This is a genomic window from Ruegeria sp. BHSC043, from assembly GCF_059612985.1.
On sequence record NZ_JBXWRS010000001.1, the window covers coordinates 954,452 to 1,012,122 of the forward strand.

At 62.5% G+C, this 57,671-nt stretch carries 50 protein-coding genes and 1 tRNA gene (2 of these 51 running past the window's edge); 19 read left to right on the forward strand and 32 right to left on the reverse strand.

The annotated features are described in order from the left end of the window. From AC2FMM_RS04690 to AC2FMM_RS04735, 10 genes are all read right to left on the reverse strand, one after another. Positions 1-2,699: the 5' portion of an efflux RND transporter permease subunit gene (locus tag AC2FMM_RS04690; protein WP_496795917.1), read on the reverse strand. It extends 436 nt beyond the left edge of the window; the window shows 2,699 of its 3,135 coding nt (coding positions 1-2,699); it begins with the start codon at positions 2,697-2,699; its stop codon lies beyond the left edge, outside the window. Positions 2,700-2,702: 3 nt separating this feature from the next. Further along, the gene (locus AC2FMM_RS04695; RefSeq protein ID WP_496795918.1) at positions 2,703-3,881 is read right to left on the reverse strand and encodes an efflux RND transporter periplasmic adaptor subunit; all 1,179 of its coding nucleotides are present in this window, start codon (positions 3,879-3,881) and stop codon (positions 2,703-2,705) included. Between the two features lie 189 nt (positions 3,882-4,070). After that, positions 4,071-5,789: a methionine--tRNA ligase gene (metG, locus tag AC2FMM_RS04700; RefSeq protein ID WP_496795919.1), complete on the reverse strand. Its 1,719-nt coding sequence runs from the start codon at positions 5,787-5,789 to the stop codon at positions 4,071-4,073. 69 nt (positions 5,790-5,858) lie between these two features. Beyond that, positions 5,859-7,082 carry an MFS transporter gene (locus AC2FMM_RS04705; protein ID WP_496743324.1) on the reverse strand — a complete coding sequence of 408 codons (1,224 nt, stop codon included), beginning with the start codon at positions 7,080-7,082 and terminating at the stop codon, positions 5,859-5,861. 74 nt (positions 7,083-7,156) lie between these two features. Beyond that, entirely contained in the window at positions 7,157-7,753 is a 597-nt protein-coding gene (locus tag AC2FMM_RS04710) for a YceI family protein (protein WP_496795920.1), read from the reverse strand. After that, positions 7,750-8,964, reverse strand: a complete 1,215-nt coding sequence (locus AC2FMM_RS04715) for an MFS transporter (RefSeq protein WP_496795921.1) — start codon at positions 8,962-8,964, stop codon at positions 7,750-7,752. Before AC2FMM_RS04715 ends, AC2FMM_RS04710 begins: the two co-directional genes overlap by 4 nt. Before the next feature lie 66 nt (positions 8,965-9,030). Continuing rightward, positions 9,031-9,651: an ImuA family protein gene (locus AC2FMM_RS04720; protein WP_496680908.1), complete on the reverse strand. Its 621-nt coding sequence runs from the start codon at positions 9,649-9,651 to the stop codon at positions 9,031-9,033. A gap of 51 nt (positions 9,652-9,702) precedes the next feature. Continuing rightward, positions 9,703-10,284 carry a retropepsin-like aspartic protease family protein gene (locus AC2FMM_RS04725; RefSeq protein WP_496680906.1) on the reverse strand — a complete coding sequence of 194 codons (582 nt, stop codon included), beginning with the start codon at positions 10,282-10,284 and terminating at the stop codon, positions 9,703-9,705. A gap of 42 nt (positions 10,285-10,326) precedes the next feature. Continuing rightward, on the reverse strand, positions 10,327-10,947 hold the full coding sequence (locus AC2FMM_RS04730; protein WP_496743317.1) for a MarC family protein: 621 nt from the start codon (positions 10,945-10,947) through the stop codon (positions 10,327-10,329). Then, complete coding sequence (locus AC2FMM_RS04735; protein ID WP_496712650.1) at positions 10,944-12,797, reverse strand: ABC-F family ATP-binding cassette domain-containing protein; 1,854 nt, start codon at positions 12,795-12,797, stop codon at positions 10,944-10,946. Before AC2FMM_RS04735 ends, AC2FMM_RS04730 begins: the two co-directional genes overlap by 4 nt. A gap of 142 nt (positions 12,798-12,939) precedes the next feature. Here AC2FMM_RS04735 and ndk point away from each other — a divergent pair, with 142 nt between their 5' ends. After that, complete coding sequence (gene ndk, locus AC2FMM_RS04740; RefSeq protein ID WP_496680898.1) at positions 12,940-13,362, forward strand: nucleoside-diphosphate kinase; 423 nt, start codon at positions 12,940-12,942, stop codon at positions 13,360-13,362. 67 nt (positions 13,363-13,429) lie between these two features. On the opposite strand, the gene AC2FMM_RS04745 is transcribed toward ndk, so the two are convergent. Next, entirely contained in the window at positions 13,430-13,780 is a 351-nt protein-coding gene (locus AC2FMM_RS04745) for a TfoX/Sxy family protein (RefSeq protein ID WP_496795922.1), read from the reverse strand. A 98-nt stretch (positions 13,781-13,878) separates the two neighbouring features. Here AC2FMM_RS04745 and AC2FMM_RS04750 point away from each other — a divergent pair, with 98 nt between their 5' ends. Continuing rightward, positions 13,879-15,102 carry a cytochrome P450 gene (locus AC2FMM_RS04750; protein WP_496795923.1) on the forward strand — a complete coding sequence of 408 codons (1,224 nt, stop codon included), beginning with the start codon at positions 13,879-13,881 and terminating at the stop codon, positions 15,100-15,102. 25 nt (positions 15,103-15,127) lie between these two features. Here the strand turns inward: AC2FMM_RS04750 and AC2FMM_RS04755 are convergent, their stop codons facing one another. The 9 genes from AC2FMM_RS04755 to AC2FMM_RS04795 all read right to left on the reverse strand — a co-directional run bounded on the left by AC2FMM_RS04755 (position 15,128) and on the right by AC2FMM_RS04795 (position 26,647). Continuing rightward, the gene (locus AC2FMM_RS04755) at positions 15,128-16,495 is read right to left on the reverse strand and encodes a sensor histidine kinase (protein WP_496795924.1); all 1,368 of its coding nucleotides are present in this window, start codon (positions 16,493-16,495) and stop codon (positions 15,128-15,130) included. Further along, positions 16,482-17,168: a response regulator transcription factor gene (locus tag AC2FMM_RS04760; RefSeq protein ID WP_496712658.1), complete on the reverse strand. Its 687-nt coding sequence runs from the start codon at positions 17,166-17,168 to the stop codon at positions 16,482-16,484. The genes AC2FMM_RS04755 and AC2FMM_RS04760 overlap by 14 nt, the downstream gene beginning before the upstream one ends. 164 nt (positions 17,169-17,332) lie before the next feature. Next, positions 17,333-18,760 (reverse strand): DegQ family serine endoprotease, encoded by a 1,428-nt coding sequence (locus AC2FMM_RS04765; RefSeq protein ID WP_496795925.1) that lies wholly within the window; start codon positions 18,758-18,760, stop codon positions 17,333-17,335. Between the two features lie 743 nt (positions 18,761-19,503). Beyond that, complete coding sequence (locus tag AC2FMM_RS04770) at positions 19,504-20,109, reverse strand: nucleotidyltransferase family protein (RefSeq protein WP_496795926.1); 606 nt, start codon at positions 20,107-20,109, stop codon at positions 19,504-19,506. Between the two features lie 31 nt (positions 20,110-20,140). Further along, complete coding sequence (locus AC2FMM_RS04775) at positions 20,141-22,558, reverse strand: GcvT family protein (RefSeq protein WP_496795927.1); 2,418 nt, start codon at positions 22,556-22,558, stop codon at positions 20,141-20,143. Between the two features lie 94 nt (positions 22,559-22,652). Then, a complete protein-coding gene (locus AC2FMM_RS04780; RefSeq protein WP_496687153.1) occupies positions 22,653-23,960 on the reverse strand; it encodes an HlyC/CorC family transporter in 1,308 nt (435 codons plus the stop codon). A gap of 68 nt (positions 23,961-24,028) precedes the next feature. Further along, positions 24,029-24,979: a tyrosine recombinase gene (locus AC2FMM_RS04785; RefSeq protein ID WP_496795928.1), complete on the reverse strand. Its 951-nt coding sequence runs from the start codon at positions 24,977-24,979 to the stop codon at positions 24,029-24,031. 2 nt (positions 24,980-24,981) lie between these two features. After that, complete coding sequence (locus AC2FMM_RS04790; RefSeq protein WP_496795929.1) at positions 24,982-26,508, reverse strand: hypothetical protein; 1,527 nt, start codon at positions 26,506-26,508, stop codon at positions 24,982-24,984. Beyond that, positions 26,498-26,647 carry a hypothetical protein gene (locus AC2FMM_RS04795; RefSeq protein WP_496680870.1) on the reverse strand — a complete coding sequence of 50 codons (150 nt, stop codon included), beginning with the start codon at positions 26,645-26,647 and terminating at the stop codon, positions 26,498-26,500. Before AC2FMM_RS04795 ends, AC2FMM_RS04790 begins: the two co-directional genes overlap by 11 nt. 79 nt (positions 26,648-26,726) lie before the next feature. Here AC2FMM_RS04795 and AC2FMM_RS04800 point away from each other — a divergent pair, with 79 nt between their 5' ends. Together AC2FMM_RS04800 and aroB are read left to right on the forward strand one after the other, a co-directional pair. Further along, complete coding sequence (locus AC2FMM_RS04800; protein WP_496795930.1) at positions 26,727-27,314, forward strand: shikimate kinase; 588 nt, start codon at positions 26,727-26,729, stop codon at positions 27,312-27,314. Continuing rightward, positions 27,315-28,427: a 3-dehydroquinate synthase gene (gene aroB, locus AC2FMM_RS04805; protein WP_496795931.1), complete on the forward strand. Its 1,113-nt coding sequence runs from the start codon at positions 27,315-27,317 to the stop codon at positions 28,425-28,427. Positions 28,428-28,432: 5 nt separating this feature from the next. On the opposite strand, the gene AC2FMM_RS04810 is transcribed toward aroB, so the two are convergent. Further along, complete coding sequence (locus tag AC2FMM_RS04810) at positions 28,433-29,503, reverse strand: site-2 protease family protein (protein WP_496680864.1); 1,071 nt, start codon at positions 29,501-29,503, stop codon at positions 28,433-28,435. A 17-nt stretch (positions 29,504-29,520) separates the two neighbouring features. Then, a complete protein-coding gene (gene ssb / locus AC2FMM_RS04815; RefSeq protein WP_496680861.1) occupies positions 29,521-30,003 on the reverse strand; it encodes a single-stranded DNA-binding protein in 483 nt (160 codons plus the stop codon). A gap of 204 nt (positions 30,004-30,207) precedes the next feature. On the opposite strand from ssb, the gene AC2FMM_RS04820 reads away from it, so the two are divergent. After that, positions 30,208-30,786: a lytic transglycosylase domain-containing protein gene (locus AC2FMM_RS04820; RefSeq protein WP_496712332.1), complete on the forward strand. Its 579-nt coding sequence runs from the start codon at positions 30,208-30,210 to the stop codon at positions 30,784-30,786. A 72-nt stretch (positions 30,787-30,858) separates the two neighbouring features. Here AC2FMM_RS04820 and AC2FMM_RS04825 read toward each other — a convergent pair whose 3' ends face one another. From AC2FMM_RS04825 to miaA, 5 genes are all read right to left on the reverse strand, one after another. Next, positions 30,859-32,946, reverse strand: coding sequence for a dipeptide ABC transporter ATP-binding protein (locus AC2FMM_RS04825; protein ID WP_496795932.1), 2,088 nt, complete (start codon positions 32,944-32,946; stop codon positions 30,859-30,861). Positions 32,947-33,039: 93 nt separating this feature from the next. Then, on the reverse strand, positions 33,040-34,503 hold the full coding sequence (locus tag AC2FMM_RS04830; RefSeq protein ID WP_496741382.1) for an ABC transporter permease: 1,464 nt from the start codon (positions 34,501-34,503) through the stop codon (positions 33,040-33,042). Between the two features lie 13 nt (positions 34,504-34,516). Continuing rightward, positions 34,517-35,563, reverse strand: a complete 1,047-nt coding sequence (locus AC2FMM_RS04835) for an ABC transporter permease (protein ID WP_496795015.1) — start codon at positions 35,561-35,563, stop codon at positions 34,517-34,519. Between the two features lie 137 nt (positions 35,564-35,700). Continuing rightward, a complete protein-coding gene (locus AC2FMM_RS04840) occupies positions 35,701-37,371 on the reverse strand; it encodes an ABC transporter substrate-binding protein (RefSeq protein ID WP_496680849.1) in 1,671 nt (556 codons plus the stop codon). A gap of 350 nt (positions 37,372-37,721) precedes the next feature. Then, positions 37,722-38,630, reverse strand: a complete 909-nt coding sequence (gene miaA / locus AC2FMM_RS04845; protein WP_496680921.1) for a tRNA (adenosine(37)-N6)-dimethylallyltransferase MiaA — start codon at positions 38,628-38,630, stop codon at positions 37,722-37,724. An 83-nt stretch (positions 38,631-38,713) separates the two neighbouring features. Between miaA and pyrH the strand changes: the two genes are divergently transcribed. The 10 genes from pyrH to AC2FMM_RS04895 all read left to right on the forward strand — a co-directional run bounded on the left by pyrH (position 38,714) and on the right by AC2FMM_RS04895 (position 50,854). Then, positions 38,714-39,466, forward strand: coding sequence for a UMP kinase (gene pyrH, locus AC2FMM_RS04850; RefSeq protein ID WP_496680848.1), 753 nt, complete (start codon positions 38,714-38,716; stop codon positions 39,464-39,466). 206 nt (positions 39,467-39,672) lie between these two features. Then, on the forward strand, positions 39,673-41,259 hold the full coding sequence (locus AC2FMM_RS04855) for a BCCT family transporter (protein ID WP_496795933.1): 1,587 nt from the start codon (positions 39,673-39,675) through the stop codon (positions 41,257-41,259). 259 nt (positions 41,260-41,518) lie between these two features. Beyond that, on the forward strand, positions 41,519-42,745 hold the full coding sequence (locus AC2FMM_RS04860) for an aminotransferase class V-fold PLP-dependent enzyme (protein ID WP_496712324.1): 1,227 nt from the start codon (positions 41,519-41,521) through the stop codon (positions 42,743-42,745). Between the two features lie 45 nt (positions 42,746-42,790). Then, complete coding sequence (locus AC2FMM_RS04865; RefSeq protein WP_496795934.1) at positions 42,791-44,215, forward strand: cryptochrome/photolyase family protein; 1,425 nt, start codon at positions 42,791-42,793, stop codon at positions 44,213-44,215. Positions 44,216-44,284: 69 nt separating this feature from the next. After that, positions 44,285-45,493, forward strand: a complete 1,209-nt coding sequence (locus AC2FMM_RS04870; protein WP_496680838.1) for a class I SAM-dependent methyltransferase — start codon at positions 44,285-44,287, stop codon at positions 45,491-45,493. 70 nt (positions 45,494-45,563) lie between these two features. Next, the gene (locus AC2FMM_RS04875; RefSeq protein ID WP_496680919.1) at positions 45,564-45,950 is read left to right on the forward strand and encodes a TrgA family protein; all 387 of its coding nucleotides are present in this window, start codon (positions 45,564-45,566) and stop codon (positions 45,948-45,950) included. A 24-nt stretch (positions 45,951-45,974) separates the two neighbouring features. After that, the gene (locus AC2FMM_RS04880; protein WP_496795935.1) at positions 45,975-47,090 is read left to right on the forward strand and encodes an NUDIX domain-containing protein; all 1,116 of its coding nucleotides are present in this window, start codon (positions 45,975-45,977) and stop codon (positions 47,088-47,090) included. Between the two features lie 69 nt (positions 47,091-47,159). Next, positions 47,160-48,194 carry a cysteine synthase A gene (locus tag AC2FMM_RS04885; RefSeq protein ID WP_496680834.1) on the forward strand — a complete coding sequence of 345 codons (1,035 nt, stop codon included), beginning with the start codon at positions 47,160-47,162 and terminating at the stop codon, positions 48,192-48,194. Continuing rightward, positions 48,194-50,623, forward strand: a complete 2,430-nt coding sequence (locus AC2FMM_RS04890; RefSeq protein ID WP_496712336.1) for a DUF3772 domain-containing protein — start codon at positions 48,194-48,196, stop codon at positions 50,621-50,623. Before AC2FMM_RS04885 ends, AC2FMM_RS04890 begins: the two co-directional genes overlap by 1 nt. Before the next feature lie 141 nt (positions 50,624-50,764). After that, positions 50,765-50,854 (forward strand) — tRNA-Ser (locus AC2FMM_RS04895). Between the two features lie 396 nt (positions 50,855-51,250). Here AC2FMM_RS04895 and AC2FMM_RS04900 read toward each other — a convergent pair. Next, the gene (locus AC2FMM_RS04900; RefSeq protein ID WP_496795936.1) at positions 51,251-51,661 is read right to left on the reverse strand and encodes a topoisomerase DNA-binding C4 zinc finger domain-containing protein; all 411 of its coding nucleotides are present in this window, start codon (positions 51,659-51,661) and stop codon (positions 51,251-51,253) included. Positions 51,662-51,712: 51 nt separating this feature from the next. Then, positions 51,713-52,612, reverse strand: coding sequence for a competence protein CoiA family protein (locus tag AC2FMM_RS04905; protein WP_496795937.1), 900 nt, complete (start codon positions 52,610-52,612; stop codon positions 51,713-51,715). A gap of 196 nt (positions 52,613-52,808) precedes the next feature. Between AC2FMM_RS04905 and AC2FMM_RS04910 the strand changes: the two genes are divergently transcribed. From AC2FMM_RS04910 to AC2FMM_RS04925, 4 genes are all read left to right on the forward strand, one after another. Next, positions 52,809-53,645 (forward strand): glycosyltransferase family 25 protein, encoded by an 837-nt coding sequence (locus AC2FMM_RS04910; protein WP_496795938.1) that lies wholly within the window; start codon positions 52,809-52,811, stop codon positions 53,643-53,645. 263 nt (positions 53,646-53,908) lie between these two features. After that, positions 53,909-54,151, forward strand: a complete 243-nt coding sequence (locus AC2FMM_RS04915) for a globin domain-containing protein (RefSeq protein WP_496795939.1) — start codon at positions 53,909-53,911, stop codon at positions 54,149-54,151. Beyond that, positions 54,148-54,993 (forward strand): adenylate/guanylate cyclase domain-containing protein, encoded by an 846-nt coding sequence (locus tag AC2FMM_RS04920; RefSeq protein WP_496795940.1) that lies wholly within the window; start codon positions 54,148-54,150, stop codon positions 54,991-54,993. The genes AC2FMM_RS04915 and AC2FMM_RS04920 overlap by 4 nt, the downstream gene beginning before the upstream one ends. Before the next feature lie 57 nt (positions 54,994-55,050). Further along, complete coding sequence (locus AC2FMM_RS04925; RefSeq protein ID WP_496795941.1) at positions 55,051-55,206, forward strand: hypothetical protein; 156 nt, start codon at positions 55,051-55,053, stop codon at positions 55,204-55,206. On the opposite strand, the gene AC2FMM_RS04930 is transcribed toward AC2FMM_RS04925, so the two are convergent. From AC2FMM_RS04930 to AC2FMM_RS04940, 3 genes are all read right to left on the reverse strand, one after another. Beyond that, positions 55,207-55,821 carry a TetR/AcrR family transcriptional regulator gene (locus AC2FMM_RS04930; RefSeq protein ID WP_496795942.1) on the reverse strand — a complete coding sequence of 205 codons (615 nt, stop codon included), beginning with the start codon at positions 55,819-55,821 and terminating at the stop codon, positions 55,207-55,209. Between the two features lie 98 nt (positions 55,822-55,919). Beyond that, positions 55,920-56,789 carry a polyphosphate kinase 2 gene (gene ppk2 / locus AC2FMM_RS04935; protein WP_496712313.1) on the reverse strand — a complete coding sequence of 290 codons (870 nt, stop codon included), beginning with the start codon at positions 56,787-56,789 and terminating at the stop codon, positions 55,920-55,922. A 49-nt stretch (positions 56,790-56,838) separates the two neighbouring features. Next, positions 56,839-57,671 carry the 3' portion of an alpha/beta fold hydrolase gene (locus AC2FMM_RS04940; protein WP_496680821.1) on the reverse strand. The gene runs 121 nt beyond the window's last position, so only the last 833 of its 954 coding nucleotides appear in the window; the start codon falls outside the window, past its right edge; the stop codon is at positions 56,839-56,841.

Here is a 57,671-nt window from a genome sequence, read left to right on the forward strand (position 1 = left end):
GACAGCAGGATCGAAACCGGCATGGTCCAGCTTTCGTATTGCCCCACCAGGAACAGATAGCCGAACAGGATCGCCAGCCCCAGGATCACCACGACCAGCCCGCCTGAGGCCAGCTGCTGCTGGGCCGTACCGGTCCATTCGAACGCATAACCGGGGGGCAGGGCGGTGGCTGATTCCTCGGTCATCACGGCGATGGCGTCACCGGTCGACAGCCCTTCGGCCGGCACCGCCGTCACCGTGGCCGAGCGGAACAGGTTGTGCCGCTTCAGCAATACTGGCCCCAGCACGTTTTCCACGTCGATCAGCGTGCCCAACGGAACCATCTTGCCCTCATTCGAACGTACATACAGGTTGGAGATGTCCTCGACATTGTCGCGATACGACCCCTCGGCCTGGATCATCACGCGATAGACGCGGCCGAACAGGTTGAAGTCGTTGACATAATACGACCCCAACTGCGCCTGCATGGTCTGGAAGATCTCGGCGACCGAGACCTGCAGCGTCTTGGCCTTCTCGCGATCCAGATCCACGAACAACTGAGGCACGTTAGCCCGGAAGGTCGTGTAGGCTTGGCCGATTTCCGGCCTCTGGTTGGCGGCATAGACAAAGGACCCGACCGCCGACGCGAGATCCTGAGGCGAGCCGCCTCCGGTTTGCTGCACCTCCATTTCCACGCCGGCCGACATGCCCAAACCCTGGATCGGTGGCGGGTTAAAGGCCACGATCGAGGCGGCGGATTCACCATTGGCGATGGCCAGCACCTTCTGCAGGATGGCGTCGGCGCTCAGGTCTTCATCCTGGCGGTCGTCCCAGTTGTCGAGGTTCGCGAAAATCGCTGCGCCATTGGTGATGGTGCCGTTGAGCATCGAAAAACCGTTGATCAGCACGGTATTGGCCACGCCGGGGATCTGGCGGATCTGGTCGTCGACGCGCTTGGTCACGGCCTCGGTCCGTTCCAGGGTGGCCGCGTCGGGCAGTTGGATGTCGACGAACAGGTAACCGTTGTCTTCGAGCGGGAGGAAGCCGCTGGAGGTGTTCGACATGATCGTGACCCCGCCAAAGCCGAACCCGGCCACGATTGCCAAGGACACTGCCGGGACGATCAGCAGCTTGCGCACGATGGCCACATAGCCCGCGCGCATCGAGCCGATAAACCCCTCGAACGCGGCCAGCAGCCCCTTGGGCGGGCCGGACCGCGCCTGCAAGACCATTCCGCACAAGGCCGGAGACAGCGTCAGCGCGTTGATCGACGAGATCACGACCGCGGTGGAAATGGTGACCGCGAACTGGGAATACAGCCGCCCCGAGATCCCGGGCATAAAGGTCACAGGCACGAACACCGCCAGCAGGACAAGCGTGGTCGCGATGACGGGGCCGGTGATCTGGCCCATCGCCTTGCGCGTCGCTTCGGCGGGCGGCAGGCCTTCTTCGGCGATGATGCGTTCCACGTTCTCGACCACCACGATGGCGTCATCGACCACGATGCCGATGGCCAGCACCAGCGCGAACAGAGAGATCGTGTTCAGCGACATGCCGAACAGCAGCAGGAACGCGAAGGTTCCGATCAGCGAAACCGGAATGGCCACTGCCGGAATGATCGTGGCCCGCCAACTGCCCAAAAACACGAACACGACCGAGATCACCAGGATGAAGGTCAGGATCAGGGTCGAAACCACATCGTTCAAGGATTGTTCGACGAAATCGGTGGTATTGAACGGAATCGCGTATTCCACATCCGTCGGGAAGGCACGCGACAGGCGCTCCAGTTCAGCCTCGACCCGCTCGGAGACGGCCAGCGCGTTGGCGCCGGGTGCCTGATAGATGCCGATCACGGTGGCAGGCACGGCCTGGAAATACCCCGATGCCGCATAGTACTGGGCGCCCAGTTCGACCCGCGCGATGTCACGGACCCGAACGATGGACCCGGCGTCGCCGGTGCGGATAACGATATCGCCGAATTCATTGGCCGACGTCAGGCGTCCTTTGGTCTTGATCGTGTATTGAAAGGTCTGGCCCTCGGGCACGGGCGGGGCACCGATCGAGCCAGCCGACACCTCGATATTCTGTTCGCGAATGGCAGAAATCACGTCACCCGGCGTGATCGACAGGGCAGCCATCTTGTCAGGGTCCATCCAGATCCGCATCGCGTATTCCAGATTGGTCAGAACCTCGGCCTTGCCCACGCCCTGCACCCGCGCCAACGCATCCTTGAGGTTTATCGACGCGTAGTTCGACAGAAACACGCTGTCATAGGTGCCACTGGGCGAGGTCAGCGTCACCAGCAGCAGCATGTTGGTCGACGCTTTTTGGGTCACGACCCCCGATGCGGTAACCTCGGCGGGCAGCGACGACATGGCCTGCGCCACCCGGTTCTGGACGTTGACCGAGGCAATATCCGGGTCGGTGCCGACCTCGAAGGTGATGTTCAGCGAATAGGATCCGTTGTCCGACGAGGTGGAGGTCATGTAGATCATGTCGTCCACGCCGTTGACCTGCGCCTCGATCGGAGCGGCCACTGTGTTTTCCACGGTTTCGGCATTTGCGCCCGTATAATTGGTCGAAACGCTGACCACCGGGGGCGTGATGTCGGGAAACTGCGCCACCGGCAAAACCATGTAACCGATCATGCCCATGACCGTCAGGACCAGTGAAATGACGAAGGCCAGCTTGGGCCGGCTGATGAACAGGGCGGAAAACATCGGTTATTCTCCCGGCTGTTCTGCGGCGACGACCGCGTCCACCGCCACTCCGGGGCGTACGCGCTGCAGCCCCTCGACGATGACGCTTTCGCCTTCGCGCAGGCCCTCTTTCACGATCACCGCCGAACCCACGTTGTTGCCCGTGGTGATGTACCGCTGTTCGACCATCTGCTTGTCGTTCACGACCAGAACGAACTCGCCGCGCTGGTCGCGCTGCAAGGCGGCCTGCGGAATCAAAACCTCGAGCGTGGGTTCCAGCGCCTCGATCTGGACGCTGACGAAAGCGCCGTCGACGATGAGGCGGTCGGTGTTTTCAAACTCGGCTCGCAGGGTGATGGCGCCGGTCAAAGGGTCGATCCGGTTGTCGACGAACACGATTTTGCCGGTCTCGGGCAGCCCGGTTCCGTTGGGAAGGGTCAGCTTGACCACCGGGCTCTTGTCGCTTTCGGCCAGGGTCGACGCGGTTTCGTTTACCACTTGAAGAACCGAGGTGAACTGCTTCTCGTTCAACGAGAAAGTCACATAGATCGGAGCCTCGCTGACCAGGTTCACCAAGGGTTCGGTGTTGGGGCCGACGACATCGCCGACGCTGACATTGATCCGGCTTAGCCGGCCGTCAAACGGTGCGTGGATCTTTGTATAGCTCAGGTCCAGTTCGGCCTGCCGGATCGCAGCCTTCGCAGCCTTGACCTCGGCTTCGGCGACCAATTCGTTGGCGCGGGAAATGTCCACTTCCGATTCCGGCGTGGCTTCGCGGCGGAGCAGCTCTTCCTTGCGGGCCAGATCCACTTTGGCCAGTTCCAGATTGGCCTCGGCACGGTCTAGGTCGGCCTTTCGCGCCTCGAGCGTGGCCTGATAGAGGTCGGGCTCGATGGTGAACAGCAGGTCGCCTTCCTTGACTTCGGCGCCGTCTTCGACCTCGCGGCTCTGCAGGAAACCGCTGACGCGAGCGATGATGTCGACCTTGTTGATCGCCTCGGCGCGGCCAATGAACGAGGCTTCCTCGGTGATCTCCTGCGTATAGGCCGCCGCGATCGAGACTTTGGGGGCCGGCGCGCTCGAGTCTTCCTGCGCCGATACCGGCTGCAACATGCCAATCGCAAGTACGGCGGCAGCCAACCGTCCCGCGCGGCCGATGGCGCGGGGCAGAGGAGAGGGGCGCGGCGGGGAAACAGGGTTCATGACAATTGCCTCGTTCAATGCGGGCGCGCAGCCCGGATCTGCTGTCCGGATCCGAGGGACCAGACGGAATTCTTGGTCAGGATGGAGGCAAAGGGATTATTTCTCAAGCCTTTGATTGCGCAGGCTTGGCGCGTGCGAAAAAAAAACGGGGGCCGGATGGCCCCCCGTTGTACCCGGTCGCTGCGCGGGTCAGGCGCGCGTTCCGGCAAAGCGTGTTTGCCAATCTTCGCGCTGTTCGTCGGTGATCTTGGCGAACAGAACGTCCGGCACCGTGAACGCGTGTGCGGCGGGCAGGGCGCTCAGCGCGGCCTCCACGTCCTCGGGCCAGCTGGTGTCGAGCGTGTTCATCGCGCTCAGCATTCTGGCCGAGGTTTCAGGGATGAACGGGGCGCTCAGCACTGCATAAAGCCGGATCAGGTTCAGGCCCAGCCGCACCTGCGCGGCGGCCTGTTCGGGGTCTTCCTTGAAGGTGGACCAGGGCGCGGCGGCCTGCAGGTATTCGTTGCCCGCAACCCAAATCGCACGCAGTTCCTGCGCCGATTTGCGCACCTCCATCGCCTCCATGTGGGACTCGTAGGAGCGGATGCGCTTGGTCAGCTCTTCGATCAGCGCCTGTTCGCGTTCGCCGTATGCGCCGCCCGCGGGGACCTCTTCGCCGAATTTCGAGCGGCAGAACTTGGTGATGCGGCTGACGAAATTGCCCAGCACGTCGGCCAGGTCCTTGTTGACCGATTGCTGGAAGTTCTCCCAGGTGAATTCACTGTCGCTGCTTTCGGGCGCGTGGCTCAGCAGCCACCAGCGCCAGTAGTCGGCGGGCAGGATGTCCAGCGCCTGATCCATGAAGACGCCGCGACCCTGGCTGGTCGAGAACTGGCCACCGTCATAATTCAGGTAGTTGAACGACTTGATGTAGTCGACCAGCTTCCACGGTTCGCCCGAACCCAGGATGGTGGCCGGGAACGACAGGGTGTGGAACGGCACGTTGTCCTTGCCCATGAACTGGACATAGCGCACGTCGTCGGCGCCCTTGTCGGTGCGCCACCAGCGTTCCCACTCGGCATCCGGCTTGCCGTTGGCGTCGGCCCATTCCTTGGCGCAGGCGATGTATTCAATCGGCGCGTCGAACCAGACGTAGAAGACCTTGCCCTCCATGCCGGGCCAGTCCTCGTCGCCCTTCTTGACCGGGATGCCCCAGTCCAGATCGCGGGTGATGCCGCGGTCCTGCAGGCCGTCGCCGTCATGCAGCCATTTCTTGGCGATCGAGGTGGTCAGCACCGGCCAGTCGGTCTTGCTGTCGATCCAGGCGTCCAACTGATCCTTCATTGCCGACTGGCGCAGATACAGGTGCTTGGTCTCGCGCACCTCAAGGTCGGTCGAGCCAGAAATCGCGCTGCGCGGGTCGATCAGATCGGTCGGATCCAGCTGCTTGGTGCAGTTCTCGCACTGGTCGCCGCGGGCCTTTTCGTAACCGCAGTTGGGGCACGTGCCCTCGATATAGCGGTCGGGCAGGAACCGACCGTCGGCGTTGGAATAGACCTGCTTTTCGGTCACCTCGCGGATCAGTCCGGCCTCGGCCAGCTTGCCGGCGAAATGCTGGGTCAGTTTGTGGTTCTGCGGGCTGGAGGACCGGCCAAAGTGATCGAAGCTGAGGCCAAAGCGCTTCGCGATGTCAGCCTGCACCTCGTGCATCTCGGCGCAGTATTCGGCCACCGGTTTGCCGGCCTTGGCGGCGGCCAACTCGGCCGGGGTGCCGTGTTCGTCGGTGGCGCACAGGAACATGACCTCGTTGCCGCGGCCGCGCTGATAGCGCGCAAACAGATCCGCCGGCAGCTGCGAGCCGATCAGGTTTCCAAGGTGCTTGATCCCGTTGATGTAGGGAATTGCCGAGGTAATGAGAATCCGAGCCATGTTTGGTTTCCGCCTAACTGTCTGCGGGCGCTCTATCAAACCGGATCGGGAAATCCCAGCCCCAGATTGCTATCGACCTTCGCGCGACCTCTTGAGCAGCTTGCCGATGGTGAAGGATGTGCGCGGGGCATAGACGTAATGAGTCCGGTCCTCGGGTGTCGGGCGCGCTCGCATCCGGCTCAGGCCGAACAGGATCAGGCAAAGATGCCCTGCCGCGATCAGGCCGAACAGGGCGGGTGGGCCAAATGCGCGGATCAGGGCCGAAGACAGATAGGGGGCCGCAATTGCGCCCATCGCGTACCAGAACATCATGGCTGCCGCCAATTCGACCCGCTGTTCGGACGTAGCGAAGTCGTTTGCGTGGGCGGCTGACACCGAAAAGACGGGAAAGGTCGTGAACCCGAACAGCCCGGCGGCCAGCATCACGCCCATCGTTCCGCTTCCACCGGCGGCGGCGGTGACTCCACAAGCCAGAATGGCCGAGACCGAAATCCACAAAAGAACCCAGCGGCGGTCGTATTTGTCGGCCAACCATCCGACCGGATATTGCGCCAACACGCCGCCCAGAACGAACGAGGCCAGGAAAAAGGCGATCTGGTCCACCGCCAGCCCCACGCCCTGGCCGTAGACCGGCCCGACCATTCGGAAAGATGCCGCGCTGATGGCCGACACGACGACACCCACCACCGCCAACGGCGAACAGGCCCAAGCCAGCCTGGGACGGAGGCGCGGGGCCTTGGGCGTCGCCGGTTGCGTGGCTCGCGAGAGGGTCAGCGGCAGCAGGGCCGCGCAGCACAGGATGGCCAGCACGTTGTAGGAGACATAAGAGGCCGGCGGCAGCACCGCGATGATCAGCTGCGCGGCCAAAGAGGCGCTGGCGTCGGCGATCCGGTAGGTACCCATGGCGCGGCCGCGGGTTTCATTGGTCACCTTGTCGTTCAGCCACGCCTCGATAACGGTGTAGCAGCCAGCCACGCACAGGCCCGAGGCCACCCGCATCGCAGCCCAGGCATAGGGGTCTTCGGTCAGCGTATGCCCTATCAGACCCATGGCACCCAGCGCCGTGCAGGCCGCGAAGGCGCGCGAATGGCCGACGCTGCCCATCAGGCGCGGCGCCCACCAGCAACCGATGAAGAACCCAAGGAAATGCGCCGACCCGAGCAGGCCGATCTGCTCGGTTGAGAACTCCAGCGTCAGGCCGGAAATGGCATCCAACGGGCCGACACCGCCGGTGGAAAGCTGCAATAGAATGACCGACAGGAAAAGGGCGGCAAAGGTAATGATCGTGCGCATGGTGTCCCTGTTTGAGCGTATCTTTCCGCGATGTGCGCGCCTATTCGACGCGCCGATGTCGTTTTCCGCCCGCCTCAGGTTTTTCGTTCGATTTCCGCGCGAATATCCAACCCGACTGTCGGTCCGACCAGATCGGCATATCCCGAAGCCCCGAATACGTGGCGGTTCAGCGCCCCCGTCAGGTGGATGTACAGGCGGTCAAGCTCGTCCCGCGCCGAGCCGGGCGGTCGGAACAGCGCGGCCTGAAGGGCGATTTGGCGGGTGAGGCCGCGCAGGGTCAGGTCTCCGGTGACAGTGGCGCCGTCGGAGATACGTCCGCCCCGGCCCAGGTGGATGCGGGTCGAGCGGAACCCGATCGCGGGAAACCTTGCGGCGTCCAGTACCTGTGGGCCCAGCATCGGTTCGCGCGCGAAGGGCAGGCGGGTTTGGGCCCGCGCCACGTCCAGAACGACCGTGGCGCGGCTGTTCCGCAGGCGGCGCGTGTCCACCCATACATCCGCTGATCGGATCGGCATGGTTCCGGTCTGGGGCGTGCCCGACAGATCGAAGGTGAAGGCGATCAGGGTTTTCGTGCGGGCGAGCACGTAGGGAACGGGTGCGGCGAGGGTCGGAGGCGCGGCCACCAGGGCTACAAGTGCGGCCATCAGGTCTCGGCGGCGCAGCCATGTCATGCGATGGCCCCTTGTTGGCGCGGGCGGGACCTGTGCAGCAACGTCAGTATGATGGCGATGTTCAGCCCATTCCAAAGGATCCCGTTCACGAAGGCCAGTGTGTACTGCCCGGTGACGTCATAGATCCAGCCCGACATCCATCCGCCCAGCGCCATGCCCAGGATGGTCATCATCATTACGAATCCGACCCGTGCCCCGGCTTCTTGCGGGGGCATGTATTCCCGGACGACCAGCGCATAGCTGGGCACGATGCCGCCCTGCGCCAGCCCGAACAGCAGGCTGATGACATAGAGCGACACCATCCCGTCATAGGGCAGGAACAGGAACAGGGCGATGCATTGCAGGATCGACCCGATCAGCAACGTGTGAACACCGCCCAACCTGTCGGCCACCAGCCCCGAAATGATCCGGCTGACCACGCCGCCCATCAGCATGAGCGACAGCATCTCGGCCCCGACCGTCGGGCCATAGCCCAGCCCCACGCAATAGGAGACGATATGGACCTGCGGCATCGACATGGCGATGCAGCAGCCGATCCCGGCGAGGCCCAGCACATATTGCAGGGTCCGCGGCGACAGGCCGACGCTGCGCGCGTTGATCTGCGCGGCGGCTGCGGCGGTGCCATGCGCCGCGGCCGGGACCTGCCGGCGCAGCAGCAGCGACAGCGGGATGACCACGATCAGGGTGATGACCGCCAGTGTCAGATAGACCTGCTGCCACCCGTCGCGGGCGAGGATACCAGACAGGAGCGTGGGCCAGATCGCGCCGGACAGATAGTTTCCGCTGGCCACCAGCGCCACGGCGATCCCGCGGCGGCGTAGGAACCAGTGCGAAATATCGGCGATCAGCGGGCCGAACCCGACGGCGGTGCCCAGACCCAGCAGCAGATGCGCCGCCGACAGCAGCGTGATCGTCGGCGCCCATGTCGCCAGCAGATAGCTGAGCGCGCTGAGGCCTGCGGCACCGATCAGCGCTTTGGTCACGCCCATTCGGTCCACCACCTGACCCAGCCACATGTTGCCAAGCGCAAAGCCGATCATGGCCAGCGTGTAGGGCATCGAGGCCTCGGCCCGGCTGGCGCCAAACTGGGTCTCGATTGCGGGCATCACCACGATCACCGCCCACATGCCCACATTGGCCACCGCCGCGATGGCCAGCGTGACCAGAAGGCGAAGCCAGGAATAGCGGCTGTCGTGGATCGGGTGGGTCATTCCGGCACGCTAGGACGCGGGTTGCGGTTTGACCAGTCACAACTTGCCTGTTCCGGGTCCGGTCGGTCAGGCGCAGGTTTCCTCGGCGCCGATCCGTTGCAGGTGCAGCCCGGCGCGTGGCGCGGTCTGGGTGGCGTGCCAACTGACCGGGGGCAGGGCGCGGGCGCGGCGGCGGGTCAGGGTCCAGCGGCGGGTCTGGCCCGTGTGCGCCGGGGCCATGTGCCAGCGTGTCTCGATCCCCTGCGCGCCGCCCTCACCCGGGGTCAGCAGCAGGCCCAGCGGGGCCTGACCCATCGTGCCCCCCTGTTCGGCGGCCAGATGCATCCGTCGCACCGGCGTCAGACCCGGTGTCCCCGGCAGATCGCCGATCACCAACGGCACCGCCCCGCTGCGCAGCGCCTCCTCGATGCACCACAGCAGATCCTCGGCCCGGGTGGGGCGGACGAATAGGAACCGGGCGGGATCGGCAAAGGTCATCATGCCGTCGGGGTTCAGCTGATCGGCCTCCCACGCGGGCGAGATCCACAGAACTGGCCCCTGCGCCTGACCGGCCAGCCACATGGCAAAGCTGCGCCGCGCGGGGCCGCAGGCCTCGTGCACGCGGGCCAGTTGCAGCGAAATCTCATCATGCAGGGTCAGCCCCGGCGCCGCGCGCGCCGGTTTGCGGCCAAGAAGATGCGTGGACATGGCCGAATGCTAGCATGTTCCTTATTTGTTCTCAAGCCCGAAGGCCGCCATTCAGCGCGATAGGATCATCCGGCCGTCGGCAAACTGGATGTTGGAAAAATGCTGCAGATAGTCCATGCCCAGCAGGGATTGGTCCATGTCGCCCTCGTTGACCCAGGCCGACACGTTGCGATCCGCGATGGGGCCCAATTCGAGGCTGTCCAGCCGCACAGGGGCGGTGCGCACCAGGCCATTGGCCGTGGCCGCGCGGCCCACGAAATTCATACTGTCCGGATCGATCCCCACGCGTTTCGCGTCACGGGGGCTCAGCACGATCTGGCTGGCGCCGGTATCCACCAAGAAGGTGACCGGTTTGCCGTTCACCAGCATCGGCAGATAGTAGTGCCCGTCAAACGATCGCGGCACCTCGATCACGTTTCCGGCCACGGCCAGTTGCGGCGTGGTGCCCACGGTCGAACGGATGTCATCCCAAAGGCCCACCACGGCGATGACGCCGATGAAGATGAAGACCCATGCCATGACCATTTGCAGGGTCTTGCCCAGCGACTGGCGGTTCTGGGTGAACAACCACAGCAACAGCGCCCCGCCGAGCAGAGCCAGATAGGTCAGCCGTCCAAGATCATAACCATCCATCAGTACACCCAAAACCGCTTCATACCCTCGGAATATGGGGGGTCAGGCGGCAAAACCAAAGGCCTTGAGACCATCCAGGATGAACTGTACCGACAGCGCCGCAAGCAACATGCCCAGCAACCGCGTCAGCACGGTCAGCCCAGTCTTGCCGAGAATGCGCGCGATCAGGCCGCTGGACAGGAAGAACAGCAAGACAACTGCCATCACGGCAAGCATCACGCCGACAGCCGCAGCGATGCCCTGAATGCCGGGGTGCTCACCGGCCAGCAGGATGATCGTTGCGATCGATCCGGGCCCGGCCACCAGCGGAATGGCCAGCGGAAAGACTGAGGGGTCAGGGTGCTCTTCCTCTTCCGCACGGTCCTCGCGCCGTTTGTTGCGCCGCTCGAACAGCATGTCGAGCGCGGTCAGAAACAGCAATGCGCCGCCAGCGACCTTGAAGGCCTCCATCGAGATGCCGACAAAGCCGAGAACCGCCTCGCCGAAAGCGGCGAAGGCGATAAGGATGCCCGAAGCGGTCAGGCACGTGCGGTAGGCGACGCGGCGACGGGTGGCTGGGTCCATTCCTTGCGTCAGCGCGACGAAGATCGGTGCGGTGCCAAAGGGGTCGATCACAACGAACAAGGTTGTGAACGCGGTTATGAAGAATGCCATTTCGATCATGCGGCAGCCTCGGCGCTTTCGAGCCGTTCGGCGGCGGCGACCCACAGCGCTTCGGCGCGCTGTATGGCCTCGACCACCTCGGCAAACTTGCGGTTCCAGGTTTCCAGATCACCGATCCGGTCATCTTCGTACAAGGCTGGGTCGGACAGTTTGGCCGAGAGCTTTTCGTGCATCTCGGTCAGCTTCTCCAGCCGTTCCTCGCATTTCCGCAGGTCGGCCCGCAGCGCCAGGATGGTATCGCGAGAGGCACGTTTGGGTTTGGCGGCCGGTTTTTCCCGCGTCGGCGGCTTGTCGCGCGCCAGCAGCATCTGGCGATAGGCTTCCAGGTCGCCGTCGAAGGGTTTGACCGTGCCGTCCGAGACCAGCCACAGCCGATCGGCCACCAGCCCCAGCAAGTGCATGTCGTGACTGACCAGAACCACAGCACCGGAATAGGCGGTCAGCGCTTCGACCAGCGCCTCGCGGCTTTCGATGTCGAGGTGGTTGGTGGGTTCGTCGAGGATCAGCATGTGCGGCGCGTCGATCGTGGCAATCAGCAGCGACAGCCGCGCCTTCTGCCCGCCCGACAGGCGGCCCACCTCGGTTTCGGCCTGATCTGCGCCAAGGCCGAACCCCGCCAGGCGCGCGCGCAGTTGGGCCGGGGTTTCGGTCGGACGCAGGCGCCGCAGGTGATCCAGCGGGGTTTCGTCCACATGCAGCTCGTCCACCTGATGCTGGGCGAAATACCCGATGCGCAACTTGCTGCTGCGGGTCATCTTGCCCGCCATCAGCGGCAGCCGGTCCGACAGCAGCTTGGACAAGGTCGATTTGCCTTGCCCGTTCTTTCCCAACAGAGCGATCCGGTCGTCTTGATCGATGCGCAGGTTCAGGCGGCGCAGCACCTCGGTATCGCCGTAGCCGGTCACGCCGCCCTCGATCTGGATGATCGGCGGCGACAGTTCCTCGGGTTCGGGGAATGAAAAGGCGCGCAAGGCGGCCTCTTGCGGGGTCGAGATCAACTGGATGCGTTCAATCATCTTCAGCCGCGATTGTGCCTGAACGGCCTTGGACGCCTTGTAGCGGAACCGGTCAACGAAGCTCTGCAAATGGGCGATGCGGGCCTTGGCTTTGGCGTTTTGGGCTTCGGCTTGGGCCAGACGTTCGGCACGGCGGGCGGCGAACTTGTCATAGGGGACCGCGTAATAGGTCAACTGGCGGTCTTCCAGATGCAGGATCGAACCGACCGCGCGGTTCAGCAGGCCCCGGTCGTGGCTGATGACGATCACCGTATGCGGATATTTCGCCAGATAGCTTTCCAGCCACAGCGCGCCTTCAAGGTCCAGATAGTTGGTTGGTTCGTCCAGCAGCAGCAGGTCGGGCCGGGAAAACAGCACGGCGGCCAGCGCGACACGCATCCGCCAGCCGCCGGAAAAGGCCGAGCAGGGCATCTGTTGCTCGTCATCGTCAAAGCCGAGGCCCTTGAGGATCGACGAGGCGCGGGCCTCGGCCGACCAGGCGTCGATATCGGCCAGCCGGGTCTGGATCTCGGCGATGCGGGTCGGATCGCTTGCGGTTTCGGCCTCGGCCATCAGGGTGGTCCGTTCGGTATCGGCTGCCAGGACCGTGTCGATCAGCGATACGTTTGAGGACGGAACCTCTTGCGAAACACCGCCGATCCGCGCGCGGCGGGGCAGGGTGATGCTGCCCGATTCCAGCGCCAGCTCGCCCCGGATCAGGCGGAACAGCGTGGTCTTGCCTGTGCCGTTGCGGCCGACCAGACCGACCTTGTGGCCTTCTGGAATGGTGGCGCTGGCGCCCTCGAACAGGGGGCGGCCCTCGACCGCATAGGTGATGTTTTCGATCCGTAGCATGAGTGCGGTGTGGCGCAGGGCTCGGGAAGTGTCAATTGCGTGCTCAACAAGAGGCTTTCCAACCGCTGCGGTCCATGTTAGGCGGCGCGCGGTATATTCCGGCGCGGATCAGTTCGCGCCGTCAGATTAAGGAGACGCCCGCATGGCACTGGAACGCACTTTCTCGATCATCAAGCCCGACGCAACCCGCCGCAACCTGACCGGCAAGATCAACGCCAAGCTCGAAGAAGCCGGCCTGCGCATCATCGCGCAGAAGCGCATCCACATGACCAAGGAACAGGCCGGCAAGTTCTACGAAGTCCACAAGGACCGTCCGTTCTATGACGAGCTGTGCGAATTCATGTCGTCGGCTCCGGTCGTGGTGCAGGTTCTGGAAGGCGAGAACGCCATCGCCAAGAACCGCGAAGTCATGGGCGCCACCAACCCGGCAGACGCGGCCCCCGGCACCATCCGCGCCGAGTTCGCGGAATCGGTGGGTGAAAACTCGGTCCACGGTTCGGACGCACCGGAAACTGCAGCCGTCGAGATCGCCTATTTCTTCTCGGGCATCGAGCTGGTCGGCTAAGCCGTCAGTCATTTGACATCGAAGAGGGTCGCGCCCGCTGCCGGGTGCGGCCCTTTTTCGTGCCGCGTCAGCCCTCGGGCGTGAGTTCCGAGGCCGAGACGCGCACGCCGACGGCGTCCAACTCGGCGACCAGTTTCGAGACGGGCGCCGTTTTCGCGCCGGCCTTGATGCGGTCGAACCGTTCACGCAGGGCCTTTTTCTCGTTGCCCTTGCAATCGTTCCATGGGCGGCCCTGCAATCCCATGACCAGAACGTAGTAGCCGATGAAATGCGGGCGGGTTCCGGCCTCGATCAGCCTTGCATAAACAGCATCGGCGCCCAGTTCGCGCAGTTCCTCGGCCGAGTGGATACCGGCGCGGGCGCAGGCCTGTTCAAAGGCGGGACCGAGATTGCGGATCGAGGACACGGGGCTGGGCATGGCGTCTGTCTAGCGGCGGTCGGTGGCGATGTCACGCTTGTCCGAGGTCTCGGCCTGGGATACCCAAGGCGGGGGAACATACGGCAGGGGAGGACGGAATGAACGCATTGGATGTGGCACAGGCGGCGCGGACACTTGATCTGACCGATCCGCCAGAGGGCTTCGTCGAAAATCCGTTTCCGTTCTACGACGCGCTGCTGGCCCATGCGCCGGTTCTGCCGCAGCCGGACGGGTCGGTTTTGTTGAGCCGTCATCGGGATCTGGACCGGATTTATCGCGACACCAAGCTGTATTCGTCGGACAAGAAGGCTGCGTTTGGCCCGAAATTTGGCGTGGGATCCCCTCTGTTCGAGCATCACACGACCTCGCTGGTGTTTTCCGATCCGCCTTTGCATACGCGGGTGCGCAAGATCATGACATCGGCGCTGACCCCGCGGGCGATTGCCCGGATGGAGCCGGGGCTGATCGAGACGGTGGATCATCTGCTGGATGCGATGGCGGAAAAGCCCAGGGTCGATCTGATCGAGGATTTCGCCTCGACCATTCCGATCCAGATCATCGGCAACCTGCTGGACGTTCCGATGGACGAGCGCGGGCCGCTGAGGGACTGGTCGCTGGCCATCCTCGGCGCGCTGGAGCCGGCTCTGACCGAGGAACAGCTGGCGCGGGGCCATGCCGCGGTCGAGGAGTTCAAGGCCTATCTGACCGACCTCGTCGCCCGGCGGCGAGCGGCACCGGGTGATCCCGAGACCGACGTGCTGACCCGGCTGATCCGGGGCGAGGGGGCGGACGAAAAACTCAGCGAGACCGAGCTTTTGCAGAACTGCATCTTCATCCTGAATGCGGGGCACGAGACCACGACGAACCTGATCGGCAACGGTCTGGCGCTTCTGAACGACCACTCGGAGCAGAAACAGCGCCTGCTGGACGACCCCGAGCTGATCACGCCAGCGGTCGAGGAAATCCTGCGCTTTCGCTCGCCCAACCAGTTCGGAAACCGCGAGACCACCGAGGATATCGAATTGGACGGGCTGGCGCTTCCGGCGGGCACCAACCTGCACCTGTGCATCGGCGCGGCGAACCGCGACCCAAAGGTGTTCGACGACCCGACGCGGTTCGACATCACGCGCAAGCCAAACCGGCACCTGGCCTTTGCAGGTGGGCCGCATGTTTGCGTCGGGCTGACGCTGGCGCGGATGGAAGGGCGCATCGCCATCGGACGACTGCTGGCGCGGTTCCCTGGCTACCGCCTGTTGGACGGGCGGGTGCGGGGCGGGCGGATCCGGTTCCGCGGATACGCCTCGCTGCCCGCGGAGTTGTAGGCGGGGTCCTTGGAGGCGCGGCGGATCAGGATTTCGACAGGTTCAGCGTGACTTCCAGCCCCGGATCGGCGTTGCGGGCGCTGAAAGTGCCGCCATGCATCCGCGCGATGGCCGCCACCAGCGCCAGCCCCAGGCCCGAGTTGCGGCTGCTGCGGGCCGGGTCCAGCGTGACGAAGGGCTGGTCCAGCCGGCCCAGATCGGGTTCAGGCACGCCGGGACCCATGTCGCGGACGCTCAGCCTAGCGTGCCTGTCGAGGTCTCCCAACTCCACCGTGATGCTGGTGCCCTCGGGCGCGTAGCGCAGGGCGTTTTCCAGCAGGTTGGACAGCGCCTGAGACAGAAGCGGCCGGTGGCCGAGGATGGCGGGCGCGGTGCCGGTCAGGCTGATTTCAACGCCCTGATCCGCGGCGACGGGTTCATAGAGCTCGACCACGTCCGCAGCCAGTTGACCAAGATCGACCTGTTCGAACTGCTCGCGGCCCAGCCCGGCCTCGGCCCGCGAAATCTCGGTCAGTTGCCCCAGGACCCGAAGAATATGGTCGATCTCGGCCGTGGCGCGGGCGGTGTCGGCCTCGCGTTCGCTGTCGTTTCGCTGGCTGTCGCCCAGCGCCTCGACCCGCTGCCGGAGCCGCGACAGCGGCGACCGCAGATCATGGGCGATGGAGTTGGACGTGGTCCGCAAATTGTTCACCAGGTCCTCGATCCGGTCCAGCATGGCGTTGAGCATGGCCGAAACCTGATCGAACTCGTCGCCGGTGCCGCGCTGAGGCATTCTCTGCGTCAGGTCGCCCGACATGATGGAATCGGCCGTATCGGCGATGTCCCGCAGCCGGGAAAAAACCAGCCGGGTCAGTAGCCAGCCCGTCAGGATACTCAGCGCCAGGGCGGCCCCCAGCGCCAGCGCGACCGATTGGAACAGAACCCTGTCGAACTGTTGCCGGGCCAGCGCATCGCGGCCCACCAACAAACGCTCGCCGCCGCGCAGGCGGATGGATGCGGCCGAGACCGGAACCATCTCATTCGTCTCGGTTTTTCGCAATTCCAGTTCGGTCCAGCCGCTGCCCGGTGTCACGCCCTCGGGCCAACGGGCAAGATTGCCCGCAAGGACATTGCCGAACCGGTCGGTCAGCAGATACAGCGCATCGCGCTCTGACGCCGAGGGCAGGCGGCGCTCGATGGCCGTCATCAGCCCGATCAGGCCGAGCCGTTCGTATTCGTCTGCCAGCCCGGTCAGTTCGGCCGAAACGACCGAGCGTGTCTCGCCGTCGATTGTCCGGGTCGCCGTCACATAGACCAGCGCCAGCACCGTCGCGGTCAGCAGCGCGCTGAGCACCATGCTGAGCAGCACCAGCCGGGTGCGGGAATTGTGAAACGAAAATCTAAGCTGTGCCATCGGACATCATGTATCCCGCGCCGCGCACGGTTTCGATCAGGGGTGTCTCGCCGGGATCGTCCAACTGTTTGCGCAGTTTCGAGATATGCACGTCGACGACGTTGGTGTTGGGGTCGAAATGATAGTCCCAGACGCCTTCCAGCAGCATCGTGCGCGACACCACGCGGTTCTTGCGGCGCAGGAAGAATTCGAGGATCTGGAATTCGCGCGGGGTCAGGGTGATCTCGCGCCCGTTGCGGGTCACCTTGCGGGTCAGAAGGTTCATCTCGAGGTCGCGGCACCTGAGGGTCGGGGTCTCTTCGGATTCCTGAGGGCGGCGCAGCAGCGCCTCGATCCGGGCATGGAGTTCCTGGAACGAGAACGGCTTGACCAGATAGTCGTCGGCGCCGGCGCGCAGGCCCTTGACCCGCTCGTCCACCGCGCTCATGGCGGTCAGCATCAGAACGGGGGTCTTGATCCCGGCTGCGCGCAGCGATTTCACCAGCGCCAGCCCGTCCAGTTCGGGCAGCATCCGGTCCAGGACGATTGCGTCGAACCCGCCATCGGTAGCGTGATACAGCCCGTCGCGCCCGTTGGTGGCGGTTTCGATGGCATAGCCTTCCTCGGCAAACCCCTTGGCGATGAATTCCCGCGTGTCCCCGTCGTCTTCAACGATCAACAAACGTCTGCTCATGGTCGGATATCCTTTTGCTCGGGATATAAGCATGTGGGGCCGTCAAAGAATACTGCCGGGCGCGGAAATCGCACCCGGCAGCCCCGTCGCACGCGGACATGACGTGCGGGCGGGGGGATGCGCGCGCCGATATCCCCATCATGCGGCGCGCGCGGGGACAAGCGTCAGGCCACCTCGACGGCAACGAAGATCTGGTTGCCGCCTCGGTTGATCAGCACCAGCGCCGGGCCGTCCTTCTGATCGCTCAGAGCCTTCTTCAGATCCTGGGGCGTGTCGATCTCGGCGCGGCCCAGCCGGACGATGACGTCACCGCGGCGCAGACCGGCCTCTGCGGCGGGGCTGTCGGGCTGCAGTGCCGTGACAACCACGCCGTGCACGTTTTCCGGCACGCCCATCTCGGCGCGCGTGGTGTCGGTCAGCGGTGCGACGGTCACGCCCAGCGTCTTGCCGGCCACCTTGTCGGGCGCCGCAGCGGCGGTTTCGGTCTGGTGCTGGCCGATGGTGACGTTGAGCGTCTCGGTCTTGCCGTTGCGCAGTACGGTCAGCTTGCTGTCGGTGCCGATGGCTGTGGTGCCAACCAGGACCGGCAATTCGCTGCTGTTGTCGACCTGTTCGCCGTCGAACGCGACGATCACGTCACCCTGCTGAAGCACGCCGTCGGCCGGGCTGCCGGGAACCACGTCCGAGACCAACGCACCAGTGGTGCCCTCTATCCCCATGGCGGCGGCCAGTTCAGGGCTGATATTCTGGATCGAGACCCCCAGCCAGCCGCGGCTGATCTGCCCGTCGTCGCGCAGGTCCTGGGCGATGTGTTCAACGATGTTTGACGTCACGGCAAAGCCCAGCCCGACCGAGCCGCCCGTGGGCGAATAGATGGCCGAGTTCACGCCGATGACTTCGCCTTCCATGTTGAACAGCGGGCCGCCCGAGTTGCCCTTGTTGATTGCTGCGTCGGTCTGGATGAATTCAGCATAGGGGCCATCCGAGATGTTGCGCCCCTTGGCCGAGACGATGCCCGTGGTGACGGTCGAGCTCAGCCCGAAGGGGTTGCCGATGGCCACAACGTCTTCACCCACGCGGATTTCGTCGCTGTCGCCCAGCGGCACTGCGGTCAGAGGGGTATCGGCTTCGATTTTCAGCAGCGCGAGGTCGGTCAGCGGGTCGGTCCCGATGATCTCGGCTTCATAGCTGCGGTCGTCATGCAGGCGCACTGTGACCTTGTTGGCACCCTCGACGACGTGGTTGTTGGTAATGATATAGCCATCAGCATCCATGACAAAGCCGGAGCCCAGCCCCTGACGGGGGCCCTGCCGCGGAATGTCCATGCCTTCGGGGGCACCGAAACGCTTGAAGAATTCGCCAAAAGGATGTCCTTCGAAATCGAAATTGGGGCTGCCGGCCGGCATCGGGGCGGCGTCCTGCGTCGCGATGATGGTCACGACGGCGGGCGATACGGATTCGACCAGATCGGCCACCCGCTCGTCGGCCAGGGACGGGATCGCGGTCCCGGCCAGCAGGGCGGCGCTCAGAGCGGCCGCGCCAAACAGACGGGGTGTACGGAAAGCGTTCAAGAGGGGCTTGCGGGTATTCATGTCTCGACTGTGCTCCTTGGATTCGTCGCAGAGGATCATTTCTTTGACGGAAAGATGGAGGACGGCCCTGTGGGTTTTCTGACCTGATGGTTAAATTTTCTTAATTCTGCCATTTTCTTGCGGTCTATGCCCGACGAGCGCAGGCGGTTTTCCGGGATTCGATTCTGCGCGAATCGTCGGATTGTTGCCGAAAAGGGCGCTAATAGTAGAAAAGTGTTGCATTGATCACTCAGGGGCTACAACGGCGACGAGGCCGGAGTTATGAGTTGGATAGTCTCGCTTAGGTTGTATGTCTTTGAAAACGTCGCTCAGTATCTGATGTCATTCAGTACACTATTTTTAATCACGCTCCCGTGACAGAACGATTGAACGCTCTGGTAGTTCGGCCGGTCAAGTTCCGCAACTCTGCCATGGGTAGAACATGGCCGAGATTCATACTGTGCGGGCGCTACGTCAAATTGAACCTTGTTGGGCCTTGCGACGAATTTTTTATTGTTTTGAAGCGAATGATCGGTGACGATGAAATTGTCCAAAAAGGGGGCCTGACAGACATCAAGGGGGTGTCTCCAGGCAGATCTCGATTACCGGGAATGCCAGTGGCATGTTAACGAGGGGGTCTTGTTTCAGTTCTGCAGAGCCACGTCCGTTCATCTTCTGATGCGTCGGGCGCGTTTCCGGAAAAGGTGAAAGTGGTAGTCCTGCATTTTTGGGCAACCGGCCCGGTCTGAAAAGATCGGGCCGTGTTAGTTTTTGGCCTGCCGACCGGCTCGCCAGTCGGCCCAGTCCCGGGGCGTGTCCAGATCGCGGGTGGCATTGGTCCCCGGCAGGGGTTCGATATGGACTTTGTCGCGATGGGCTCTGACGACACTCTGCGCGCCGGAATCTCCGGTCAATGAACGCAGCTGCGGAAACAGACATGATGCGAAGACCACCGGGTGACCGGGGGTGCCGTCGCTTGCCGATCCGCGCCAGATCAGGCAGTCCGGGTTTTCGCTGACCGAGCGCAGCACCTTTGCCAGATCGTCGACCGTCAAGTCCGGCAGGTCGGCCAGCAAGATCATCGCGGCGTCGGCTGTATCGGGTACGTGATTCAGGGCCGCGCGCAAGCTGGCGTTCATGCCTTCCTCTGCGTCGGTGACCGGAACCACGCGCACATCCAGTCCGGCCAGTGCGTCGTGGCGTGGGTGCGGGGCCGGGGGCAGGGCCACGATGACCGGGGCCACGGCCTGGGCGATTTCCGCCGTCCGGCGCAACAGGGGCTGGCTGTCTATTTCCTGCATCAGCTTATCGGCCCCCCCCATGCGGCTGGATCGGCCAGCGGCAAGGAGGATGATGGGAATGGTGTTCATGCCGCCACCATGACGCGCGGCGCGGGCGTTGTCACCCGCGCATGCGTGCGCCATCCGCGTCAAAGGGCGGGGTCGAGAGCACGCGGGCCTTGCGCATCTGCCCCAGGATCTCGATTTCCACCTGCAGGCCGTCAGAGATGCGGTCGGTGGGCAGGAAGCCCATCGCGATCGACTTGCCTGTGTGGTGCGAGTAACCGCCCGAGGTGCAGAAGCCCACGACCTTGCCGTCCAGCCAGATCGGTTCATAGGCGTTCACGTCGGCGTCGTCGGCGTCGACCTCGAAGGCCACCAACCTGCGCGCGGAGCCGGTCGCACGTTCCGCCTCGGCGGCGGCGCGACCGATGAAATCGGCGGGTTTGTTGAAGGCGATGAAGCGGTCCAGCCCGGTTTCGGCCGCCGTGTAGTCGGGCGAGAACTCGCGCATCCACGAGGCGAAGAACTTGTCGAGCCGCAGGCTCATCATCGCGCGCATGCCGAAGGGGGTGATGCCGTGCGGTTGCCCGGCCTGCCACAGGGTCCACCAGAGCTGGCGCTGCGCCATCGGATCGCAGTAGATCTCGAACCCCAGATCGCCGGTATAGCTGACACGCTGCACGATGCAGTCGGTCATGCCGACGACCATCCGCCGCACGTCCATGAAGCGCATGTCGCTGATATCGGCGCGGGTGCAGGCGGCCAGAACCTCGCGGGCCTTGGGGCCTGCGATCTGGAAGCCGTTGCGTTTGTCGCTGATATTTTCGACGGTTACGCCGTCTTCCTGATGTATCTGGAACCAGCGCATGTGGAAGTTCTGCGCGCCGTATGAGGCGGTGAGCTGAAATTCCTCCTCACCCAGACAGGAAACCGTGAAGTCGCCGATCAGCTTGCCCTTGGGCGACAGCATTGGGGTCAGCGACAGGCGGCCCGGCTTGGGGATGCGACCCGCCATGATCCGATCCAGCCAGTTGCGGGCACGGGGGCCGGTGACTAGGTATTTACCGAAATTGTGCACCTCGTTGATGCCGACGCCCTCGCGCACGGCGCGCACTTCGCGGCCGGTTGCCGCGAAGGCGTCCGAGCGGCGGAAGGAGGGGGTTTCATAGGTCGGCTCGCCCTCTTGCGCGAAGTAGTTCGGCACTTCCAGACCGTATTGCTGGCCCCAGACCGCGCCCAGATCGCTGAAGATGTCATACATCGGCGTGGTGCGGTTGGGCCGAGCGGCGGGCAGTTCCTCGTTCGGGTAGGCGACCGAGAAACGCTTCTGATAATTCTCAATCACCTTGGGACGGGTATAGCCCGGGGTGATCCAGTCGCCGAACCGGGCCACGTCCATGGCAAAGACGTCGCGCTCGGGCTCGCCCTCGATCATCCACTGCGCCAGCGTCAGACCGACGCCGCCGCCCTGGCTGAACCCGGCCATCACGCCGCAGGCCGACCAGTAGTTGCGCACGCCCGGCACCGGCCCGACCAGCGGGTTACCGTCGGGGGCAAAAGTGAACGGGCCGTGGATCACAGATTTCACCCCGGCCTCGGCCAGAACCGGGAAACGGCGATAGGCAAATTCGATACTGTCGGTGATCTTGTCGAAATCGTCGGGCAGCAGTTCGTGGCCGAAATCCCAAGGGGTGCCGTCCACCGCCCAAGGCTTGCAGGGCTGTTCGTAGAAGCCGATGCAAAGGCCGCGCCCCTCCTGCCGCAGATAGCTCTCGCCGGCCGGGTCCATGACGTGCGGATGCTCGCCTCCCGTGTCGATGATCGCCTCGATCTGAGGGATGTTGTCGGTGACGAGGTATTGATGCTCCATCGGGTGCAGCGGGAAGTAGATGCCTGCCATCGCGCCCACCTCGCGCGCCCAAAGGCCGCCGGCGTTGACGATATGCTCGGCGTGGATGGTGCCCTTGTCGGTGACCACGTCCCATGTGCCGTCGGGGCGCTGGTTGGTTTCGCGCACCATGCAGTGGGTCTCGATGGTGGCACCGCCCATTCGTGCGGCCTTGGCATAGGCATGGGTCGTGCCCGAAGGGTCGAGGTGCCCGTCCAGCGGATCATACAGCGCGCCGATGATGCCGTCGGTATTGGTGATGGGGGTAATCTTCCTGATCTCGTCGGGGCCGACGATCTCGGTCTCCAGCCCCATGAAGCGATGCTTGGCGCGCTCGGCTAGCAGCATGTCGAACCGGTCTTGGTTGTCGGCCAAGGTGATGCCGCCCACATGGTGCAGCCCGCAGGACATGCCGGTGATCTCTTCCAACTCCTTGTACAGCCGGATGGTATAGCCTTGCAGCGCGGCCATGTTGGTGTCGCCGTTCAGCGTGTGGAACCCGCCCGCCGCGTGCCAGGTCGATCCGCTGGTCAGTTCCGACCGTTCCAGCAGCATCACATCCGACCAACCCAGCTTGGTCAGGTGATACAGCACCGAACACCCGACAACTCCACCGCCGATCACGGCAACCTGACACGTCGATTTCATCCGCACCTCCTTGCGTCTGGCCCGAAGGTGCAGGGGTGCCGCGGCGGTATCTGTCACGAAAACGACCGAGTTTGTCGTTTCCGCCGGCCGTCCGTCAGAGCGGCCGCACCTTCAACCAGGTGATCCGGTTGCCCTCGCGTTCGACGACCTCGAACCGGAAGCCGTGGAACGAGAACACCTGACCAACGGTCGGGATCATCTGCGCCTCATGGATCACCAGCCCGGCAATGGTGTTGGCCTCGTCATCGGGCAGGTTCCAGTCCATCGCACGGTTCAGGTCGCGGATGGTCATCGAGCCTTCGACCAGGTACTGACCGTCTTCGGTGCGCGTAATCGTCACATCTTCGTCCACGTCGAACTCGTCCGCGATCTCGCCCACGATTTCTTCGAGGATGTCCTCGAGCGTGATCAGCCCCTGAAGCGATCCGTATTCATCGACCACCAGCGCAAAATGGCTGTGCATGCGCAGAAATTCCCGCATTTGGTCGTCCAGAGTGGTGGTTTCCGGCACGAAATACGGGGCGTTGGCCACTTTGAGGATGTCGAATGACTTCAGCCGCTCGGCACCGCCCTCGCCGCCGCCGGCCTGCGCGTACATGGCGCGGAACAGGTCTTTGGCATGCACGACACCCACGATGTTTTCGGGCTGGTCGCGGAACACCGGCAGGCGCGTGTGACGGCTTTCGAGACACTGTTTCAGGATCGCTTCGGGGTCGGCATCGGCGTCGATCATCTCGATATTCGAGCGGTGCAGCATGATTTCCTCGACCGTGCGGTCGCCGAGGTCAAGCGCCCCCAGGATGCGATCGCGGTCCTCTTTTTCGACGACGCCTTCGGAATGGCCCAGTTGCAGGGCGCCGGCGATCTCTTCACGCACGGCAAGGATGTGGCTGTCCGGGTCGATCCGTACACCGAACAAACGCAATACCCCGCGCACCAGCAGGCGCACGGCGGCCACCACCGGCGAAAACACCGTAACGACAACACCGATCACCGGGGCGACCGCAGCGGCGGCCTTTTCGGCATTGGTGATCGCATAGGTCTTGGGGAGAACTTCGGCAAAGATCAGAACCAGCAGGGTCATGACCAGCGTAGCCAGTGCCACGCCGCTTTCGCCGAACAGCCGCGTGAACAGAGCCGTCGCCAACGAGGCCGCAAGGATATTCACCAGGTTGTTGCCCAGCAGGACCGACCCGATCAGCCGTTCGTTGTCGTCGGTGATTTCCAGCGCCTTTTGCGCGCCGCGCGATCCCTTGTCGGCCTGCGCGCGCAGCTTGCCCCGAGACGACGCGGTCAGCGCCGTTTCCGAGCCCGAGAAGAAGCCGGACAGCACAAGCAGGAACAGGATCGAGACGGTGGTGATCCAGAAGGCGCTGTCGAAAAGGGAAGGGTCAGGGTCCATCGTTCCACTATGATTGTTGTCGCGCCTTGGTTATGGGGTCGCGGGGGCATGCGATCAAGGGGAAGCCCCTAGTCCTCGGTGTCGTTCCTGGCAAGGGGGTGATGTTGCAACACCAATTCCGACAGCCGCTCGTCCAGAACATGCGTGTAGATCTCGGTCGTGGCCACGTCGGCATGGCCCAGCAGGGTCTGGATCGAACGCAGGTCGGCCCCGTTGGCCAATAGATGCGTGGCAAAGGCGTGCCGCAGCGTGTGCGGGGTGACCTTGTCGGGGGACACACCGCCTTGAACCGCCAATTCCTTGACCAGCAGGAAGAACCTGTGCCGGGTCAGGTGCCCGGACTTGCCGCGCGACGGAAACAGAAAGCGTGACCTCTGTCCGCCTTTGGCCACGGTCGCCTCCTCGGCCGCATCGCGCGCAGCCAGCCATGCGGCCAACGCATCGCGGGCCGGTGGCGACAGGGGCACCATCCGTTCCTTGCCGCCCTTGCCCAGAACCAGAAGCATCCGCGGGTCGCCACGCGCTGCGGATACGGGCAGCGAAACCAATTCGGTTACCCGCATGCCGGTGGCGTACAACAGCTCCATCAGGCATGTGTTGCGCAGCCGGTCGGCTTGGGTGCGGCCGGTCTGGCGCGCGGCCTGCAGCAGGCGGTCGACCTCGGCCACGTCCAGCGTCTTGGGCAGGCGCTTTTGCCGGCCTGGTCCCTTGATCTGGATGGCGGGGTTGGTGTCGCGCCAGCCTTCCTCGAAAGCGAAGCGGTACAGCTGTTTGATGGCGGACAGGCGGCGAGCCCGGGTCGCGCGCGACAGGCCCTCGGCATCGCAGTCGATCAGATAGGCCTCGATCTGGGTCTGGTCGGCCTGGGCAAATCCGTTGCCGTGACGGCTCAGCCATCCCGCGAAGTCCTTCAAGTCGCGCCCATAGGCCAGCAGCGTGTTGGTTGCCGCGCCCAGCTCGGCGGCCTGCGCTTCGAGAAAGGCCGAGATCCACAGCTCTGGCGTTTCAGGCCCCGGCACGGTCAGACCCCCTGCAGGATCAGCAGCTGCAGCGCCGCCCGCCGCGCGGTATCCTCGAGCCCGACCCTGCGGAAGGTTGCGATGGCGGCGGTCAAGTCCACCAGGTTGCCGCGCGCGCCCTGGGCATAAAGCTGCATCGCTTCCAGAATCGCTTCGCCCAACCGGTTCTGATCCAGCATAGTCTGCAGGTCGGGCGGGACCGGGGCGGCCCAGGCAAAGCCTTCGGTGATCGCATCGGACAGCGGCGACGGCGACGGGGCCCGATCGGGCATCCCCCGGGCCAGCGCGGCCAGAAAAGCATTGGCAGTTGGCCCATCGGGCACGGATTGGGCTGCGTCTTCATACAGCTCGGACAGCAGCAGAATGCGCCAGCGCAGGTTCTCGGCCTCGGCGCCGGGCAGGGGGCGGGGCGCCAGACGGTCCGCGAACAGCTCGGCAAAGGGAACCTGCAGCCCGACGGTTTCCATCTGCGCCCAGACCGCGATCAGCGCATCCGCGACGGCCTGCGGCTTGCCGCCGTCCAGCGCGGCCTCGAAACGCTGTACCGCGGCGACGCGGTCCCAGACGGCGCCCGAGGCCGCCGGGGCGCGCTCGGTATAGAGACCCAGCAGGTGGTTGGGGGTCAACGCTCCGATGCGGGTCAGGCGCTCGGCCGCCTCGATCTGGGCCTTCCAGCCGGCGACGTCGCGCAGATCGGCATTGGCAAAGGCGCGCGGCAGCGACGCGGTGGGCAGCCGTTCGCCGATGGCCTCGAACAGGCGAAAGGTCAGCGGGTCGGGGTCCTGGGGTTGCGGAAGATAGGGGGCGCCTTCGAACATCTCGGGGCTTAGAAACCGGTCGAGCAGGTCCAGCGTTTCTGTCGGCAGGATCTCGAGCGCGTGGGCGGCCTCGAGCACGAGCGCGGCCGAGGCCCAGTCACCGCGGCGTGCCTTGCAGAAAATGTGGGCGCGGTAGTCGCGGGACAGGCCGGGTTGCGCGATGAGCGCGGTACAGCTGCGGTCCTCGTCGCCGGTCAGCAAGGTCGTGTCGAACCAGCGGCGAAACCGGTCCGGTGAAGCCGCCGGCCCGGCCTGTTGCACCAGCGCCTGCGCAGGGTCGGCCGCCCCCAACTGGAACAGGCGATCCAGTCGCGCCAGCAGCAGGGTGTCGGGATCCGCGCCGCCCGACGGCGCGCGGGCTTCGGTCAGCAGCAAGGTGAACATCAGCTTTTGCATGGCCGGGCTGGATTTCACCGGAACTTGCCCGATCAGTCGGGCCAGGCGGGCCGGGTCGCTTGGGCGCCACAGATCCACCGGAAGCCCCGTCACCGAGGCATCCACCAACCCCAGTGGCTGCGACAGCGCCTCGAGCGGAGTTACATGGATCTGCGGGGCCGCCACCGCATCGGCCACCGGAGGTTCGAGCATCACCGTTCCCGGCAGCAGGTCGCCCGGTTCCTTCAGCCAGTCGATCGCCGACAGCGGCTCGGTCGTCTGTGCGGCGACCTGCCCGGCCAGGGCAATCGTCACCGCCGCGGCCCTAGTCCACATTCAGGATGACCGGTTCGCTGATTTCGCTTTGCGGGGCCGAGAAATCCGCGCCGAAATACGGCCCCAGATAGGCATAAGCTACCAGCCCGATGAAACTCAGGCAGATGAGGTACAGGAGGAGTTTGATCAGACGGCCCATGGCGAAACGCTGCCTCAAATTTTGATTTTGGCCAAGTTATAACTGGCATTTTTTCTAAGATCACGTCATTCACGGGGAAATGAGCGAAATTAAGCATAACGCATCGCCGGCATCGGTCCGGCCGGCCTATGACCTGCACAAAACGGTGGTTATGGTCGGCATGATGGGCGCTGGCAAGACGGCGGTGGGCCGGGCGCTGGCCGCGCGGCTGGGCGTGCCGTTCCTGGACAGCGATGCCGAGATCGAATCGGCCGCCAACATGACCATTCCCGAGATCTTCGAGCGCGATGGCGAGGCATTCTTTCGGGCCAAGGAAAGCCAGGTCATCGGCCGGTTGCTGGACGAGCAGAAAGGCATTCTGTCGACTGGCGGCGGCGCCTTCCTGTCCGAGGCGAACCGCAGGATGATATCAGAGCGCGGCGTGTCGGTCTGGCTGAGGGCCGATCTGGAGGTGCTGTGGAACCGCGTCCGCCACAAGGACACACGGCCGCTGCTGCGCACCCCCGATCCGCATGCGACGCTGAGCGCCTTGTACCAAGCACGCGTTCCGCTTTACCAAAAGGCCGATCTGGTCGTGGAATCGGATGGCGAAACTGCGATCGAGGACATGGTGGACCGGGTCTTGGAGAAACTGGCGACGCGCTCTGACGTTCTGGAACTGAAGTAGATGCATCAAACCGTATTCGTTGATCTGGCCGAACGGTCCTATGACGTGGAAATCGGGCCGGACCTGCTGGCGGAGGCCGGGATGCGGATCAGGCCGCTGTTGCCCCGCCCGCGTGTGGCTGTACTGACGGATGAAACGGTTGCCACGCTGCATCTGGACGCGCTGCGTGCCGGGCTGGCCGCGGCCGGTGTCGAGATGACTGCCCTGGCGCTGCCGCCGGGTGAGGCAACCAAGAGTTGGCCCCATTTCGAACGCGCGGTCGAATGGCTGCTGGCCGAAAAGGTCGAGCGCCGTGATGTCGTCGTAGCCTTTGGCGGCGGGGTGATCGGCGATCTGGCCGGGTTTGCCGCTGCCGTGCTTCGCCGGGGGGTGCGGTTCGTGCAGATCCCGACCTCGCTGCTGGCGCAGGTCGACAGTTCGGTGGGCGGCAAAACCGGCATCAACGCCCCGCAAGGCAAGAACCTGATCGGCGCCTTCCACCAGCCGTCGCTGGTGCTGGCCGATACCTCGGTTCTGGGCACCTTGACGGCGCGGGATTTTCTGGCGGGCTATGGCGAGGTCGTGAAATACGGGCTGCTGGGCGATGCCGAATTCTTTGAATGGCTGGAACGCAACGGCCCCGCGTTGGCCGAGGACGACATGGCGGCCCGGGTTCAGGCAGTGACGCGCTCGGTGCAGATGAAAGCCGACATCGTCGCGCGCGACGAGACCGAACAGGGCGACCGGGCGTTGCTGAATCTGGGCCATACCTTCTGCCACGCGCTCGAGGCCGCGACCGGCTATTCCGACCGGTTGCTGCATGGCGAGGGCGTGGCCATCGGCTGTGCCTTGGCCTTCGAACTGTCGGCGCGCCTGGGCCTGTGTTCGCAGGAAGACCCCAGCCGCGTTCGGGCGCATCTGCGCGCGATGGGGATGAAGACTGACCTCGCCGACATTCCCGGCGATTTGCCGGCGGCGGGGGCGCTGGTCGATCTGATGGCCCAGGACAAGAAGGTGGTGGACGGTCAGTTGCGGTTCATTCTGGCGCGCGGAATCGGGCAGGCCTTCGTGACTTCGGACGTGCCGCGCGATGCGGTTTTGTCCGTGCTCGAGGATGCGCTGGCGACCTGCTGACGGTCTCAGCGTCCCCGGATCACCATCAGTTCGCCGATGTTTTCGCGGGTGATGTACCCGACCATCTGCCCCGCTCTGGTGCACACGGCCACCGCCGGAGCGCCGCCGTGCAACCCGTCTAGCACTGCCTCGAGCCCGCCGGCTGGCGATACGATGGGAATCTCGGTCTCCATGACCGATGTGGCCGGTTCGGACCGGGGGTGTTCGCCGGCGAGGGCTGCGAACAACCGGTTGCGCGTCACGAAGCCCAGCAGTTGCCCGTCGGGGCCCAGCACCGGAAACTCGTGCTGGGTGGTCTGGATCACGGCCTGCGCGGCCGTACCCAGCGTGTCCTGCGGCGTCAGTGCGTGGAACTCGGTGATCATCGCGTCGCGGGCCAGAACTCGGCGCGCGATCGAGCGCATCTCGACATCCTGGCTCTCGGCATTGGCGGCGATGAAGACGAACACCGCGATCAGGACCAGGATCGGGTTTCCGGTGCTAAGCCCCAGAAAGCCGAAACCCACCGCCACGATCTGACCGGCCGAGGCAGCGGCCCGCGTGGCCTTGACCCGGTCCATCTTTAGGCACAGCAGCGCCCGGAACACCCGGCCACCATCCATCGGAAAGGCCGGGATCAGATTGAATACCGCCAAGAAAAGGTTCACATACGCCAGCCGGCTGAACAGATCGACGCGCGCCGAGTCGATATGGGCCATTACATCCATCTGAATGCCCGCACCCAGACCCACCAGCACCAGCCAGATCACGATGTTCACCGCCGGCCCGGCTAGCGCAACGGCAACTTCCTGCATGGGCTTTTCCGGCATCCGCTCCAGCCGGGCCAGCCCGCCGATCGGCAGAAGCGTGATGTCCGGCGTGCGGATGCCATAGCGGCGGGCCATCAGCGCGTGGCCGAATTCATGGGCGACCACGCAGGCAAACAGCGCCAGAACGAACAGGATGTTGTCAAATGCGGCGGGCAGGCCGCCCTCGGCATAGGCCGCGAAGCCGACCCAGGCCAACAGAATGAAGAACGTGACATGGACCCTCAGCTCCGAGCCAAGCAGACGACCGACGGCGAAGGACCATGTCATTTTCTGGCTCCGTCAGATCAGAACGGGATCTCGTCGTCGTCGATCCCGCCCGAGGCCGGGGCTGGTGAACTGCCGCCCATCGGTGCGCCATAGGGGTCTCCGTAACCGCCGGACTGGCCGCCACCGTAACCGCCGCCGCCGCCTTCTCCGCGGGCATCCAGCATGACGAGGGTCGAATTGAACCCTTGCAGAACGACCTCGGTCGAATACCGGTCCTGACCGGACTGATCCTGCCATTTGCGGGTCTGCAACTGGCCTTCGACGTAAACCTTTGACCCCTTGCGAAGGTATTGCTCGGCCACCCGGACCAGGCCCTCGTTGAAAATCGCGACCGAGTGCCACTCGGTCCGTTCGCGGCGCTCGCCCGTATTGCGGTCTTTCCAGGTTTCCGACGTGGCGATGCGCAGGTTGCAGACCTTGCCTCCGTTCTGAAACGACCGAACCTCGGGGTCACGCCCGAGATTGCCGATCAGAATGACCTTGTTGACTGAACCTGCCATGTTTTTCCTCGTATCCTGTCTTGCGGGTTGGGGCGCGAATCTCGCGCGGTGTTCACCCGAACCCTATACCCCCCGCGCGCGGGTTGGAACACGGATGATCGTGGCGCCTTAGGTTTGAATTTCCACCCGCGATTAACCAAGCTTTCATTTCGGCTTGAAATACCTATACTCATTCTGATGGCAGAACGGGCGGGATTTGCTTGAATGCGGTATGTGTTGACTGGTTTTTTGGTTGCCTTCCTTGCGCTGACTTCTGTTCCGTCGGGCGCCGATGTTCTTTCGACCAAGAACCGCAGGGATATCTTTCTCAAGCAGGCCAAGGTGCTGGACAGTCGCGCCGCCAGCCAATACCGCGACAGCGAGCGTCTCAAACCCAAATCGGCGCAGGGAAAGTTCGGCAAACGGTATGACGGCAAGTACAAGGGGCAGTATCTTGTCCTGGCGCGCCAGGCCGCCCGCATGCACAACGTCCCCGAAGAGCTGTTCCTGCGGCTGGTCCAGCAGGAAAGCGGATGGAACCCGCATGCCCGGTCCCACAAGGGCGCTTTGGGGCTGGCGCAGCTGATGCCGCAGACCGCGCGCCTGCTGGGCGTAGACCCGCACGACCCCAAGCAGAACCTGGAAGGCGGCGCGCGCTACCTGTACTGGCAGTACAAGAAATTCAGGTCATGGCGCCTTGCACTGGCCGCCTACAATGCGGGGCCGAAGGCGGTGGAAAAGCACGGCGGTATACCACCTTATGCAGAGACCCGGAACTATGTGAAGGCCATCTGGGGCGGCTGAAAACCCCATCACTCGCGGCAATTGGTCTGGACCGTCCAGTTGACGGCCCCAACCCGTCGAAGACCGCGTACGTCATTCAGCAGCGATCTTGATGACCGGTTGCATTCTGGCAAGAATGTCCTCGGCCAGATGGCACTTGATCTGGTGCCCCTCGGACAAAGTTTTGACCGGCGGAACCTGCTGTTCGCACAGGCCCCCGGGGACTTCGGATTTCCACCGGCAGCGTGTCTGAAACGGACATCCCGGCGGCGGGTTCATCGCCGATGGAATATCCCCCTCGAGCACGATGTGCTCTTTCTCGACCGAGGTATCGGCGATCGGAACCGCGCTCAGCAATGCCTCGGTATAGGGGTGATAGGGGGGCGAGAACACCTGATCAGTGGTGCCCAGTTCGACCACATGGCCTAGATACATCACCATCACGCGGTCGCTGAGGTAGCGGACGATCGACAGGTCGTGGCTGATGAACAACAGGGTCGTCTTGTGCTCGCGCTGGATTTCCATCAGCAGGTCGGTCACCGCAGCCTGCACCGAAACATCCAGCGCCGAAACCGGCTCGTCTGCGACGACGATGCGCGCATCTCCGGCAAAGGCACGCGCGATGCCAACCCTTTGCTTCTGGCCACCCGACAGTTGTCGTGGCATCCGGTCGGCAAAGGCCCGGGGCAGCTTCACCAGATCCAGCAACTCCAGCATCCGTTGCTTGCGCTCGGCCTCGGAATTGCCGACGCCGAAGATTTCCAGCGCGCGGATGATCTGTCGCCCCACCGTCATCGACGGGTTCAGCGTGTCAAAGGGGTTCTGGAACACCATCTGGACTTCGCCGATGGTTTTCGTATCCCGCTCTTCGATCGGCAGATCTTCGATGTTGCGGTTGTCCAGCAGGATCTGCCCGTCTGTCGCCGTTTCCAGCCCCATCAGCACCTTGGCAAAGGTGGATTTGCCGCAGCCCGACTCGCCCACAATGGCCAGAGTTTCAGACTCGCGGGCCTCGAAACTCAGGGTCTCGTTGGCCTTCACCACTTTCTTCTCGCCGCCACCGAACAGCGCATTTGCGGCGACTTCATAATATTTCTTGAGGTTGTCGATCTTCAGAACGGTCTGACCGATGGGCGCTTTTTCCTTCTGCTCCGCCACGGTAACCGGGGCGTTCCAGTCGATCTCCTGGAACTTGAGGCAGCGCGTGTGGTGACGGTCATTCCCCGGCACCGGGAACATCGGGATGTCTTGCGCGTCACAACGCCCCTCTTCGAAATAGTCGCAGCGCGGTCCGAAATTGCAGCCCGGCGGACGTTCATGCGGCAAGGGGAAATTGCCCGGAATCGCGACCAGCGGGCGCGCGTTCTTGTCCGCGCCGGGCAGGGGGATCGAGCGGAACAAGGCCTGCGTATAGGGGTGCTGCATCTCGTCGAACACGTCATGGATCGAGCCCCGTTCGACCGCCTCGCCGGAATACATCACGCACAAACGGTCGCAGGTCTCCAGCACCAGGCCCAGATTGTGCGAAATGAACAGCATCGAGGTGCCGTATTTCTTGCCCAGATCCTTGACCAGTTCCACCACGGCGGCCTCAACGGTCACGTCCAGCGCGGTTGTCGGTTCGTCGAGGATCAGCAGTGCCGGTTTCGACATCAGCGCCATCGCGATCACGATGCGCTGCTGCTGCCCCCCCGACAATTGATGCGGAAAGCTGTTCAGCATCCGTTCGGGGTCGGGCAGGCGCACGTCGGTCACCACTTCCAGAGCGCGGGCATAGGCCTCTTCCTTGCTGACCCCTTCGTGGATCATCGGCACTTCCATCAGCTGCTTGCCGATCTTCATCGCCGGGTTCAGAGAAGCCATCGGCTCCTGATAGATCATCGCGATCTCGTTGCCGCGGATGTCGCGTAGTTCCTCGGCGCTCATCTCGCTCAGATCGCGGCCCTTGAACTTGATGGTGCCTCCGACGATACGGCCGTTCTTGCCAAGATCCTGCATCACGCCCAGAGCAACGGTCGACTTGCCGCAGCCGGATTCCCCGACCAGCCCCACCGCCTCGCCGGGCATCACGGAAACCGAAAAATCCATCACGGCCGGAATTTCCCGTAGGCGGGTAAAGAATGAAATCGACAGTTTTTCGATTTCCAGGATTGGCCCGTCATGATCTGCAAGTTTGCTCATTTCTTCGCTCCTCGCCAAAGTCCGGTTTCCCCTTCATCTGGCTCAAAATATCCCGGGGGGTCCGGGGGGGCTGGCCCCCCGGCTGCGTTCACGTCAGTCCTTCAGGCTTTCCTCGCGCAGGCCGTCCGCCAGCAGGTTCAAGCCCAGAACCAGCGACAACAGCGCCAACGCCGGCGGCAGGGCCGGGTGCAGATAGATCGACAGCAGCTTGCGCCCTTCGTTGATGGTTGACCCCCAATCCGGGCTTTCCGGCGGCAGGCCCAGCCCAAAGAACCCCAGGGTTCCCAACAGGATGGTCGTATAGCCGATGCGCAGGCAGAAATCGACGATCAGCGGCCCGCGCGCATTGGGCAGGATTTCCCACAGCATGATGTACCAGGGACCTTCGCCGCGCGTCTGGGCGGCCGCCACATAGTCGCGCGTTTTGATGTCCATGGCCAGGCCGCGCACGATGCGGAACACCGTGGGCGAGTTGACGAAGACAACCGATACGAACACGACCAATATCCCGCCCGGAATGTCGAACAGATCCAGATAGGTCGGCAACCCCCAGATGCTGTAGGCGTCAGTGTTGATGACGTGGCCTCCGGTCGAAATCAGTGACAGGTACAGCCAGATCGCGATCCCCAGCACCCCGATCAGCAGAGGCGTTCGAAAGTTCGGGCGGGTATAGTAGCGCGAGTTCAGGAGCACCGCGATGAACAAGATCGGAAAGATGAACAGCACTGCGGCCATATAGTTCGGCACGCCGGTCGCCACGATTTCCGGGGTTACCAGCAGATAGAACAGCAGGATCACCGGAAAGGCCAGGATCAGGTTGGCGAGGAACGACAGGAACGTATCCAGGCGTCCGCCATAGTACCCCGCCGGCAGGCCCAGCGTGATGCCGACCATGAAGGCGAACATCGTGGCCAGCGGCGCGATCTGCACGACGATCCACGCGCCCTTGACCATGCGGCTGAACACATCGCGGGCCAGGTTGTCGCCGCCCAGAAGGTACCAGGCGAACTGCCCGTCCTCGGGGTTGGGCAGGGGGGTGCCGGGCACCTTGTTCTTCATCCCCGACAACTGCACCAGCGGGTCATGGGTCACGATCAGGTCGAGCGCGCCGAAAATGCCGGTGAACACCCAGAACATGACCAAGGCAAAGCCAATCATGCCGATCGGGCTGTCGAACAGCTTGCCATACAGGCCCAGCCGCCGCTTGAAGGCGACCGACATCGCGAACAGGATGATCAGCGACACCCAGACCGGCAAGAACTGCTGCGCGACGGCGCCGACGATGCCGGCTCCGGTTCCCAGGAATACGCCCAGCAGCAGATAAGCGACGACCGTCGCGATGCTGGCCAGGAAGGAATACCACAGCGCGGTTTCGACCAGGCTGCGCAGCCCGCCACCAGAACTGACGGTGCCATCCGCGTTCACGGTCACCTGGGGTTCAGGCAGCACGATACTGGCCAGGATCCAAGCCAGGACCGAGACGGCCAGTGCAACCAGAGCGATTGTCAGGATCGGGTTCAGAAAGGCGATAGAGCCAGTCCAGCTCAGAGGTTCCATGGTCTATCCTCCTTTATGAAATGCGGATGCGTGGGTTGAGGTAGACATAGCCGATATCCGAGATCAGCTGCGTCACAAGAACCACGAAGACCGACACGACCGAGATCGCCAGCAGCAGCTGGATGTCGTTGTTGCCCGCGGCCTGCACCAGCGCCCAGCCAAAGCCCTTGTAGTTGAACAGGGTCTCGACGATCACGACGCCGTTCAGCAACCACGGGAACTGCAGCATGATGACGGTGAAGGGCGCGATCAGCGCGTTGCGCAGCGCGTGTTTCAGGACGATGTTGGAAAAGGATACACCCTTGAGCCGCGCGGTGCGGATATACTGCGCCGTCATCACCTCGGTCATCGAGGCGCGGGTCATCCGCGCGATATACCCCATTCCGTACAGGGCGATGGTCAGCACCGGCAGAAAGAAATTCTCGAATGTCGGGTTGTCCATGGCCTGCGTGGCCGTGCCCTTGAACCATTTCAGACCCACGGTGGACGAGGTGAAGATGGCGATGAAGATCACGCCCGAAACATATTCTGGCGTGGCCGTGGTGATGATCGAGAAGGTGGACAGCGACCGGTCCAGCGCTGACCCTTCGCGCATGCCGGCCAGAACCCCCACCAGCAGCGCCGTTGGCACCATCAGCAGCAGCACCCAGAACATCAGGTACCCGGTATTGCCCAGGCGTTTGGCGACGATCGTCCCCACCTCTTCCTTGAACACGGTCGAATAGCCCCAATCGCCCTGAAGAACGCCGCAATAGCGGGGGGTCGTGTCCGGGGTCGATCCGGGGCGGGCACAGGTGCCCACGAATTGCCCGTCATCCAAAGTGTTCGTGAATCCCGGGATCACCCCAAGCCACTGGCCGTACTTGACCAGCGTGGGTTGCATATAGCCACGATTTTCCAGCCACGAGATGACCTGTTCGTCCGACATGCGCTGGTTACCCTGGGTCTTGGCCAGTTTTTCCAGGTTCGGATAGAGGTTCGTGAGGAAGAAGACCACGAAGGTCAGGCACAGCGCCGTCAGCAGCATCACGCCCAATCGTCGGAGGATGAAGAGTCCCATGTTGGCCCCTGTTGTTCGGGTTTTCCGCAGATCAGTGGACCATTGCCTGGCCTCGGACGTTCCGACCCCGTGTCGGTGTGTCTGCGGCTGGAAAGGGGCGCCCGCATTCGGGCGCCCCAGCAGGGTTCAGGTCGGGCTCAGGCCGCCCAACCCCATTTGTAGTGATGGTGTTCGAACGACACATGCATGTCGGTACCCACCAGACCTTCCTTCATGTGGCGATACAGCGACCGCCAGTAGGGTTGGATGGTAACGCCTTCCTCCTGGATCATCGCTTCGCCCTTGGCCACGATTTCGCGGCGCTTGTCGGCATCTGCAATGGCCAGGGCCTCGGTCAGCAGGGCGTCGAACTCGGGGTTCGCCCAGCCGAATTCGTTCCAGGCCTCTCCGCTGCGATAGGCCAGCGCCCAGATCTGCACGCCAAGCGGACGGTGGTTCCAGTTGGTCGAGCTGAACGGGTATTTCGCCCAGTCGTTCCAGAACGTGTTGCCGGGCAGAACAGTCCGCTTGACCTTGATGCCGGCGTCGCGCAGCTGGGCTGCGACCGCATCGGTGGTGTTGCGGCGCCAGTCGTCGTCGATCGAGATCAACTCGTGCTCGAAATCGGCCATGCCGGCCTCTTCCATCAGCTTGCGCGCGCCTTCCGGGTCAACTTTTTGCGGCGGTAGTTCGTAGTAATCCGGGTGGATCGGACCAACGTGGTGGTTTTCCGCGGGCGAGCCGCGACCACCGTAGCCAAGCTCGAGGCAGACCGAGTTGTCCACGGCCATCTGCAACGCCTGACGCACACGTTTGTCGGCATAGACCTTCTTGCCGTCCACTTCCGCAAGCTGGTTCGGGCGGATCACGATGGTGTTCATCGTGACGACCTCGGATTTGACATAGCCGAGGCCGTCCATCACATCGATGAATTCACCGACCGATTCGTACAGCATGTCGACTTCGTCGGATTCCAGCGCCGCCAGCCAGGCCGACGGATCGGTGCCGTAGTCGATATACTCGATACGGTCCAGCGCTGGGCGGCCGAACACGTCCTCGCCCCACCAAGTGTGGTTTTCGTTGCGCACCAGCACGGCCTTTACGCCGACTTCGAGGCTCTCGATCAGGTAGGGGCCGGTGCCCACGTTGTTGGTCAGGTCCGTCTCGCTGAACGAGCTGTGGATAATTGCGGCCGGGTAGTCCGCCATGCCCGGGATCAGCGAGATGTCCGAATTCGGCAGGTTCAGCTTGACGGTGTGCGAATCCACCACCTCGATCGCACCTTCGATCGCCTGACCGGTATCTGCGTCGATCAGCGTGGCGAAACGGCCGGCCATCGAGTTGGTTTCCGAGCTCTTGTCACACCAGCGCGCGATGTTGCGGGCGACGTCGTCGGCAGTGAAATCGTCACCGTTGTTCCACTTGACGCCTTTGCGGACCTTCAGCGTGTACTCGGTGGCGTCGTCGTTGACTTCCCAGCCCTCCAGCAACATGCCGCGGAAAGTGCCGTCCGAGTTGTACTCGACCAGGTATTCCAGCGTGCCGCGGGTGACATTCGCGATCTGCGACCAGTCATAGGTGCGCGGATCCTTGAGGGCGCGCACCTCCATCTGAACGCGCAGCGTGCCGCCCATTTGCTTGGCGTCCTCGCCGGCCGCCTTGGCCGGGGCGGACAGCCCGATCATGCCGTAGGCTGCAGCAGCAGTGACGCCGAGGCTGGTCGTGCGCGTCAGAAACTCGCGGCGGCTCAGCTTGCCTTCCTGGTATTCCCGGGCGTGCATGTCCGCCGCCCAGTGTACCGGTGCGCCGGTCAATGTCTTGATTTCCATGAAAGTCTCCCTGTGAGATTTGTTTTTTCGTTACTGGAAACCGTCGCAGTCGAACTGAGCCGTTTGCGGCGTTTCCGTGAATTTTTCTGAGCGCAGATCATCCCCATGCGAACATTCGGCACCAGAATCCGATCAAGGTCAATGTTCGAAATCGTCATCAGATGTTCAAAAACGACATTTCAGAGCAAAGACACCGGTTGCCCCGCCACACTCTGCCGGGCAAGTCCAAGAGTGACACCCAAAATCACCCGGGTGATTCTGTTTAGTGCGGGCCAAAGGGTGATAATTCGGCTTAAGGCAATGAAAAGAAATGAAAATAGACTGGTGATAGGGGCCGGCGCCGGGTTGTCTCAGTCGCTCAGGTCGACTTTATGCCAGTCCTTCATGCGCGACCGGCACCAGGTCCGCTGACGTTTAGCGTATTGCCGTGTCGCAATCGTCGCTTTCTCGCGGGCCTGGTCCAGTGTGAGGTCGCCCGTCACGTAGGCCATCAGTTCGGGAACACCGATTGCTTTGCAGGATGGAAGCGACGGGTCGTACCGGTCCCGCATCGCCGCCACCTCGTCTAGGGCACCGGTGGCCAGCATCTGGTCGAACCGCCGGTTGATCCGATCCAGCAGCCAGGCCTTGTCGACATCGACCACGATCGGTACGGCCTGATCCAGCCGAAGCACCGGCGGCGGCGTTTCGGCCTGCCAATCGGCCAGGCTGCGACCGGTGGCGCGTTCGACTTCCCAAGCCCGTTGCACGCGCGCGCGATTGTGGGTGTCGAGGCGTGCGCGCGTGAGCGGGTCCACCTCGGCCAGCAAGTCGGGCAGGGGCATCGCGTCAGCCTGCGCGCGGATCGCGGCAGGGGTCGGCGGAATTTCGGCCATGCCTTCGGTCAGCGTCTTGAAGTACAGCCCCGTTCCGCCGACGATGATCGGACGCAGGTCGCCCGACAACAACGGGGTAACCTCGCGCAGCCATTGCCCGGCCGAATAGGTTTCATCGTAGGGCACATGCCCATAAAGGGCGTGCGGCGCGCGGGCTTCCTCTTCGGCCGACGGGCGGGCCGAGATGACCCGCCAGCAGTCATAGACCTGGCTGGCATCGGCATTGACGATGACCCCTCCGAACCTTTCGGCCACGGCCAGCGCTAGCGCCGATTTCCCCGACGCCGTGGGGCCCGCGATCAGAACCGGTTTACCCTCGGGAACGGGGGGGAGCCGGTCCGCGATCGCGGTCGTTGCGTTTCCTGTCCTGTCCGATTGCGCCATTGTCCGACCATCCGCATTGAACCCGCGGGGGTTTTGCTTCATTTTGCGCCGGAAAACAAACCCGTGCCACCCCGGAGCGCAACATGACCCTTTCTCCCGCCACCACAACCGAAGAAACCCCAAAGACAACCTACAATCGCGTGATGCTGAAGATCTCGGGCGAGGCGTTGATGGGCGACCAGGGCTTTGGCCTGCATCCGCCCACCGTGCAGCGGATCGCGCAAGAGGTGAAGTCGGTTCATGACCTGGGCGTCGAGATCTGCATGGTTATCGGCGGCGGCAACATCTTTCGCGGCCTGTCGGGCTCGGCCCAGGGGATGGAACGGACGACGGCCGATTACATGGGCATGCTGGCCACTGTGATGAACGCGCTGGCGATGCAGTCCGCGCTCGAGGGGCTGGGTGTGTTCACGCGGGTGATCTCGGCCATTCGGATGGACGAGGTGTGCGAACCCTACATCCGACGCCGCGCGGTGCGGCACCTGGAAAAGAAACGGGTCTGCATCTTTGCCGCCGGCACCGGCAACCCGTATTTCACCACCGATACCGCAGCGACGCTGCGCGCCAACGAAATGGCCTGCGAGGCGATCTTCATGGGCAAGAACGGCGTCGACGGCGTCTATGACAAGGACCCCAAGGCGCATCCCGACGCGGTGCGCTATGACACGGTCACCTATGACGACGTGCTGGCCAAGCGGTTGAAGGTCATGGATGCTTCGGCCATCGCTCTGGCGCGCGACAACAATCTGCCGCTGATCGTATTCGGGTTGGACGAGCCCGGCGGGTTCCGCGGAATTCTGGCAGGCGAGGGGACCTATACCAAGGTTCAAGGCTAGCCAAAGGTCCGACCGAACAGCCCACATTAGTTTGCCTGGCGCCCGACTCGGTTCGGACGTTAGGTAACCCAACGCCTTCCGGTCCGCTGAAAATGCTCGGTGTGACCGGTATGCGTGTCGCTTTTGCCCGCCGGAAAGTCTCTGGCGGCTGACCGAAAAAGCGATCTTTCCCTGATCAAAAGCGCATTACAGTGAGAGGAGAGAGAATGTCCGACAATTCAGATGCCGACTACGAGGTCGGCCAGGACAATATCCAGGTCATGGGGCTGGATATTCACAATCCGGTTTTTGCCGTGTCTGGCCTGACCATCATCGCCTTCGTCTTCTTTTCGTTGGTTTTCCGCGAGCAGGCTGCCGATTTCTTCGGCTGGTTGCGCCCCGCGCTGACCAGCCGCTTTGACTGGGTGTTCATGGTTGCGGCCAACATCTTCGTGGTGTTTTCGCTGCTGCTGATCGTTACGCCCTATGGGTCGATCCGACTGGGTGGCCCGGACGCACGGCCCGATTACAGCTATGCCGGCTGGTTTTCGATGCTGTTCGCCGCAGGCATGGGCATCGGGCTGGTGTTCTGGGGCGTGGCCGAGCCGATCTCGCATTTCGGGTCGTCGCTGGGCGGTATGGCCGTGGGAGAGGACGGCGCGCGCACCGACTGGGCGCCGCTGAGCGCCGCGTTGAACGACCCTGAGGCATCGCGTGAACTGGCTATGGCCGCCACGATCTTTCACTGGGGGATGCACCCCTGGGCCGTATATGCGATCGTCGCGCTGGCGCTGGCCTTCTTTAGCTTCAACCGCGGGCTGCCCCTGACAATGCGGTCGGTCTTCTACCCGCTGTTCGGCGAGGCGACCTGGGGTCCGCTGGGCCATGTCATCGACGTTCTGGCGGTGTTTGCCACGATTTTCGGGCTAGCGACCTCGCTGGGGCTGGGGGCGACGCAGGCGCTGGCGGGGCTGAACTATCTGTTCGGCGTTCCGGTGACCGACGGGATGAAGGTGTTTCTGATCGTCTTGATCACCGCCTTTGCGCTGGTTTCCGTCGTCGCGGGTCTGGACAAGGGGGTCAAGCGCCTGTCCGAGGCCAACATGATCCTGGCCGCCCTTCTGCTGTTGCTGGTTTTGGTCGTGGGTCCCACGATGGTCATCCTGACGGGATTCTTCGACAGCATGATCGCCTATGTCGAAGCGCTGCCGGCGCTGTCGAACTGGATCGGGCGTGAGGACACCAATTTCATGCAAGGCTGGACGGCCTTCTATTGGGCCTGGTGGATCTCGTGGTCGCCCTTCGTGGGCATGTTCATCGCGCGCATCTCGCGCGGGCGCACCATCCGCGAATTCGTGACCTGCGTGATCCTGATCCCGACCCTTGTCGGTGCGCTGTGGATGAGCGTGTTCGGCGGCGCGGCACTGGATCAGGTGATGTCGGGCAGCGGTCAGGCCCTGACGGATGCGGCGCTGGAGCTGAAGATGTTCAAGATGTTCGAAGCCTTCCCGATGGCCGGCCTTCTGTCTTTCGTCGGTATCGTTCTGGTGGTCGTGTTCTTCGTGACCAGTTCGGATTCCGGCTCGCTGGTGATCGACACGATCACCGCCGGCGGCAAGACCGACGCTCCGACCGCGCAGCGCGTGTTCTGGTGCGTTCTGGAAGGCGCCATCGCAATCGTTCTGCTGCTGGGCGGCGGATTGGGCGCCCTGCAGGCCGCGGCCATCGCAACCGGGTTCCCTTTTGCGATCGTGCTGGTTCTGATGTGCGTGTCGATTTTCATCGGGTTGGTGAACGAACGCCGCCGCAACTGATACGGTCCATGATCTGAGCTAAAGGGCCTCGGGCGATCCGGGGCCCTTTCTTGTTGTCGGTCGCGTGTGGCCGCCACGGGGACACACACCTTGACCCGTGTGACTGGCCAAGGCTAACTGTCGCCGTTCGGTGTGCGCATTCGAACTGCCGCGGCCGCCCGTGGCTGGCTGGAAGACCTACCATGTTGTCGGAGATGTCCGGTGTCATGCGCGGGCAGACCTCTGGAACCATCGTGCATGACAAGGGAAGGACAGTGTGATGGGCACTCTGGATATCGATTTCGTGCGGGCGCAGTTTCCGGCCTTTGCCGAGCCGAGCCTGCAGGGACAGGCTTTTTTCGAGAATGCGGGCGGGTCCTATACCTGCAAGCCGGTGCTGGACCGGCTGACGCGGTTCTACACCCAGCGCAAGGTGCAGCCCTATGCCCCGTATGAGGCCAGCCGTCTGGCGGGCGAGGAGATGGACGAGGCGCGTATGCGCATGGCGGCCCTGTTGGGCGTTGACACGGACGAGCTCAGCTTTGGTCCTTCGACCACGCAAAACACCTATGTGCTGGCGCAGGCGTTTCGGCAATGGATGAAGCCGGGCGAGGCAATCGTGGTCACCAACCAGGATCACGAGGCCAATTCCGGCCCCTGGCGGCGTCTGGCCGAGGACGGGATCGAGATCCGTGAATGGCAGATCGACCCCGAGACCGGCGCGCTGAACCCGGCCGATCTGGAAAACCTGCTGGACGACAAGGTGCGGCTGGTCTGTTTTCCGCATTGCTCGAACGTGGTGGCCGAGATCAACCCGGTGACCGAGATCACCGCCATCGCCCACGCCGCCGGGGCCTTCGTGTGTGTCGACGGCGTTTCCTATGCCCCGCACGGGTTCCCCAACGTGGGCGAGTTGGGGCCGGATATCTATCTGTTTTCGGCCTACAAGACCTATGGGCCGCACCAGGGTTGCATGGTGATCCGGCGCGCGCTGGGCGAGCTGCTGCCCAACCAGGCCCACTACTTCAATGGTGACGTTTTGTACAAGCGGTTCACCCCGGCTGGGCCGGATCATGCGCAGGTGGCCGCCAGCGCAGGCATGGCGGATTATGTCGATCTGCTGTGCGACCATCACGGTGGCCCGGCTTCGGGCGCGGGCGAACGCGGCCAGTTCGTGCATGACCTGATGCGTGCGCATGAAATTGCGCTATTGCAACCGGTGCTGGATGCGGTCAAGGACCGAAACGCGGTGCGCCTGATCGGCCCGGACAAGGCGGAACAGCGCGCGCCGACCGTGGCGCTGGCGCTGAACCGCAATGCCGAGGAGGTCGCCGCCGAACTGGCGCAACACGGCATCATGGCGGGCGGCGGAGATTTCTACGCGGTGCGGCCTCTGACCGCGCTGGGGGTCGATCTGGGGCAGGGCGTTCTGCGCGTCAGCTTCACCCACTACACCTCGCGCGACGAGATTGACCAATTGCTTCAAGCGTTTGATCGCGTTTTGTGATCCGCTACGCTCGTTGCTGCGTAGACAAGGAAAAACAGGGCGAGCATGGACAGCAAACAGTCACCTATTCTCATCTGGTTCCGGCAGGATCTGCGCCTGTCGGACCATCCGGCGCTAAGCGCCGCGGTACGGTCCGGGCGGCCGATCATACCGGTGTTCATTCGCGATTCACTGGTGGCGGGCCTAGGGGCGGCGCCCAAATGGCGGCTGGGTCAGGGGCTGGCGGCCCTGGCGCGAAACCTTGAACACAAGGGCAGCAAGCTTGTCCTGCGCAGCGGGGCCCCACTGGACGCGCTGAAGGCTCTCATTGGCGAGACGGGCGCGCGCGAGGTCTATTGGTCTCGGGCCTATGACCCGGACGCGATCGCGCGGGACACGGGTATCAAATCGGCGCTGACGGAATTGGGCCTGACCGCAAAATCCTTTCCGGGGCACCTTCTGTTCGAGCCGTGGACAGTGGCCACCAAGACCGGGAAGCCCTTTCGGGTATTCACACCGATGTGGCGCGCGGTGGCGCAGCGGGACGTCCCCTCGCCGGATCCGGCCCCCGAGCGGCTGGCTGCGCCGTCAGACTGGCCCGCGTCCGAACAGCTGGACGATTGGGGCCTCGGGCACGCCATGCGGCGGGGCGCCGGGATCGTCGGGCAGCATGTACAGGCCGGAGAGACAGCCGCCGAGGCGCGGCTTGACGCCTTCATGGAGCGGCTGGACGCTTATCCGGCGCAGCGCGACGCTTTGGCGGATGACGGAACATCGCACCTGTCCGAATACCTTGCGCTGGGCGAAATCGGCCCCCGAACGGTCTGGCACAGGGTGAAGGGCGCGGCCCTGATCGGCTCGACCGGCGCTGACGCCTTTCTGCGGCAACTGGTCTGGCGCGAGTTCGCCTATCACCTGATGTACCACACGCCGCATCTGCTGACGCGGAACTGGAGACCGGAATGGGACGGCTTTCCCTGGAACGAGGACATCGAGACGCCCGAGGTTCGGGCCTGGATGACTGCGCGCACGGGCATACCGATCGTCGATGCCGGGCTGCGCGAGATGTACGTGACCGGGCGGATGCACAACCGGGCGCGGATGATTGTGGCAAGTTATCTGACCAAGCACCTGATGACGCATTGGAAAATCGGGATGGACTGGTTTGCCGACTGCCTGGTCGACTGGGATGCCGCCTCGAACGCGATGGGCTGGCAATGGGTGGCGGGTTCAGGGCCGGACGCCGCGCCCTTCTTCCGTATTTTCAACCCGCAGTCCCAGGCCGAGAAGTTCGACCCAAAAGGCGCCTATGTGCGGCGTTGGGTGGCCGAGGGTCAGAGCACCCCGCCGGAGACCGCCCTGTCATATTTCGAAGCCATTCCCCGGTCGTGGAACCTGAGTCCCAACGACGCCTATCCGCGGCCGGTCGTCGATCTGAAGGTCGGCCGCGAACGGGCGTTGGCCGCGTATGAAGGCCAAAAAAACCAGTAAGGAACTGAAAACTTGCCAGAAACGCTTTCGCGACCTAGCCTGACCCGAATACCGCAAAGGGGAGCGCGGATGATCTTGACTACCACCGAGGGGCAGAAAAACCTGCCCAGATATTTTGCCCAAGTCTTCAAGATGCTCGGAAAGATGGAGTCCGGCCGGCTGGATATCAGCTTGCCCGACGGGCGCGTGTTTCGCAGCGAAGGCGCCAAACCCGGACCGGTTGCGCGAGTGGACATTCATGACCCCGACGTGTTCGCGCGCCTGATCCGAGAAGGCGAGCTTGGCTTTTCCGACGCCTACTTGGAAGGCGGGTGGAGCACGCCCGATCTGCGCTCCTTCATGGATCTGGTGCATTTGGGCACCGAGACGGTCTACGACGATTTCACCGGTAAGTTTCTGGTGCAGGCCTATGAGAAGCTGCGGTTCTGGCTGCAGCGCAATCACCGGAAACAGGCCCGCAAGAATATTTCGTACCATTATGATCTGGGCAATGATTTCTACGCCGCTTGGCTGGACGAAACGATGACCTATTCCAGCGCCCTGTTCGAGACCGGGCAGGAAAGCCTAGAAAAGGCGCAGATCGCGAAATATGCCAGCATGGTCGATGAGATGGGTGTAAAGCCAGGGGACCACGTGCTTGAGATCGGATGCGGCTGGGGCGGGTTCGCTGAATACGCCGCAAAGGAGCGCGGCCTGCGCGTGACGGGGTTAACGATCAGTCAGGAGCAGTTGAAGTACGCACGTCAACGGATTGAAAAAGCAGGGTTGTCAGACCGGGTCGAGCTCAAGCTGCAGGACTATCGCGACGAACGTGGGCAATATGACGGCATTGCATCGATCGAGATGTTCGAGGCCGTCGGGCAGAAATATTGGCCCGTCTATTTTGAAACCGTGCGCGAGCGGCTGAAGCCGGGAGCTCAGGCGACCTTGCAGATCATCACTGTCGCCGACCGGCGCTGGGAGGTTTACAAGAACGGTGTGGATTTCATCCAGAAATATATCTTTCCGGGCGGCATGCTGCCGTCGCCGACGGTTCTGCGCGCGCAGATCGCTCAGGCGGGCCTGCAGGTTGTGCGATCGAAGGAATTCGGGCCGAGCTATGACCTGACGCTGCGCCGTTGGTACGACACGTTCAACGAAAAATGGGACCAGATCGCGGCCATGGGCTTTGATGAGCGTTTCCGCCGCATGTGGAATTATTATTTGACGGCCTGCGGCGCGGCCTTTGACACCGGCAATTGCGATGTGACACAGATCACCATAGCAAAACCGAACTAAAGCACGGAAAAGACAAATGCCCACCGCCTCACGCCTGGTTGCCGCGATCTGCCTTGTGGTCGTGGCCTTTCTGGTATCCGGAATGATCATGGACAACGGAGAGGAGGGCAAGGATTATGGCTATTTCACCTATGTCAACGTCATACTCGGGTTTCTGTGCGGCTGGGTGATCATGGGCAAGCGCGCCGGTCACGGGTGGACGGCCGCGATCAACAACGGGCTGACCGGGGTGGTTTCGCTGGTTTTCTGGGGGCTTTTCGTGCAAGGCACCTACGAGATGTTTCGTCTGGCGATGCGCCACCGGTATGACGGACCGTTCGAAGCGTTGCTTGCGATTTTCCAGCTGGGTGTCGAGTTCGGGCAAGAGCTGATCTATCCGGAAATCATTGCAACCCTGGCCTTCGGGGCCATCCTGTCGGGGCTGTTCACCGAAGAAGCGTCGCGTCGGTGGAACTGAGCTCTGGTTGAAGGTCCTGACAACATGACAGATCTGTTTTTCTACGGCACGCTGCGCCACTTGCCGCTGCTCGAACGTGTGCTGGGCCGGTCCGGGGATGCGCTGGCGGTTCGGCCGGCCCGCCTGATCGACCACGCCGTGCGTTGCGCAGAAGGGCAGCCCTTTCCGATGATCGTGCCCGAAGCTGCACAAGCGGCCGAGGGGCTGCTTGTGCAAGGTCTGCAGGCGTTGGACTTGGACCGGCTGGCCTTCTACGAGGGCGGGTTTGAGTTCGATCTGCGAGATTGCGAGGTGCAGTGCGACGATGGCACGCTGGTGCCGGTCCAGGTGTTCTTTCCTGACGCCGGCCGGTGGACACCGGGTGCGCCATGGTCGCTGGACCAGTGGGTTGCCCGATGGGGACCCATGACCCTGCTGGCCGCTGACGAGGTCATGAGCTGGTACGGCCGGATCGATGCCGTCGACATCGCCGAAAGCTTTCCGGCCATCCGAACCCGGGCCTGGGCCCGGCTCGCGGCCCGGAAACGCCGTACCGGAGATCCGCGCGACATTCGCAAGGACGTGATCGTTCACCGGCACCACCGGGCCTACGTCAACTATTTCGGTGTCGACGAGATCGACCTTCAGCATCGCCGCCATGACGGCACGATGGGGCCGGTTCTGAACCGCAGCGCCTTGATGCAGGGCGGTGCCGTGGTCGTCCTGCCATATGATCCGGTCCGCGACTGCGTTCTGCTGGTCGAACAGTTCCGCCCGCCCGTCTATCTGATCGACGACCCCGAGCCATGGGTCTGGGAACCGGTGGCCGGCATGATCGACCCCGGTGAGACGCCTGAACAGACGGCGCTGCGGGAAACGGTGGAGGAGGCGGGGGTGTCGCCGTATCGGCTGGAATACGCCGGCGGGGCCTATTCCTCGACCGGGTCGTCGACCGAATTCGTCCATCTGTATGTCGGCCTGTGCGATCTGACCGATCCGGCGGCCAATGGCGGTGTGACGGCCGAGGGCGAGGACATCCGCAGCCGGATCCTGCCATATGACGTGTTCATCGGCCAGGTCGACCGCCACGGCTTCAAGGACATGCCGTTGTTGGTGGTGGCGCATTGGCTGGCGCGCCATAGGGATCGGTTGCGCGACTGAGCATCGCCGCTTGTCGTCGGAGCCGGGCACCTGTATGCCTGCAATGATGCCAAATGACATGAGGGCGCCATGCGCATAGCACGAGATCTTGCCGACGCAGTTGGAAAAACCCCGTTGATCCGCCTCCGCCGGGTCAGCGAGGAAACCGGATGTGAAATTCTGGGCAAGGCCGAGTTCATGAATCCCGGTCAGTCGGTCAAGGACCGGGCCGCGCTGTACATCATTCGCGATGCCATCGCCCGTGGCGAACTGAAACCGGGGGGAACCATCGTCGAAGGCACGGCCGGAAACACCGGGATCGGGCTGGCGTTGGTGGGGGCGTCGATGGGGTTCAAGACGGTGATCGTGATCCCCGAAACACAGTCGGAAGAAAAGAAGGACATGTTGCGCCTTGCTGGCGCGCAACTGGTCCAGGTGCCGGCTGCTCCGTACCGGAACCCCAACAACTTTGTCCACTATTCGCGCCGCCTGGCAGAGAAACTGGCCAAGACCGAACCCAATGGCGCGATTTGGGCCAACCAGTTCGACAACGTAGCCAACCGTCAGGCCCATGTGGAAACCACCGGCCCCGAGATCTGGGAGCAGACCGAAGGCAAGGTCGACGGGTTCATCTGTGCCGTGGGCTCGGGCGGAACGCTGGCCGGCGTGGCCGAGGCGCTGCAGCCCAAGGGCGTGACCATCGGGTTGGCCGATCCGCTGGGCGCGGGGCTATATTCCTATTACACGACCGGCGAAATCGCGATGGAGGGCAGCTCGATCGCGGAAGGGATCGGGCAGGTGCGCATCACCAAGAATCTGGAAGGGTTCAATCCGGACCATGCCTACCAGATCAGCGATACCGAGGCGCTGCCCTATGTGTTCAACCTGCTTCGCGAAGAGGGGTTGGTGATGGGCGGCTCGACCGCGATCAACATCGCCGGCGCGGTCCGGCTGGCCCGCGAAATGGGGCCTGGGCACACGATCGTCACGGTCTTGTGCGACTATGGCACGCGCTATCAGTCCAAACTGTTCAACCCCGAATTCCTGCGGGAAAAAGAGCTGCCCGTCCCCGAGTGGATGACCGAGGCGCCCCGCAGCATCCCCGGCGTGTTCGAAGACGTCTGATGGTCAGGCACCTGCAACATCTGCTGGCACTTGCCTTTGTGCTTGTGCTGAGTCTGGTCGGCGGTGCATCTGCCCAGCTGAGTGACACGCAGAGCGAGTATTACAAGAAATGGCTTAGCACAGCCGAGCGCGCTGAAAACGTCATTGAGGCGCGCCGTGCTTCGAATGCCGCATTCGAAAATTTGAGAGCAGAAATAAATGCTTACAGGGAGGATTTCAATAAGGCACGGACGGCAAACACCGATCGTTTGAAAACACTCGAAGCACAGCTTAATGCGCTTGGGCCGGCGCCCGAGGATGGCTCGGAGGAACCAGAGCAGATAGCACAGCTGCGGTCCCACTTGGAAAGTCAGATCAACAAGCTGAAGATCCCGCGGATCATCAGCGAGGAAGCTTTCAGTCGCGCCAATGGATTGATCAGCGAAATTGACGCGATCATTCGAGAGCGGCAGCGTACGCAGCTTTTGACGCGTGGGCCGTCGCCGCTCAATCCCGCGTACTGGGTACCTGCCTGGGAGGCGGTCAGCGAGGCCGGGCATAGCCTGGTCAACGAAACCAAGGCGAACCTTCGGTCAGCAGTCGTTCGTGAAAGAATGCGCAATGATGCTCCGGCCATCCTGACGCTGGTCATTTTGGCGCTGGTACTACTGCTGTTTGGTCGTCGCTGGTCAGAGAGGGCCGGCGATTATCTGCGGCGCTTTGGCGGTGCGGGGCGTGGCGTGTGGACGTTCATCGTTTCGCTGTTTCGGATCATCTTCCCGTGGATGGGGGTCGTTTTTCTCATCCAGGCCGTGTCGATGACCGGCGTTCCAGGGTTTCGCGGCGCTTTGCTGATCCAAGAAGTCCCCTATTGGGCCGCGATCATCCTGTTCTACGACTGGATCGGACGTCAGATACTTTCGATGAGCGAGGCCGATGGTGCCTTGGCCCTGCCGGAAGGCAAGGTTGCTGAACTGCGGCTTTATATCGACCTGTTGGCCGTGATGCTGATTTTGCACGAACTGGCGCAGTTGTTCGGTCGGATCGAAAACATCTCCGACGCGACCCGCGCGGTGGTCAACTTTCCCATCATTCTGATTACCGGTCTGCTATTATTGCGAGCTCGGCATATCCGTGGTGGCGGTGATGGTCGAGATTCCGAAGAACAGACTTCGGAGCGGGGCCGGGGATTTGCGCAGATCGTCGAGCTTCTTCGGCGTCTCATGTTTTTGTTGGGGGCCACCGGACCATTGCTTGCTGCGCTGGGTTATACCAACGCGGCCGTTGCGGTTGTCTTCCCGGCGGTCAAGACGCTTATTCTGATTGCGGCCCTGGTGATCTTCCAGCGTTTCGTGACATCGCTATATGGCTGGCTGACCGGCCAGCAGGACGGGGCGAGCGACTCGCTGTTCTCGGTTCTAGTCGGGTTCGTTCTTGCTGTTCTGGCGCTGCCAGTCCTTGCGCTGTACTGGGGCGCGCGGGAGACCGACCTGATCGAGGTCTGGTCGCGGATCATGCTGGGCTTCGACATTGGTGGCGTGACAATCTCGCCGTCCAATTTCCTGACTTTCGTGGCCGTCTTCGTGATCGGCTACATGCTGACCCGCCTCTTGCAAGGCACGTTGCGCGGATCGCTTCTGCCGAAGACCGGGCTCGACGCTGGAGGGCAGGCCGCTGTCGTGGCCGGAACGGGCTATGTCGGTATCTTCGTGGCGGCGTTGGTCGCCATTGTGGTCGCAGGCTTTGACATGTCTTCGTTGGCGATCGTGGCCGGGGCGTTGTCGGTCGGTATCGGTTTCGGCCTGCAGACCATCGTGTCGAACTTCGTTTCCGGGATCATTCTGTTGATCGAGCGCCCGATCTCGCAGGGCGACTGGATCGACGTGAACGGCATGACCGGATACGTCCGCGATATTTCGGTCCGCTCGACCCGGATCGAGACCTTTGATCGGACCGATGTCATCATCCCCAACTCGGACCTGATCAGCGGGGTGGTCACGAACTATACCCGCGGCAACACCATCGGGCGGGTCATCGTTCCGGTCGGAGTGGCCTATGGCACGGATACCGCCAAGGTCGAGAAGATCCTGCGCGAGGTGGCAAACCAGCATCCGATGGTCCTGTCGCACCCGACGCCCAACATCTACTTTGTCGGGTTCGGGGCAGACTCGCTTGATTTCGAGATCCGCGCGATCATCCGCGATGTGAATTGGGTGGTGGCGGTAAAGTCCGAAATGAACCACGAAATCAATCGCAGATTCGCCGAGGAGGGGATCGAAATTCCCTTTGCCCAACGGGATGTCTGGTTGCGCAATCCCGAGACATTGGTCGGAGCGCCTGGGGCTGGTGTCAATGCGCCCGAAGTCGAGTGCGAGCCGAGTCAAGGAAAGGCTTCGCCGGATGGATTGTCAGACGGTGCCCACAAGTCCGAGGGAGACGTCAAAACCTGAAGGCTCGGTGTCCGGGCCCAAAGAATGGGTTGGGTTGTTCATCAACAACGTCGGAAATTTTTGGTCCGGCTGAGATGCATGTGATTTGCGTTCAATCGGGCCTTGCAAATCCTGATTCATTGGTCCAAATATCCTCGGCACGGAGAGGTGGCCGAGTGGTCGAAGGCGCACGCCTGGAAAGTGTGTAGGCGGGAAACCGTCTCCAGGGTTCGAATCCCTGTCTCTCCGCCATGATCCTTCTATAATAAATTGATATTATTGATTTATTGGCGACAAAGTTACGTAGCCCCCCCATTTTGCCCCCCCCCCCGCTCGAAGGCAAGCCAATACCAAGGAGTGTAGCGACAAAGCTTGGCTGCCAATGCATTCCCTTGCCGGACAGTCCGACTCTAGATTTTCCGGCCCTGAGCCGACCCCCGAAGTGGGGTCTCGATGCTGCGACAAGACCCGCCTAACTAATAGTCTGCGGACAAAGCAACATTTGGCAAACTCGGTCAATAGCGTTGATACCCAAGGGGGCGTTGGCACGGAATGCCTGTTCTGAGCCGAACCTAGAGGTTTTTGCGTGACGCTTGAATGTCAGATTGCGTCGCAGGCCGCTGTTGTAAATTTGAGAAATCCATTTTGCTACTGTTTCACGGGCCGGGGAGAAGAAGGCATCGCTCTATGCGATAGCGAAGTATCGTCAGCTGGAGGTCTTCGCAGAATCGGCTTCTCAGCACAGATTTTCTCATGTTCCCGGAGTGCAGCGCGTCGTTTTTGCTCGTGCGACTTTACGATCGACGCCAATGGTGTGTTCGAATCGAATGGGAATATTCCCCTGCATTGCGGATATAAACTGCACCCCCAGAAGAGTTGTTCTTTTTTGTTCTTCCGTAGAGCCATCTTCCTACCACACTTTTTGCAGTCAGGATGCGCGGAAATGAAATCTGAGCAAAACTTCTTGTCTTTTTCCGAACCATTGGGAAGACATTTGGTCAGGCCTCCTCCCCGCTCCAAATCGTTGTGTGCGAGTTGGCGAACGTATTCCTTTTGCATCTCTGTTGGAATATTGCTGGAGTTGCCTCTGTGAGAACATAGAACTGAGGCTTATGCCGAATGCCGTAGCCGGTCATCAAGCATGTTCCAAAGTGGTGTATCCACGAAGTCGGGAATTTGCCCTCCACAATATTTGCAATCTAAACACTTGTAGACATAAACAGATTCAAAGTCTGGTTCGTTTCTCCGCGGACAGGCATTGACGTAGAATTTAGGAGTCAATTTACGCGGAACCATGTCGTTGAGCCGTGAGGCTTCAGCTCTCAATCTCTTCGTGAATTCTTTTTCCCATCTCTCCCGAGTCTCCGTCCGCCCAGTGACCAGCCACTTGCGTGGTGCCTGTAACTTTATTAGCCGTGTTAGTTCATTTGGTGAGACGTGGCGATCTGCGTCCGAGAGGTCAATCTCTATGGCGCCAATTCCCATTCTTCGCATTCGTTCCCGTTTCGGTTGATCGACCTCATGCGTGACACGAATTTCAATGAACAACTGGACGCCGTTCAACTCCAGAACCGCATCGGGCCGAAACCCCTGGTGTACCCAGTCTTGTGGCTCGATGCGGACATTGGACTCCGATGCAATACGTTCAGGAAAGGAATGCGTCATTAGTTCGTTCAGTTTCGCGATGGGCCGGTTTGCCAACTCGTTTGGGGCGGGCCAGCCTGCCTTGCGAATGATTTCTTCCGGAATGAGAATTTTCCCCTTCAGGTCTTTTAGGGCTTGTTTTGCGGCTAAATGTAGTGCGGTTTCGCCAGCGCTCTCGCAGTTCACTTTTGATGCATGGGCGAAGTGCCATACCCGATGCTTGCCCTGACGCGCGATCAGGGGTGACTTGCAGGCAGGGCATAGACATCCGCAATCCGAGCCGTTCCGCACGTCGCTGACATGAACCAAACGACCATCCGTTTCGCGTATACCCCATCCCGGACGATTTTCGTGAGTTGCGGACAATGGTTAGCCCCTCTTGAGGTGTAGCTGAACTACTTCCATTGTAAGTATGCACACTCCTGAATTCCAAGCTTTTGCCAAGGTGCTGGGCAGAAAACGGAGCGATATTGCCTTCTGCAAGCAAACCCCTGAACGCTGGACGAGCGGCAGGTATTGACGGTAAGGGCTAGGTCGTACGTCCAGCAGGAAGGGAACCCCAGTGCATACGCCTGACCACTCGGTGGCCGACAGCATCTATTACATCAACCTTGATCGCGTACCGGAACGCCGTGCCTTCATGGAGGCCGAGTTCGCGCGGGCCGGGTTGGCCGGGGCGCACCGTCTCAGCGCGACTGATGCCAGCCAGCCGGGGGCGCTGAATTCCGCGCGCTATGTGCCCGGCAGCGGCAGCCGGTGGGGGCTCAAGCTGAGTGAGATCGGGTGCTTCGAAAGCCACCGAAGGATATGGCAAATCGGAGCCGACAGAGGGCTGCCGGCCGTGGTCGCATTTGAGGATGATGTCCAACTGTCCGATGTGACGGCCGATGTCCTTCAATCTCTGGTCCAGAACGCCGACAAATTCGACTACGTCAAGCTCGACTATTGGCCGCGCGTGCGCCGATTCGGCCCCAGCAGGGACATTGGTGGCGTGGCGGTGCGCGAGATATTGGAGATGGTTGCCAGTGCGGCGGCATATGTCGTGTCGCAGCAAGGATGCCGCAAACTGCTGGAATGGTCCGAGGAATACTCGGACCATCTGGATGACTTTCTGACCATTCCGCGCCCGGATTGGGCCATGTATCAATGTTTTCCAGCCGTGTGTGTCCAGGCGGTTCAGTCGCAGTTGGACACTCAGACCGTCATCAAGATTAGCGAACGCGAGCAGGACGTTCGCATCAACAGCGGGCTGGACAAGGGGCCGACCTGGTTCCGGGTGGCGCGCGAGCTGAAGGCTGCGGGCCGCAAGCTGTACTGGCGGGCAGGCGGACAGTCCCGGCTTTTGAAACGGGGCGGCTATGTCGGTCTGGTTCCGTGCGCGGACGATCTTGATGTCTGAACTCTTAAGGCCGGTCCGGGTCGTGCCTCTGAAAATTCGCTTGTTTTGCGTGCGCATAAACGGCTGTGTGCTCAAATTAGTTTGCAAAACTCTCGGAATGAGATTGCACTGCGAGGATGCTCGAGGTGGTATGAGGTCTCGCCGTGGCTCAGACGATTTTTGAAAAATACGGCGGGTTCAAAACGATAATCCGGATCGTGATGTCGTTTTTTGAAATGGTATTAAAGTCCGACGAGATCGGCGACTAGTTCGAAGACATCGACATGCCGCGCCTGATCGACCACCAGACTAAGTTCGTGTCCTCGTTGGTTGGAGGCCCGGCCTCGTTCAGCGATGACCGGATCGAGGTGGTCCACCGCCACCTGAGAATCAGTCATTCGGATTTCGACGCGATGGCGGCATTGTTCGGGCAGGTCCTGTCGATGCATGGCATGTCGGATGAAGATTTGGATGCTGCCCTTGCCGCCATTGAGAGCAAGCGGGGGGATCATCCTCGCCCGGCATGAGTATCCAGGCCATCAACGAGCAACTGTTGCGGGCCATCGGAGTCGGCGTTGCCGTATTGCGGGCGTCGGATCTGACCTTCATCTTCCACAACGGGCCTTTTGCCGAATGGTTCGGAACGCCGGCCGTCGGCCAGACCTTGCCGGACCTGCTGCCCGATCTGGACAGGCGCGAACTGGATAATGTCAAGCAATCATTACTGCGCTATTTGGCCGAGCTGAAAATCAAGCGCAACCGCCGGACGCCGGTTTTCGCCGTCTCGGTGTCGCTGGCCAACGGGATGGACGAGCAGATTCTGGTGGTCGAATGCCAGAACATCACCCGCATCCGCGAGCTGGAAAGCATGATCGACAGCTATTCGACTATGGTCGAGCGCAACACGCGCGAGTTGGAGTGCGCAAAGGAGCGGGTCGAGCGGTTGCTGCTGAACCTGATGCCGCGATCCGTCTACGAGGAGTTCAAGACCTTCGGCGTGGTGACACCGCAGCTGTTCGATCAGGTGTCGGTGGTGATGCTGGACTTCGTCGGGTTCACCGATTTTGCGGCCCGGACCGACCCCACGGTCACGTTGAGCGAGCTGAATGACATCTTCACCGCCTTTGACCGGATCGTCGAGCAATTCGGCTGCGAGCGGATCAAGACGATCGGCGATGCCTACCTGGCGCTGTCGGGAATGCCGGACGCAACGCCCGATAACGCGACGGCGGTGGCGCATTGCGCGGTGCGGTTTCTGCGATATCTCGACCGGCGCAACGAAAGCCACCCGCAAAAATGTCAGGCGCGCATAGGCCTGGGCATCGGTCCGCCGGTCGGGTCGGTCGTGGGAGTGCAGAAATACGTCTAAGATGTCTTCGGGCCAGCGGTGAACATCGAATCGCGGCTTTAGGTTTTTGCCGACCCCATGAACATCGTCGCGCCGGAAGATATGAAATACGCCCTGATCGACGAATTCCAGATCGCCGATCTCGGGGCGGTCGAAATCAAGGGCCTGGGGCGGATGGATCTGATCAATGTCAGTTCGCGGCTGAACGTATCCTGGTCCGGCCGGATGCCGTGATCAATCGTCCGGGGGCACCAGCCCCAGACCGCGCAGATAGATGCCAATCCCGGTTTCCAGAAGGTCCTCGGGCGGGAAGGGCGAGGACGCGCCCGTGTTGCGGGCATAGAGTTCGACCACGCCGTGGCTCATGGCCCAGATATGCGCGCTGAACATCGAGGCGGGTGGGCGTTTCTCGGGTGGGATGTGTTGTGACAGGTCGGCGGCTGCCTGTTCAAGCACGGATTTCGCACGGTTTGCGGCCATCGACAGCTCGGGCGTGCGGTTCAGGGATATGCCGCTTTCGAACATCGCGATGTAGTGACCGGGATGCTTGCGGGCAAAGGCCAGATAGGCCCGGCCGGTCGCCTCGAACGCGGCAAGCGCCGACGGCTGCCCCTTGTCATAGGCGTGTTGCATCAGGTCGGCGAACATCTCGAAGCCCTGGCGCGCAGCCTCGGCGATCAGGTCTTCGCGCCCGTGATAGTGGCGATAGACAGCGGCCGGCGTCACCCCGGCGGTCTTGGCGGCCTCGGACAGGGTAAAGCCGGTCGGGCCCTTTTCCTCGATCAGGGACAGGGCCGCCTCGATCAGCGCCTGCTTGAGGTTCCCGTGGTGATAGCCGCGCTTGGTCATACCGGCCTCGAATGCCTGTGTTTCTTTTGTCTTTTGCCTAATGGGTATATGGTGTCGATCGGCAGGAATCCACCGCTGCGGCATGGCCGCGCGGGTCGTCATGCATCCCAGATTTCCGGCCCCCCGCAGATCAGGGGGTCTGGGGTGCCGACGGTGTCGAGATCTTTTTCGTCATGGTCCAACCCCGCCAGAACCGTTCGGATCGCGGCCAGCCGGGCGCGCTTTTTGTCGTCCGCGCGGATGATGGTCCAGGGGCAGTGGTTGAAATGCGATCGGGTCAGAGTTTCGTGGATGGATTGGGTGTAGTCCTCCCACTTGCCAAGGCCGGCGATGTCGATGGGGCTGAGCTTCCAGTATTTCAGCGGGTCGTTTTCGCGGTCTAGAAAGCGCCTGAGTTGTTCGGCCCGACCAACGTTCAGCCAGAACTTGAACAGGCGGATGCCGTCGTTGACCAGACCTTCCTCCAACCCCGGAAGCTGTCTAAAGAAGCGCTCTCGATCGTCCGGGGTGCAAAAGCCAAAGACGTTTTCGACCACGCCGCGGTTGTACCAGCTGCGGTCAAAAAAAACGAGCTCTCCGGCCGAGGGCAGGTGCGGAATGTAGCGCTGGAAATACCACTGGCTGCGTTCGGCATCCGACGGTTTGCTGAGCGCCACGACCCTTGCGCCGCGCGGATTGAGATTTTCGCGGAACCGTTTGATGGTTCCTCCTTTGCCCGCGGCGTCGCGCCCTTCGAAGATGATGGCGACACGTTGACCGGTTTCCTTGACCCAGGCCTGCAGCTTGACCAGTTCAATCTGCAGCGCGTCCATCTGCCGGTCATAGTCCTTACGCTTCATCTTCTGTCGGTAGGGGTAGGTTGGAGACAGGATGTCGCCGCGGCCAGCATTCTCGATCGCGTCGCGGACATCTTTGGGTGCGGACTTGCGGTAATAGTCGTTGATTGCCCCTTTTTGGGTTCCGGTCATGAAGCGCCTCGTAACACTGTTCACAGGTCACTATGGCTTGCTGGCCGGGCTAACGCAAACCGGCACGGTGCGCTGCCCGCTCGATGGCTGCGGCCACCTCGGACGCGGCGACGACCTGTGGCATGTGGCCGATGCCCTGCAGTTCGATCAACTCGGCGCCCGGTATCCGATCGCGCAGGCGCCGCGAGTGCCAGTCCAGCCCCACGGTGGTATCGGCAGTGCCGTGGACGATCTCGGTCGGGGCCGAAATTTCAGGATAGCGCGGTTCGAGTCTCGTGACTTCATCCAGCAAGTTGGCGCGCTGTTTGGCATTGGCGTGCATGGATGCGCGGCGCAATGTCAGACCGGGACCGAAATGCTGGGCATAGCCTGCAGGCGTCTTTTGCGGGGAAAACACGGTACCCAGCGCTTTTTCGACATACCAGTCCGGCACGAAAGCGGTAATCAAAGGCAAGAGCACTGCGCTGCCCCAGGCCGTCGATGAGACGCCATTGAACGAATCCAGCGGGGTTTCCCATGGCACCGCTGCCGGGGCGATCAGGACCAGAGCCAAAATATCTTCCGGTCGCGTCACCGCCCAGGCAAGGGCGACCGAACCGCCATAGCTTTGCCCCGCGACGATGGGTTTGTCAGCCCCCAACCGGGCCGCGGCCCTTTGCAGGATGTCCGCCTGTTCGACGATGGTTTCGCCGGCAGGATTGAAGCTTTGCGAATATCCAAGGCCGGGTCGGTCGAACACGATGACACGAAAAGACCTGGCCAGTATCGGTGCCAGCGCAAAGGTCATGTCGCGGGTGTTGCCGCTGGAGCCATGTATCAGCACGACGTCAGGCCCCTGACCCATGACCACCGCATGGACGGCGATACCGTCGATGTCCAGGA

Coding starts and splice junctions, on each gene's coding strand:
- AC2FMM_RS04695 (WP_496795918.1), bottom strand. CDS start 3,881: ATGAACCCTGTTTCCCCGCCGCGCCCCTCTCCTCTGCCCCGCGCCATC.
- metG (WP_496795919.1), bottom strand. CDS start 5,789: ATGGCTCGGATTCTCATTACCTCGGCAATTCCCTACATCAACGGGATC.
- AC2FMM_RS04705 (WP_496743324.1), bottom strand. CDS start 7,082: ATGCGCACGATCATTACCTTTGCCGCCCTTTTCCTGTCGGTCATTCTA.
- AC2FMM_RS04710 (WP_496795920.1), bottom strand. CDS start 7,753: ATGACATGGCTGCGCCGCCGAGACCTGATGGCCGCACTTGTAGCCCTG.
- AC2FMM_RS04715 (WP_496795921.1), bottom strand. CDS start 8,964: ATGACCCACCCGATCCACGACAGCCGCTATTCCTGGCTTCGCCTTCTG.
- AC2FMM_RS04720 (WP_496680908.1), bottom strand. CDS start 9,651: ATGTCCACGCATCTTCTTGGCCGCAAACCGGCGCGCGCGGCGCCGGGG.
- AC2FMM_RS04725 (WP_496680906.1), bottom strand. CDS start 10,284: ATGGATGGTTATGATCTTGGACGGCTGACCTATCTGGCTCTGCTCGGC.
- AC2FMM_RS04730 (WP_496743317.1), bottom strand. CDS start 10,947: ATGATCGAAATGGCATTCTTCATAACCGCGTTCACAACCTTGTTCGTT.
- AC2FMM_RS04735 (WP_496712650.1), bottom strand. CDS start 12,797: ATGCTACGGATCGAAAACATCACCTATGCGGTCGAGGGCCGCCCCCTG.
- ndk (WP_496680898.1), top strand. CDS start 12,940: ATGGCACTGGAACGCACTTTCTCGATCATCAAGCCCGACGCAACCCGC.
- AC2FMM_RS04745 (WP_496795922.1), bottom strand. CDS start 13,780: ATGCCCAGCCCCGTGTCCTCGATCCGCAATCTCGGTCCCGCCTTTGAA.
- AC2FMM_RS04750 (WP_496795923.1), top strand. CDS start 13,879: ATGAACGCATTGGATGTGGCACAGGCGGCGCGGACACTTGATCTGACC.
- AC2FMM_RS04755 (WP_496795924.1), bottom strand. CDS start 16,495: ATGGCACAGCTTAGATTTTCGTTTCACAATTCCCGCACCCGGCTGGTG.
- AC2FMM_RS04760 (WP_496712658.1), bottom strand. CDS start 17,168: ATGAGCAGACGTTTGTTGATCGTTGAAGACGACGGGGACACGCGGGAA.
- AC2FMM_RS04765 (WP_496795925.1), bottom strand. CDS start 18,760: ATGAATACCCGCAAGCCCCTCTTGAACGCTTTCCGTACACCCCGTCTG.
- AC2FMM_RS04770 (WP_496795926.1), bottom strand. CDS start 20,109: ATGAACACCATTCCCATCATCCTCCTTGCCGCTGGCCGATCCAGCCGC.
- AC2FMM_RS04775 (WP_496795927.1), bottom strand. CDS start 22,558: ATGAAATCGACGTGTCAGGTTGCCGTGATCGGCGGTGGAGTTGTCGGG.
- AC2FMM_RS04780 (WP_496687153.1), bottom strand. CDS start 23,960: ATGGACCCTGACCCTTCCCTTTTCGACAGCGCCTTCTGGATCACCACC.
- AC2FMM_RS04790 (WP_496795929.1), bottom strand. CDS start 26,508: ATGTGGACTAGGGCCGCGGCGGTGACGATTGCCCTGGCCGGGCAGGTC.
- AC2FMM_RS04795 (WP_496680870.1), bottom strand. CDS start 26,647: ATGGGCCGTCTGATCAAACTCCTCCTGTACCTCATCTGCCTGAGTTTC.
- AC2FMM_RS04800 (WP_496795930.1), top strand. CDS start 26,727: ATGAGCGAAATTAAGCATAACGCATCGCCGGCATCGGTCCGGCCGGCC.
- aroB (WP_496795931.1), top strand. CDS start 27,315: ATGCATCAAACCGTATTCGTTGATCTGGCCGAACGGTCCTATGACGTG.
- AC2FMM_RS04810 (WP_496680864.1), bottom strand. CDS start 29,503: ATGACATGGTCCTTCGCCGTCGGTCGTCTGCTTGGCTCGGAGCTGAGG.
- ssb (WP_496680861.1), bottom strand. CDS start 30,003: ATGGCAGGTTCAGTCAACAAGGTCATTCTGATCGGCAATCTCGGGCGT.
- AC2FMM_RS04820 (WP_496712332.1), top strand. CDS start 30,208: ATGCGGTATGTGTTGACTGGTTTTTTGGTTGCCTTCCTTGCGCTGACT.
- AC2FMM_RS04825 (WP_496795932.1), bottom strand. CDS start 32,946: ATGAGCAAACTTGCAGATCATGACGGGCCAATCCTGGAAATCGAAAAA.
- AC2FMM_RS04830 (WP_496741382.1), bottom strand. CDS start 34,503: ATGGAACCTCTGAGCTGGACTGGCTCTATCGCCTTTCTGAACCCGATC.
- AC2FMM_RS04835 (WP_496795015.1), bottom strand. CDS start 35,563: ATGGGACTCTTCATCCTCCGACGATTGGGCGTGATGCTGCTGACGGCG.
- AC2FMM_RS04840 (WP_496680849.1), bottom strand. CDS start 37,371: ATGGAAATCAAGACATTGACCGGCGCACCGGTACACTGGGCGGCGGAC.
- miaA (WP_496680921.1), bottom strand. CDS start 38,630: ATGGCGCAATCGGACAGGACAGGAAACGCAACGACCGCGATCGCGGAC.
- pyrH (WP_496680848.1), top strand. CDS start 38,714: ATGACCCTTTCTCCCGCCACCACAACCGAAGAAACCCCAAAGACAACC.
- AC2FMM_RS04855 (WP_496795933.1), top strand. CDS start 39,673: ATGTCCGACAATTCAGATGCCGACTACGAGGTCGGCCAGGACAATATC.
- AC2FMM_RS04860 (WP_496712324.1), top strand. CDS start 41,519: ATGGGCACTCTGGATATCGATTTCGTGCGGGCGCAGTTTCCGGCCTTT.
- AC2FMM_RS04865 (WP_496795934.1), top strand. CDS start 42,791: ATGGACAGCAAACAGTCACCTATTCTCATCTGGTTCCGGCAGGATCTG.
- AC2FMM_RS04870 (WP_496680838.1), top strand. CDS start 44,285: ATGATCTTGACTACCACCGAGGGGCAGAAAAACCTGCCCAGATATTTT.
- AC2FMM_RS04880 (WP_496795935.1), top strand. CDS start 45,975: ATGACAGATCTGTTTTTCTACGGCACGCTGCGCCACTTGCCGCTGCTC.
- AC2FMM_RS04885 (WP_496680834.1), top strand. CDS start 47,160: ATGCGCATAGCACGAGATCTTGCCGACGCAGTTGGAAAAACCCCGTTG.
- AC2FMM_RS04890 (WP_496712336.1), top strand. CDS start 48,194: ATGGTCAGGCACCTGCAACATCTGCTGGCACTTGCCTTTGTGCTTGTG.
- AC2FMM_RS04900 (WP_496795936.1), bottom strand. CDS start 51,661: ATGCAAAAGGAATACGTTCGCCAACTCGCACACAACGATTTGGAGCGG.
- AC2FMM_RS04915 (WP_496795939.1), top strand. CDS start 53,909: ATGCCGCGCCTGATCGACCACCAGACTAAGTTCGTGTCCTCGTTGGTT.
- AC2FMM_RS04920 (WP_496795940.1), top strand. CDS start 54,148: ATGAGTATCCAGGCCATCAACGAGCAACTGTTGCGGGCCATCGGAGTC.
- AC2FMM_RS04925 (WP_496795941.1), top strand. CDS start 55,051: ATGAACATCGTCGCGCCGGAAGATATGAAATACGCCCTGATCGACGAA.
- AC2FMM_RS04930 (WP_496795942.1), bottom strand. CDS start 55,821: ATGACCAAGCGCGGCTATCACCACGGGAACCTCAAGCAGGCGCTGATC.
- ppk2 (WP_496712313.1), bottom strand. CDS start 56,789: ATGACCGGAACCCAAAAAGGGGCAATCAACGACTATTACCGCAAGTCC.